Annotated in this window: 43 protein-coding genes and 1 pseudogene; 28 read left to right on the plus strand and 16 right to left on the minus strand. The window is 68.8% G+C overall.

Annotated features, from left to right (window positions below):
* The first annotated feature begins 180 nt into the window (after nucleotides 1–180).
* From L978_RS03895 to L978_RS03920, 6 genes are read left to right on the plus strand one after another with little or no spacing between them, the layout of a single operon-like run.
* The gene (locus tag L978_RS03895; protein WP_047520504.1) at nucleotides 181–1,518 is read left to right on the plus strand and encodes a purine-cytosine permease family protein; all 1,338 of its coding nucleotides are present in this window, start codon (nucleotides 181–183) and stop codon (nucleotides 1,516–1,518) included.
* A gap of 41 nt (nucleotides 1,519–1,559) precedes the next feature.
* A complete protein-coding gene (locus L978_RS03900; RefSeq protein WP_047520505.1) occupies nucleotides 1,560–3,107 on the plus strand; it encodes a hydantoinase/oxoprolinase N-terminal domain-containing protein in 1,548 nt (515 codons plus the stop codon).
* 1 nt (nucleotide 3,108) lies between these two features.
* The gene (locus L978_RS03905; protein ID WP_047520506.1) at nucleotides 3,109–4,209 is read left to right on the plus strand and encodes a DUF917 domain-containing protein; all 1,101 of its coding nucleotides are present in this window, start codon (nucleotides 3,109–3,111) and stop codon (nucleotides 4,207–4,209) included.
* Nucleotides 4,206–5,324: a DUF917 domain-containing protein gene (locus L978_RS03910; RefSeq protein ID WP_047520508.1), complete on the plus strand. Its 1,119-nt coding sequence runs from the start codon at nucleotides 4,206–4,208 to the stop codon at nucleotides 5,322–5,324. The genes L978_RS03905 and L978_RS03910 overlap by 4 nt, the downstream gene beginning before the upstream one ends.
* 10 nt (nucleotides 5,325–5,334) lie before the next feature.
* On the plus strand, nucleotides 5,335–6,363 hold the full coding sequence (locus L978_RS03915; RefSeq protein ID WP_047520510.1) for an S-methyl thiohydantoin desulfurase domain-containing protein: 1,029 nt from the start codon (nucleotides 5,335–5,337) through the stop codon (nucleotides 6,361–6,363).
* Nucleotides 6,360–7,874, plus strand: coding sequence for a PucR family transcriptional regulator (locus tag L978_RS03920; RefSeq protein ID WP_047520512.1), 1,515 nt, complete (start codon nucleotides 6,360–6,362; stop codon nucleotides 7,872–7,874). The genes L978_RS03915 and L978_RS03920 overlap by 4 nt, the downstream gene beginning before the upstream one ends.
* A 12-nt stretch (nucleotides 7,875–7,886) precedes the next feature.
* Here L978_RS03920 and L978_RS03925 read toward each other — a convergent pair whose 3' ends face one another.
* A complete protein-coding gene (locus tag L978_RS03925) occupies nucleotides 7,887–8,327 on the minus strand; it encodes a VOC family protein (protein WP_331437061.1) in 441 nt (146 codons plus the stop codon).
* Between the two features lie 92 nt (nucleotides 8,328–8,419).
* Nucleotides 8,420–9,160 (minus strand): SDR family oxidoreductase, encoded by a 741-nt coding sequence (locus L978_RS03930; protein ID WP_047520516.1) that lies wholly within the window; start codon nucleotides 9,158–9,160, stop codon nucleotides 8,420–8,422.
* Nucleotides 9,161–9,280: 120 nt separating this feature from the next.
* Between L978_RS03930 and sigJ the strand changes: the two genes are divergently transcribed.
* From sigJ to L978_RS03945, 3 genes are read left to right on the plus strand one after another with little or no spacing between them, the layout of a single operon-like run.
* Nucleotides 9,281–10,162 carry an RNA polymerase sigma factor SigJ gene (gene sigJ / locus L978_RS03935; RefSeq protein WP_047520518.1) on the plus strand — a complete coding sequence of 294 codons (882 nt, stop codon included), beginning with the start codon at nucleotides 9,281–9,283 and terminating at the stop codon, nucleotides 10,160–10,162.
* Between the two features lie 16 nt (nucleotides 10,163–10,178).
* On the plus strand, nucleotides 10,179–11,528 hold the full coding sequence (locus L978_RS03940; protein ID WP_052193309.1) for a M20/M25/M40 family metallo-hydrolase: 1,350 nt from the start codon (nucleotides 10,179–10,181) through the stop codon (nucleotides 11,526–11,528).
* A 55-nt stretch (nucleotides 11,529–11,583) separates the two neighbouring features.
* Complete coding sequence (locus L978_RS03945; RefSeq protein WP_047520520.1) at nucleotides 11,584–13,044, plus strand: MFS transporter; 1,461 nt, start codon at nucleotides 11,584–11,586, stop codon at nucleotides 13,042–13,044.
* 2 nt (nucleotides 13,045–13,046) lie between these two features.
* Here L978_RS03945 and L978_RS03950 read toward each other — a convergent pair whose 3' ends face one another.
* From L978_RS03950 to L978_RS03965, 4 genes are all read right to left on the minus strand, one after another.
* The gene (locus tag L978_RS03950) at nucleotides 13,047–13,871 is read right to left on the minus strand and encodes an acyl-CoA thioester hydrolase/BAAT C-terminal domain-containing protein (RefSeq protein ID WP_052193310.1); all 825 of its coding nucleotides are present in this window, start codon (nucleotides 13,869–13,871) and stop codon (nucleotides 13,047–13,049) included.
* Nucleotides 13,871–14,128, minus strand: coding sequence for a hypothetical protein (locus L978_RS03955; protein ID WP_231554967.1), 258 nt, complete (start codon nucleotides 14,126–14,128; stop codon nucleotides 13,871–13,873). Before L978_RS03955 ends, L978_RS03950 begins: the two co-directional genes overlap by 1 nt.
* 235 nt (nucleotides 14,129–14,363) lie before the next feature.
* Entirely contained in the window at nucleotides 14,364–15,533 is a 1,170-nt protein-coding gene (locus L978_RS03960) for an RtcB family protein (RefSeq protein WP_047520525.1), read from the minus strand.
* 308 nt (nucleotides 15,534–15,841) lie between these two features.
* Complete coding sequence (locus tag L978_RS03965; protein ID WP_047520527.1) at nucleotides 15,842–16,609, minus strand: siderophore-interacting protein; 768 nt, start codon at nucleotides 16,607–16,609, stop codon at nucleotides 15,842–15,844.
* A 100-nt stretch (nucleotides 16,610–16,709) separates the two neighbouring features.
* Between L978_RS03965 and L978_RS03970 the strand changes: the two genes are divergently transcribed.
* The 4 genes from L978_RS03970 to L978_RS03985 are packed head-to-tail and all read left to right on the plus strand — an operon-like array spanning nucleotide 16,710 to nucleotide 20,528.
* The gene (locus tag L978_RS03970; RefSeq protein ID WP_047520529.1) at nucleotides 16,710–17,705 is read left to right on the plus strand and encodes a siderophore ABC transporter substrate-binding protein; all 996 of its coding nucleotides are present in this window, start codon (nucleotides 16,710–16,712) and stop codon (nucleotides 17,703–17,705) included.
* Nucleotides 17,706–17,753: 48 nt separating this feature from the next.
* Complete coding sequence (locus L978_RS03975; protein WP_052193311.1) at nucleotides 17,754–18,740, plus strand: iron chelate uptake ABC transporter family permease subunit; 987 nt, start codon at nucleotides 17,754–17,756, stop codon at nucleotides 18,738–18,740.
* 7 nt (nucleotides 18,741–18,747) lie between these two features.
* Complete coding sequence (locus L978_RS03980; RefSeq protein ID WP_047520531.1) at nucleotides 18,748–19,776, plus strand: iron chelate uptake ABC transporter family permease subunit; 1,029 nt, start codon at nucleotides 18,748–18,750, stop codon at nucleotides 19,774–19,776.
* The gene (locus L978_RS03985; RefSeq protein WP_047520533.1) at nucleotides 19,773–20,528 is read left to right on the plus strand and encodes an iron ABC transporter ATP-binding protein; all 756 of its coding nucleotides are present in this window, start codon (nucleotides 19,773–19,775) and stop codon (nucleotides 20,526–20,528) included. The genes L978_RS03980 and L978_RS03985 overlap by 4 nt, the downstream gene beginning before the upstream one ends.
* Before the next feature lie 18 nt (nucleotides 20,529–20,546).
* Here L978_RS03985 and L978_RS03990 read toward each other — a convergent pair whose 3' ends face one another.
* The 3 genes from L978_RS03990 to L978_RS04000 are packed head-to-tail and all read right to left on the minus strand — an operon-like array spanning nucleotide 20,547 to nucleotide 22,477.
* Nucleotides 20,547–20,744: a hypothetical protein gene (locus L978_RS03990; RefSeq protein ID WP_047520535.1), complete on the minus strand. Its 198-nt coding sequence runs from the start codon at nucleotides 20,742–20,744 to the stop codon at nucleotides 20,547–20,549.
* A gap of 22 nt (nucleotides 20,745–20,766) precedes the next feature.
* Nucleotides 20,767–21,726 (minus strand): DNA-3-methyladenine glycosylase family protein, encoded by a 960-nt coding sequence (locus L978_RS03995; protein WP_047520537.1) that lies wholly within the window; start codon nucleotides 21,724–21,726, stop codon nucleotides 20,767–20,769.
* Nucleotides 21,727–21,769: 43 nt separating this feature from the next.
* Nucleotides 21,770–22,477: a winged helix-turn-helix domain-containing protein gene (locus tag L978_RS04000; RefSeq protein ID WP_047520539.1), complete on the minus strand. Its 708-nt coding sequence runs from the start codon at nucleotides 22,475–22,477 to the stop codon at nucleotides 21,770–21,772.
* Nucleotides 22,478–22,809: 332 nt separating this feature from the next.
* Here L978_RS04000 and L978_RS04005 point away from each other — a divergent pair, with 332 nt between their 5' ends.
* From L978_RS04005 to L978_RS04015, 3 genes are all read left to right on the plus strand, one after another.
* Entirely contained in the window at nucleotides 22,810–23,118 is a 309-nt protein-coding gene (locus L978_RS04005) for a GNAT family N-acetyltransferase (RefSeq protein ID WP_047520540.1), read from the plus strand.
* A gap of 112 nt (nucleotides 23,119–23,230) precedes the next feature.
* The gene (locus L978_RS04010; protein ID WP_047520542.1) at nucleotides 23,231–24,400 is read left to right on the plus strand and encodes an exonuclease SbcCD subunit D; all 1,170 of its coding nucleotides are present in this window, start codon (nucleotides 23,231–23,233) and stop codon (nucleotides 24,398–24,400) included.
* A complete protein-coding gene (locus L978_RS04015; RefSeq protein WP_047520543.1) occupies nucleotides 24,401–27,400 on the plus strand; it encodes an AAA family ATPase in 3,000 nt (999 codons plus the stop codon). It abuts the gene before it with no gap.
* Between the two features lie 26 nt (nucleotides 27,401–27,426).
* Here L978_RS04015 and L978_RS04020 read toward each other — a convergent pair whose 3' ends face one another.
* Nucleotides 27,427–27,984 (minus strand): phosphorylase family protein, encoded by a 558-nt coding sequence (locus tag L978_RS04020; RefSeq protein WP_047520545.1) that lies wholly within the window; start codon nucleotides 27,982–27,984, stop codon nucleotides 27,427–27,429.
* A 109-nt stretch (nucleotides 27,985–28,093) separates the two neighbouring features.
* Between L978_RS04020 and nadE the strand changes: the two genes are divergently transcribed.
* From nadE to L978_RS04035, 3 genes are all read left to right on the plus strand, one after another.
* Nucleotides 28,094–28,912 (plus strand): ammonia-dependent NAD(+) synthetase, encoded by an 819-nt coding sequence (nadE, locus tag L978_RS04025; RefSeq protein ID WP_047520547.1) that lies wholly within the window; start codon nucleotides 28,094–28,096, stop codon nucleotides 28,910–28,912.
* Between the two features lie 85 nt (nucleotides 28,913–28,997).
* Nucleotides 28,998–32,468 carry a TM0106 family RecB-like putative nuclease gene (locus tag L978_RS04030; RefSeq protein WP_052193312.1) on the plus strand — a complete coding sequence of 1,157 codons (3,471 nt, stop codon included), beginning with the start codon at nucleotides 28,998–29,000 and terminating at the stop codon, nucleotides 32,466–32,468.
* A complete protein-coding gene (locus L978_RS04035; protein ID WP_047520549.1) occupies nucleotides 32,465–33,244 on the plus strand; it encodes a hypothetical protein in 780 nt (259 codons plus the stop codon). The genes L978_RS04030 and L978_RS04035 overlap by 4 nt, the downstream gene beginning before the upstream one ends.
* A 6-nt stretch (nucleotides 33,245–33,250) precedes the next feature.
* Here L978_RS04035 and upp read toward each other — a convergent pair whose 3' ends face one another.
* A complete protein-coding gene (upp, locus tag L978_RS04040; protein WP_047520553.1) occupies nucleotides 33,251–33,883 on the minus strand; it encodes a uracil phosphoribosyltransferase in 633 nt (210 codons plus the stop codon).
* A gap of 81 nt (nucleotides 33,884–33,964) precedes the next feature.
* Here upp and tadA point away from each other — a divergent pair, with 81 nt between their 5' ends.
* The gene (tadA, locus tag L978_RS04045) at nucleotides 33,965–34,420 is read left to right on the plus strand and encodes a tRNA adenosine(34) deaminase TadA (protein ID WP_047520556.1); all 456 of its coding nucleotides are present in this window, start codon (nucleotides 33,965–33,967) and stop codon (nucleotides 34,418–34,420) included.
* 28 nt (nucleotides 34,421–34,448) lie between these two features.
* Here the strand turns inward: tadA and L978_RS04050 are convergent, their stop codons facing one another.
* Nucleotides 34,449–35,420, minus strand: a complete 972-nt coding sequence (locus L978_RS04050) for a cation diffusion facilitator family transporter (RefSeq protein WP_047520558.1) — start codon at nucleotides 35,418–35,420, stop codon at nucleotides 34,449–34,451.
* Between the two features lie 60 nt (nucleotides 35,421–35,480).
* On the opposite strand from L978_RS04050, the gene proC reads away from it, so the two are divergent.
* A complete protein-coding gene (gene proC / locus L978_RS04055; protein WP_047520560.1) occupies nucleotides 35,481–36,320 on the plus strand; it encodes a pyrroline-5-carboxylate reductase in 840 nt (279 codons plus the stop codon).
* Between the two features lie 45 nt (nucleotides 36,321–36,365).
* Here proC and L978_RS04060 read toward each other — a convergent pair whose 3' ends face one another.
* From L978_RS04060 to L978_RS04075, 4 genes are all read right to left on the minus strand, one after another.
* Nucleotides 36,366–37,958 (minus strand): hypothetical protein, encoded by a 1,593-nt coding sequence (locus L978_RS04060; protein ID WP_047520561.1) that lies wholly within the window; start codon nucleotides 37,956–37,958, stop codon nucleotides 36,366–36,368.
* The gene (locus L978_RS04065; protein WP_047520563.1) at nucleotides 37,940–38,716 is read right to left on the minus strand and encodes an ABC transporter ATP-binding protein; all 777 of its coding nucleotides are present in this window, start codon (nucleotides 38,714–38,716) and stop codon (nucleotides 37,940–37,942) included. Before L978_RS04065 ends, L978_RS04060 begins: the two co-directional genes overlap by 19 nt.
* A 78-nt stretch (nucleotides 38,717–38,794) precedes the next feature.
* A complete protein-coding gene (locus tag L978_RS04070) occupies nucleotides 38,795–39,466 on the minus strand; it encodes a potassium channel family protein (RefSeq protein WP_047520565.1) in 672 nt (223 codons plus the stop codon).
* The gene (locus L978_RS04075) at nucleotides 39,459–40,889 is read right to left on the minus strand and encodes a TrkH family potassium uptake protein (protein ID WP_047520583.1); all 1,431 of its coding nucleotides are present in this window, start codon (nucleotides 40,887–40,889) and stop codon (nucleotides 39,459–39,461) included. Before L978_RS04075 ends, L978_RS04070 begins: the two co-directional genes overlap by 8 nt.
* 106 nt (nucleotides 40,890–40,995) lie before the next feature.
* On the opposite strand from L978_RS04075, the gene L978_RS04080 reads away from it, so the two are divergent.
* The 7 genes and pseudogenes from L978_RS04080 to L978_RS04105 all read left to right on the plus strand — a co-directional run.
* Nucleotides 40,996–41,412 (plus strand): ArsR/SmtB family transcription factor, encoded by a 417-nt coding sequence (locus tag L978_RS04080; protein WP_047520585.1) that lies wholly within the window; start codon nucleotides 40,996–40,998, stop codon nucleotides 41,410–41,412.
* Between the two features lie 349 nt (nucleotides 41,413–41,761).
* Nucleotides 41,762–41,953 carry a helix-turn-helix domain-containing protein gene (locus L978_RS04085; protein WP_047520567.1) on the plus strand — a complete coding sequence of 64 codons (192 nt, stop codon included), beginning with the start codon at nucleotides 41,762–41,764 and terminating at the stop codon, nucleotides 41,951–41,953.
* A gap of 123 nt (nucleotides 41,954–42,076) precedes the next feature.
* Complete coding sequence (locus L978_RS18510) at nucleotides 42,077–42,175, plus strand: 30S ribosomal protein bS22 (RefSeq protein WP_003792170.1); 99 nt, start codon at nucleotides 42,077–42,079, stop codon at nucleotides 42,173–42,175.
* 78 nt (nucleotides 42,176–42,253) lie between these two features.
* The gene (locus tag L978_RS04090) at nucleotides 42,254–42,556 is read left to right on the plus strand and encodes a rhodanese-like domain-containing protein (protein WP_047520569.1); all 303 of its coding nucleotides are present in this window, start codon (nucleotides 42,254–42,256) and stop codon (nucleotides 42,554–42,556) included.
* A complete protein-coding gene (locus tag L978_RS04095) occupies nucleotides 42,553–42,849 on the plus strand; it encodes a glutaredoxin family protein (RefSeq protein ID WP_047520571.1) in 297 nt (98 codons plus the stop codon). The genes L978_RS04090 and L978_RS04095 overlap by 4 nt, the downstream gene beginning before the upstream one ends.
* Complete coding sequence (locus L978_RS04100; RefSeq protein ID WP_047520573.1) at nucleotides 42,846–43,148, plus strand: Dabb family protein; 303 nt, start codon at nucleotides 42,846–42,848, stop codon at nucleotides 43,146–43,148. Before L978_RS04095 ends, L978_RS04100 begins: the two co-directional genes overlap by 4 nt.
* Before the next feature lie 174 nt (nucleotides 43,149–43,322).
* A pseudogene (locus tag L978_RS04105) lies at nucleotides 43,323–43,515 on the plus strand (ABC transporter substrate-binding protein); the annotation flags it as partial.

Genomic DNA, 43,515 nt, shown 5'->3' on the forward strand with positions numbered 1-43,515 from the left:
TCGGCGGGCGGGGGCGTCCACGTGGGGAGGGGTGTGGACGAGACGGACGGGAGACGGAGGGCCACGACGATGTGCGATCTGCACATCGGCGCGTGATGTTCGTGCGATCTGCACATGTAAGCGGTGCGCAGGGCATCGCTACTGTGGCGCACAACCCGTTCCCTCTCCCGAAGGATCCTCATGGCACGCACGGCGCACCCAGACGACTTCGCGCTCTCCCGAGTGACTCCTGAGGCCCGCAAACCCTGGTTCGGAATCGCTGTGCAGCGATTCGGTCAGGTCTCGGCCCTCTCGCAGTTCCTCCTCGGCGCGACCCTCGGCTACAGCATGACTTTCGGCGAGGCCGTCCTCGCCTTCCTCTTCGGCTCGATCATCCTCGAGGTGATCATGTGCGTGGTCGGCTTCATCGGCCAGCGCGAGGGCCTCAACACCGCACTGCTCGCCCGGTGGACCGGCTTCGGGGAGATCGGTGCCTCGCTGGTCGGGCTCGCGATCGGGATCAGCCTCATCGGCTGGTTCGGCATCCAGTCGGCCATCTCGGCACAGTCCCTCGACGCCCTGATGCCCGGTGCGCTGCCGGTCTGGGCGTGGAGCCTCATCTTCGGTCTCGCCGTCACCGCGATCGTCGCCTTCGGCTTCGTCGGCATGCAGTGGCTCGCGAACATCACGGTGCCGCTCTTCCTCATCCTGGTTGGCTGGTCGGTCATCACCGAGCTGAGCCGTCACGACATCGGCGAGCTGCTCACGGGACCGGCACCCGGACCCACGATGAGCGTCTGGGCCGGTACGGGTATCGTCGCGGGTGGTCTCATCGTCGGCGCGATCATCACGGGTGACATGACCCGCTTCAACCGTTCTCGCGCCGACGTCGTCAAGCAGACCGTGCTCGGAGTCTCGCTCGGTGAGTTCGTGATCGGACTCGCCGGTGTCCTGCTGGCACACGCGGCCGCCACCGGTGACATCGTCGCGATCGTGACGTCGTCCGTCGGCTTCATCGGCCTCTTCATCGTGCTCACCGGCACCCTGAAGATCAACGACTGGAACCTGTACTCGTCGACCCTGGGCCTGGTGAACTTCATCTCGACGGCGTTCGGCAAGAACCTGCACCGCGTCACCACGACGATCGTGCTGGGCGTCGTCGGATCCATTCTGGCCGCGGTCGGCATCCTCGGACAGTTCACCGAGTTCCTGATCGTGCTCAGCGTCGCCTTCCCGCCGATCGCCGGCATCATGGTCGCCGAGTACTACGTGGTGCGCCGCTGGCGTCCTGAGCTCGACGCGACCCGTGAGGCGGGCACCCTTCCGGCCACCGCGCCACGCATCGTTCCCGCGACGATCGTCGTGTGGCTGGTGTCCGCGCTCGTCGGCTACTTCGTGACCTGGGGCATCCCGTCGTTGCTCAGTCTCTTCCTCTCGATGGCGCTCTACATCGTGGCGGGCAAGCTCGGCTGGGTCCGCGGTGTCGGAGTCGCGAACACGCGGCAGGCGAGCCCGGTCGAAGAGACAGCCGCGGCCTGAGCCGCCCCGAGTCAGAACCTCCTCACAGGAAAGCGAGAATCATGCACATCGGCATCGACGTCGGCGGCACCAACACCGACGCAGTCCTCATGGACGGCACCCGCACGCTCGCGGGCGTGAAGCACTCGACCACCCCCGATGTCACCCGTGGCATCATCCAGGCGATCGAGGATCTGCGGGCCGGACACGCGTTCGAGGGCGCCGACGTCGACGCCGTCATGATCGGCACGACGCACTTCATCAACGCACTCGTGCAGGCGAGCCGTCTGGCGCCGGTCGCGGCACTCCGCCTCGGACTCCCGGCGACGCGAGCTCTGCCGCCGCTGATCGACTGGCCCGACGTGCTGGTCGAGGCGACGCAGGCCCGCAGCTATCTCGCCCACGGGGGCTACGAGTTCGACGGCCGACCGATCTCACCCCTCGACCCGGACGAGATCCGGGCGCACGCCGAAGACATGAAGTCGCACGGTATCCGCTCGGTCGCGATCTCGTCGGTGTTCAGCCCGGTCAACCACGACCTCGAGGTGCGGGCGGCAGAGATCGTCGCAGAGGTGCTGGGGGCGGATGCCGCCATCTCGCTCTCCCACGAGATCGGACGCATCGGACTGCTGGAGCGCGAGAACGCGACGATCATCAATGCCGCGCTGCGCGAGCTCGCGTCCGAGATCGTCGATGGGCTCACGTCTGCTGTGCGCGCCCAGGGCATCGAGGCGCCGATCTTCCTCAGCCAGAACGACGGCACGCTCATGGACGAGGAGTACGTGCGTCGCTACCCGGTCGCGACGTTCGCCTCCGGTCCGACGAACTCGATGCGCGGAGCAGCCGCGACGAGCGGTCTGGACGACTGCGCCGTGATCGATGTGGGCGGCACCACGGCCGACATCGGGTTGCTGATCAACGGCTTCCCGCGGGAGACCGCGAACGAGGTCAAGGTCGCCGGCATCCGCACCAATTTCCGGATGCCGGACGTCCTCTCGCTCGGCATCGGTGGCGGCAGCATCGTCGATGAGGAGACCGCCGAGGTGGGACCGGCATCCGTCGGGTACAAGCTGACCACGGAAGCGCTGGTGTTCGGTGGATCGACCCTGACCGCCACGGACATCGCGGTCGCGGCCGGCCGCGCCCACGTGGGCGACGCGAGCAAGGTCGCGCACCTCGACCCCGTGTTCGTCGAGCGGGTGCTCGCCCGCATCGCCGAGCGTGTGTCGGAGGCGGTCGACCGCATGCGCACGTCACCCGAGCCCATCGCGGTGGTCGCCGTCGGCGGAGGCTCGATCCTGCTCCCCGACGAGCTGCCGCTGTTCGGCACCGTGCACCGACCTGAGAACTACGCGGTCGCGAACGCCATCGGCGCCTCCATCGCACAGGTCGGCGGTGAGATCGACAAGGTCTACGCGATCGAGCCCGGTCGTCGTGACGAGACACTCTCCGAGGTGCGCGCCGAGGCGGTCGACAAGGCGATCGCGGCGGGTGCCAAGCCCTCGACCGTGTCGATCATCGACTTCGACGAGGTGCCCATCCCGTATCTGCCCGGCAACGCCACGCGCATCCGCGTCAAGGCGGTCGGCGACCTCGACATGGGGGCGTGACATGAGCTGGACGATCACCCCCGCCCACATCGACGGGCTCGCTCGCGGTGCCGCGGTGCTCGGCACGGGAGGCGGAGGGGATCCGTACATCGGTGCCCTCCTCGCGCGTCAGGCCCTGACCTCCGGCGACGTCACGGTCGTCGGACTCGACGAGGTGCCCGACGATGCGCTCGTGCTGTTCGTCGCGATGATGGGCGCGCCGACCGTCATGGTCGAGAAGCTCCCCAGCCTCGCCGAGGTCATCGAACCGGTCAAAGCGCTCAGCGTCCACCTGGGCCGTCCGGTGACCCACATCGCGTGCGCGGAGGTGGGCGGAGTCAACTCCACCATCCCGATCGCCGCCGCGGCCGCACTCGGACTGCCGCTGGTCGATGCCGACGGCATGGGGCGCGCATTCCCGGAGCTGCAGATGGTGCTGCCGACGCTGTACGGCGTGACGGCATCGCCCCTCGCGTTCAGCGACGAGAAGGGCAACACGGGGGTGCTGCAGACGGCCGACAACTCGTGGACCGAACGCATCGCTCGCGTGGCCTGCGTCGAGATGGGCTGCTCGGTCATGATCTCCGGGTTCTCCATGTCCGGCTCGGCGGCGCGCGAGTCGCTCGTCGCGGGTTCGCTGTCCCGCTGCATCGAGATCGGGCAGCGCATCGCGACGGCACGCGAGGAGAAGTCCGATCCGGTCGACGCAGTCGTCCGGCTCCTCGGCGGACGCGAGCTGTTCGATGGGAAGGTCGTCGACGTGCACCGCGCCACCACCACGGGCTTCGCGCGTGGCCGTGCTCGCATCGACGGGGACGCCGACCGCTCGCTGACGCTGCAGTTCCAGAACGAGCACCTGGTCGCCGAAGCCGACGGCACGGTCCTGGCGACCACGCCCGATCTGATCATGGTGCTCGACGGCGAGTCCGGTGAGCCGATCACGACCGAGGGACTGCGTTACGGACAGCGGGTCCGTGTGATCGCGGCTCCGGCCGATGAGCGCTGGCATTCGGACGCCGCCCTCGCGATGGTCGGCCCGGGGTACTTCGGGTACGACATGGCGGCCCACCGCTTCGACGGCAGCATCTCCACCGGAACCGTGTCGGCGGGAGCGACGGCATGAGCTGGCAGCTCACCGCGGCCGACCTTCCCGATCTCGCTCGCGGCGCGACCTTGCTCGGGACCGGTGGGGGCGGCGACCCGTACATCGGCAAGATGCTCGTCGAGCGCGTGCTGGGCGAGGGGAGCATCACGATCCTGGATCCGGACGAACTCGCCGACGATCTGTTCGTGATCCCGACCGCCCAGATGGGTGCGCCCACCGTCATGGTCGAGAAGATCCCGGCCGGCACCGAGCCCACGCTCGCCCTGCGCACCCTCGAGGAGCACCTCGGACGCACGGCGGATGCCACGATGCCGATCGAGTGCGGCGGCATCAACTCGATGATCCCGCTCATCGTCGCGGCCGAGACGGGCTTGCCGGTGGTAGATGCCGACGGCATGGGCAGGGCATTCCCCGAGCTGTCGATGGAGACCTTCGCCGTGTACGGCGTGCACGGATCGCCCCTCGCGCTCGCGGGAGAGCGCGGCGAGAAGGTCGTGATCGACACGGGAGACGACGACCGGCAGATGGAGTGGCTCGCCCGCGGCATCACGATCCGTCTCGGCGGCGTCGGTCACATCGCCGAGTACGCGATGACCGGCGCAGACGTCCGGCGCACCGCCGTCCCGCGCACGATCTCGATGGCCCTCGCGCTGGGCCGCGCCATCCGTCTCGCCCGGGAGGAGCATCGTTCACCGTTCGAGGCGATCGCCTCGACCCTCGCGACGACGCTCTACCCGCACCTTCGGGAACTCTGCGTCGGCAAGGTCATCGACGTCGAGCGGCGCACGACCGAGGGGTTCGCCAAGGGGCGTGCGGTGATCGCACCGCTCGGCGCAGAGGAGGGCGCCACCTTCGAGATCTCGTTCCAGAACGAGAACCTCATCGCCCATCACGGGGAGACGCTCGTGGCCATCGTGCCCGACCTCATCTGCGTGGTCGATCACGAGACGGCCGAGCCCATCACCACCGAGGGACTCCGCTACGGGCAGCGCGTACGGGTGCTCGGCATCTCCACACCCGAGATGATGCGCACCCCCGAGGCGCTCGCCGCCTTCGGACCGTCCGCTTTCGGCCTCGCCGCGGACTTCGTCCCGGTCGAGACTCTGGCCGCGGGTGAGGACGTTTCTCCCTAGGCTGGAGCGCATGATGCTGCAGCGCGACGACCTCACGGCGCTCGCCCGCGGCTATTCGCTCCTCGGATCCGGCGGTGGCGGTTCGACGACCATGCTCGAGCTGATGCTCGCCGGGTCCGACCGGGAGCCGATCGAGATCTCCCCGATCTCCTCGCTGGACCCGCGCACACCCTGCCTGGGCGTCGCCTTCGTCGGCTCGACGATGCTGCTCGGCGAACGCCTTCCCGGCGCTGACCCCTTCGCTCGTCTGCTGGCCGCGGTCGAACGGTGGATCGGTCATCCCGTTCCCGCGGTCTGCTCCCTCGAAGGCGGCGGGATGAACGGGCTCGCTCCGTTGACTCTGGCCGGTTCCCACATCGTGGTGGACGCGGACTGCACCGGCCGTGCCGTTCCGGGGCTGGACCAGATGTCGCTGTTCGTCGACCGCGTTCCTGGACTCGTGTTCGCCTGCGACACCGGCGCCGGAGGGGTCGCCCTCGTCGAGGCGCACCGGGCGATCGACGCCGAGCGGGTCGTGCGCTCCGCGATCATCCAGGCGGGCGGCGTCGGCTGTGCGGTGCTCGGAGGCTTCACGGTCGGCGACCTCCACGAACACGCGATCGGGGGCCATCTGGCGCATGCGCTCGAACTCGGCAGGGCCTACCTCGCATCGGCGGGCGCGCCCCTCCCGCTCCTGGCGGATGCCCTCGGTGGCGAGCTGCTGGCTGAAGGGCGTATCGTCTCGGTCGCCCCGTCGCCGCAGGATCCGCACGTGAACGCCGTCGAGATCAGCGGACTCGGCGGTGCCGTCCACCGTGTGGTGAGCCGATCGGAGACCCTCGCGGTGCTGACCGATGGGCTGCTGGTCGCGTCCGCCCCCACGATCATCGTGGTCGTCGATGCGGTGTCACGCGAGATCCTCGAGGTCACGGAACTGCGTCTGGCGCGGAACGTCGCGGTCTTCTCCATCCCTGCGCCCGCCTGGTGGAATGCGCGGCCCGAGCGTCGCGCGAAAGTGCTGCCCTCCGCCTACGGCCTCGACGATCTGGATGCGGCGTGAGCGCGCGGCTGCCCGTGAGCGCGCTGCTCTCCCACACGGAGAACGGCGGCCTGCAGTGGGTCGCCGGACCGCGCGATGCGGCGTGGGAGGAGGTGGCCGTCGGCGCGAGCGAAGCCGAACTCACCGAGAGGGGCGCCGAGCGGCTCGCGATCATCACCGCATCGGCCCCGACATCGACCTGGCAGCAGGACGCTCTGCTGCGCCGGCTGCGGGACCGGGGGTTCACCGGGCTCGCCGTGTCCGGGGCGGCGGACTTCGATGCGGGCGCGGTCCGCCTCGCGGATCGGATCGGCCTGTGCCTGCTCGACGTCCAGCGCCCCATCCAGCTCGCGAAGGCCTGTTGGATGCTGATCGAGGCGCGCGATGCGCTGACGCTCAGCCAGGTGCGCAAGGTCGCGCAGTCGTTCGAGTACGCCGCCGATGATCTCACCGATCTGCTCGGACACATCGCGGCGAACCTCGGTGTCGGTGCCGCACTGATCGACTCGTCCGGTGTCCTGCAGGAGGCGGGCGCGCATCTCGACGAGCGACTGCATGCGGCCATCGGCTTCGACTCGTGGCTCGACCGGGTGAGCGTCGGCGAGACGGCTGCGGCGTCGGTGCGGGTCGACAGTCCCGGACGCAGCGGCCTGAGGCTCGTGCTCTTCGGACAGGGCCTCGGCGAGGCACAGGTGCAGTCGCTCTCGGTCGCGGCTGAGGTCGCGATGCCCGCCGTCGCGGCCCGCATCCTGATCGACGAGGTGGCCGCCGTGAACGACGTCGCGGTGTCGTCCGGGTTGCTGCGCGACTTCGTGGACCTGCACGGAGCGGCGGATGCCGATGTCCAGCGGCGGATGTACGAGCGGGGCTGGCGCACGAGCGGTCATCATCTCGGTTTCCGGGTGGTGGCGAGAGGGCGGCTCGACTCGTTCTCGCTGCTGCGCTCCGTCAGCGCCGGGCTCAGTGCGATCGACGCGGAGGCGCATGCCACGACAGCGGGTCGAGGACTGAGCGGGTGGCTGACGTTCCCGGACGCCCCCGATCCCGATCGCGTCGAGCGGGCCGTGGCCGCGCTGCGGGAGCTCCACCTGGGTGTCTTGCGAGATTTCACCGTCGCGACCGGCGTCGGATCCTTGCAGGCCGGATCCGAGGGACTCGCCACGACGCTGGACGAGGCGGGGGATGCGGCGCGGATCGCGGCGGCGCGGTCGGCGACCGGCTGGTTCGTACGGGTGGACAGTCTCGGCCTGGAGCAGCTGCTGCTGGCGTGGACGGGGAACGACACGTTCGTGCCCGCCGCGGAATCGCTCCTCGCCCCGCTGCGGGAAAGCGGAGGGGAACTGCTCACCACTCTTTCCGCGTATCTCGATCACGAGTCGGGCATAGCGGCGACGGCGACGGCCCTCGGTCTGCACCGCAACACCATCGCCATGCGGATCCGGCGCGTGCAGGAACTGCTCGGGATCGACATGAACGACCCCGAGGCACGATTGGCGCTGCACCTGGCCTGTCGGGCCGTGCAGCCGCGCTGAGGCCGGGCGGGTTCAGTCCTCCGGATCGCCGTGCAGCATCCAGGGGATGCCGAAGCGGTCGACGAGCATCCCGAAGAGGCCACCCCACGGCGGCGCATCGAGCGGCATCGTGATGGTCGCCCCTTCGGACAGCTTCTCCCAGACCTCGCGGGTGGTGTCCTGAGAGTTGCCGCTCAACGAGACCGAAAAGCCCTGCGGCTTCTCGTACGGCATGCCGTCCGGGGAGTCGGAGCCCATCAGCACGAGTCCGCCCGGTGCATCCAGCTGTGCGTGCATGACGAGGTCCTTCTGGCTCGGATCCTGCACCATGTCGGGGAACTCTCCGAAGGTGTTGATCACGAGCTCCCCGCCGAGCACGCTCCGGTAGAACTCCATCGCCTCGCGGGCTTCGGTGCGGAAGGACAGATACGGATTGAGGTTCGCCATGATCGCTCCGGGGTGAGGTGGATGCATCGACCGCACGCTCAGTCTGCGCCGCCTCCGACCGGATCCGCAAGAGGACTCCTGCGCGCTCCGAGAACCCCGTGCGTCGGTGGAGCAGGTGCTCACCGCGCGGCGAGCCAGTCCGTGAAGGTCTGGCGTCCGAGGTCGGCGTCGGGACCGGGAAGCGCATCGCCGGCACGCATCCCCGCCATCTGCGGCCCGGGGACGTTGAGCGCCGGGATCCACCCTCGATACCCCTCCCGGCGGGCGAACGCCCGGATCATGGTGGAGAGCTGTTCCTCGCGTGGGCCGGCGAGGTCACGCGCCCGGCCCTGCGGCTCCGACGTCGCGAGGGCTGCGAGCCGGGCGCCGACCTCGGAGGCGGCCACGGGTTGGGTGCGGGCGTTCGGGGCGAGGTGCAGCGGCCCCAGCTTCGCCCGCGCGAACATCTGCCCCGCGAACTCGTGGAACTGTGTCGCCCGCAGAATCGTCCAGGGCACCCGTGAGGACGCGATCACCTTCTCCTGCGCGATCTTGCCTGCGTAGTAGTCGTAGGGGATGCGGTCGATACCCACGATCGACAGGAGCACGACGTGTCGGACCCCCGCCTCCTCGGCCGCGGAGACGAGGGTCCCGGTCGCGGCGGTGAAGAACTCGATCGCCGCGGCGGCCTTGAGCGTCTCGATGCTCGTGACGTCGATCACGACGTCGGCACCGTCCAGCGCAGCATCGAGTCCCCGGCCGGTCACCAGGTCCACCCCGTGCGAACGGCTGAGCACCACCGCGTCATGTCCGTCGGCCTCGATCGCGGCCACGGTCGGCCGACCGACCGTCCCGGTTCCTCCTGCGACGGCGATTCTCATGGGTGCTCCTTCTCTCTCGATTTCATCCTTCTCCTCTTTCGACGACGCAGACCACGGGAATGTGAGGCGACAGCCGAAAGACGGCAGCGGCGGGCGCCGAGTCGGGCCAGGATGGAGGCGATGGATGATCTCGAGGTGATCGACGCCGAACGCCGCACCCTGCTCGCTCTCGCCTATCGTCTGCTCGGCACGGTCGCCGATGCGGAAGACGCGGTGCAGGAGACGTATGTGCGGTGGTACCGGATGAGCGTCGAGGAACGTGCACAGATCAGGAACCCCGCTGCGTGGCTGACCCGCGTCGCCGGACGCATCTGCCTGGACGCGCTGGGATCGGCGCGTGCTCGTCGGGAGAGGTACGTCGGCCCCTGGTTGCCGGAGCCCGTTCCGCACGACTCGCTGCTCGCCGCCCGTCCGCACCCGGATCCGTTGGAGCGGATGACGCTCGACGAGTCGGTGGGGATGGCCCTGCTCGTCGTGCTGGAGTCGCTCACTCCTGCCGAGCGGGTCGCGTTCGTGCTGCACGACGTGTTCGGTGTCCCCTTCGCCGAGATCGCGGAGACGGTCGGTCGGAGCCCGGATGCGGTGCGCCAGCTCGCCTCGCAGGGTCGCCGGCGCGTGCGCGAACGCCGGGCGGTCGTGGCGTCGCGGGAACAGCACGATGCCGTGGCGAGAGCCTTCCTCGCCGCTGCGTCGACCGGAGAGCTGGACGGTCTGATCGCACTGCTCGACCCCGACGTCGTGCTCGTCTCCGACGGAGGAGGGAAGAAGTCGGCTGCGCTGCGGCCGGTGGCGGGAGCGGACCGCGTGGCACGCTTCCTGCGGGGGATCGCGCAGCGCCATCCCGAGGCCGAGGTCTCGCTCGTCGCGGCTCCCGACGGGCTCGTGATGCTCGCGACGATCGACGGCCGCGCGGATGCGGTCTTCTCCTTCGTCGTCCGCGAAGACCGCATCACGGAAGTCTTCGCCGTGCGCAATCCCGACAAACTCAGCCAATGGCCGTGAGACCTCACTCGGTACGATGGCGAGCGTGACCACCCCGACCGTGCGCCCCGGCATCGCCGAGCGGCTTTCGCAGATGATCCGAATCCCGACGGTCTCGGCGGAGCTCGATGAGCGCGGACCTGCCCCCTTCGAAGAGTTCGTCGCGCTGATCGCCGAACTGTACCCCTTGACGCACCGGGACTTGCGGCTGGAACGGCACACCGACTTCGGTCTCCTGTTCCACTGGGCGGGCAACGGCGCGGCGGGCCGAGACCCTCTCGTGCTGATGGCGCACTACGACGTCGTCCCCGTCGACGAGAGCGACGCGTGGACGTATCCGCCGTTCGCGGGAACCATCGCCGACGGTTCGGTGTACGGCCGAGGCGCCCTGGACGACAAGGGCCCGCTGCTCGTCGTGCTCGAAGCCGTGGAGAATCTGCTCGCGGACGGCTTCGTCCCGTCCCGCGACGTGTACCTCTCGTTCGGCGGCAACGAGGAGACCTACGGGAAGGCGGCGGAGGAGATCGCACGCGTGCTGCGCGCACGCGGCGTGATGCCGTGGCTCGTCCTCGACGAAGGCGGCGCCGTCGTCGATGCGCCGCTGCCCTTCGTCCCCGGTCGAGCGGCGATGATCGGCGTGGGGGAGAAGGGCGTGATGACCCTCCGGTTGACGGCACGGGGCGAGGGTGGTCATGCGTCCGCACCGCCGTCGCTCACCGCGGTCCGACGCGTCGCGAGAGCCGTCGACCGGCTCGGACCCGCGACCTTCCGACCTCGTGCCTCGAAAGCGATCCTGCGGATGCTGTCGCAACTGGCGACACGCACCCCGGGGCCGGCCCGCCACCTGCTGAGCTTCTTGGGGTCGATGCCGCTGGTGACCGCGCAGGTCTTCGCCGCGCTCGGGGGTGAACCCGCCGCTCTCGTCCGCACGACCGTGGCTCCGACCATGCAGTCGGGCGGCACGGCGGCGAACGTGCTGCCCTCGCAGGCGTCCGCCACCCTCAACCTCCGCATCGCGCTGGGGGAGACCACCCAGCAGACGGTCTTCCGGGTACGGCGGCGCATCCGCGATCCGCTCGTCTCCGTCGAGGTCGTCGAAGCGGGGGAGCCCTCGCCGGAGTCGCCCACCGACAACGCGCAGTTCGCGCTGCTCGCAGCCGCGTTGGACGTCTCTCATCCCGGAGTCCCCGCCGTGCCCTATGTGATGATGGCCGCCACCGACTCCCGGCACTTCCATCGCTTCTCGCCCGCTGTCTACCGCTTCGCGCCCTTGGACATGTCGAATGCCCAGCGGGCGTCGATCCATGGCGTCGACGAGAGCGTCGAGATCGTGGCCCTGGAGCGCGGGGAGCGATTCCATCGGGCACTTCTCGAACGACTAGGGTGATCTCACCCCGCCTCCTGCCGACGCAGGAGCATCCGAACGAGAAGCAGGAGACGCGATGACGCGCACCCGCACACTGGGCACCCTCGCCGTCGTCGTCGGCTTCCTCGCCTTCGTCGAGTTCACGAGCGGTGTGCTGCAGGGGTACTACACGCCCATGCTGACGGACATCGCCCGTCATCTCGGGGTCCATGATGCCGACGTGAACTGGCTCGAGGGCACGCAGCTGATGCTCTCAGCCCTCGTCGTCCCGGCGTTCGCGAAGCTCGGCGACATGGTCGGCCACAAGCGGATGCTGCTGATCTCCACCGCGGTGACCGGCGCGGCCGCCCTGGTGCTGCCGTTCACGGACTCCTTCGGGGTGTTCCTCGCCGCCTGGGCGCTGATGGGGTTCTACGTCGTCTGGCTCCCGCTGGAGATCGCCCTCATCTGGTCACGGTCGCGGCGGATGGAGGGTCGCTCCTCGATCACCGCCAAGGCGGCGGGACTCCTGGTCGCGGCCCTCGAAGGCGGCGCGATCATCGGAGCCCTCGTCGGCGGTGCACTCATCGACGTCCTGCCGCTCACCGTGGTCCTGCTGGTGCCCGCCGTGCTGATCGTGGTGTGCTTCTTCGTGATCCTGCTGGGGGTCAAGGAATCTCCGGAGCCCGCGGGCGGCGTCTTCGACACGATCGGTCTCGTGCTGATCTCGCTCGCACTCGTCTGCTTCACCGGTGGTCTCAGTCTGCTTCGCCTCGAGGGCGGACTGGAGAACCCCTGGTCGTGGGGTGTGGTGGTCCTGGGCGTACTGCTGGTGTTTCCGTTCGTGTTGTGGGAGCTGCGGTGCGAAGACCCCCTCATCGATGTGCGCATGTTCCGCTCGCCCGCGCTCGGCCCGGTGTTCCTGACGGCAGGGCTCTTCGGGGTGAGCGTCCTCGGCGCGCAGGCACCGCTGTCGACGTTCGCGCGCACCGACCCCGCGGTCTACGGCTACGGTCTCGGGACCAGCGGATTCGCGACCTCGCTGATCATCGGCGTCTACCTCGTCGCCATGATCACGGGTGCCCTGCTGTTCCCGTCGTTCGCCCGCTGGATCACCCCACGCCTGACGCTGATGGGGGCATCGGTGCTCGTGGGACTCGGCTTCCTGCTCTTCCTGCCGTTCCACGACACCTACACGCAGGTCATCGCGAACATGGTCGTCGTCGGACTCGGCTCAGGCGCCCTGGTGGCCGCGCTTCCTGCCGCCGCGGCCTCGGCCGCACCGGCGTCGCAGACCGGCGTCGCGACGGGCCTCACGAACTCCGTCAAAACCGTCGGCGGGGCGATCGCCTCGTGTGTGTTCGGCATCGCGCTGCTGCACGGCGTCGCGACCACGGCGGGGGCGACCGAGGGGACCGCGGGTTCGCTCGCCGGCTACTTCACCGTGTGGATCGTGTGCGGCGCCACCGCTCTCGCCGCAGCCGTGATCCTCGTGTTCGTCCCGAAGACCGCGTTCACCGACCGGGCTGCCGATGCGGAGGTCGTCCCGGCACTCTGACGTCACTCGCGCAGATCGAGCGCCCGGGCGATCGCCGTCCACGCATCGGTGCCGAGGGCCGCATCGGCGGACGGCGTGCCGCCCCGACCCATGGTCACACCGCCGTGGACGGCCGTCTCGCCGGGAAGGGTGATGCGGTGTCCGGCCTCGGGGTGGGTGACGACGGTCGTCTCTCTGGCGTGCAACGAGCGGCGACGCTGGATCTCGGCCGCAAATCGGTCGCTCGGCCAGACGCGGTCGTCTCCGCCGGCGACGAGGATGACCGGACCGGTGATGTCCTCGACACGGATCACCGCGCGGCTGGGATCGGGATCGCGAGCGAGGCTGGATTCGTAGAGCGATCGATACTCCCGCGGTTCGGTCGTCGGGGACCACGACGGATCGAACCCCACGGAGGGAAGCGGAGTGCCACGAAGGCTCCAGTGCGACGACCAGTTGCCATCGACGACGCCCGACCAGACGACGGACGACGGCGCGACCGCGATGGTGGCGTCGACCGGGTGCAGCGACGCGGTGACGAGTGCCGCTTCTGCTCCGAACGACGTGCCGAAGATCGCGACGCGATCCGCATCACGGCGGAGCAGATCCAACTGGTCGATGAAGATCTCGATCGGTACCTCGTGCGGAGCGGGGCGCTGGCCCGTGCCGCCGAACCAGCGGATGGCGCGGACCCGGGCCCCGTGCCGCGCGAGCAGGTCGGCCCGCTGAGCCTCCACACGTCCGCTGGATCCGGCGAGGAGCAGGACCGCGGTGCCGCAGGGAGCCTCTGGAAAGGCATCGTGCCGGTCGGCGGGGTCGACCGAGGTGCGGGGAAGCTTCGTCGTCATCACTCGCGATCGAGCCCGAACGTGCGCTTCACGATGGCCTGGACGTCGCGGTCGAGGGCATCGATGCGGGTGTTCACGGTGTCGAATCGGGCATTCATCTCGGTGCGCAGACCGCCGATCTGTCCGTTCATCTCGGTGCGCAGGCCAGCGATCTCGCTGCGGACGATCCGGACGAACAGGGTCGAGACGACCGTGAGGGTGCTGAACATCAGCACGGTGAACGATCCGATCATGGTCCAGATCTGTGCGTCATTCATGAATCCCACTCCGTCATCGTCGCATCGATCCGGCAAGCCTGCCAGAGTGCGGGAGACGAAGATATCGGCTACTCACGAACGGCGAACAACTGGTTTGCATGCCGTTCGGTGGAGGAAAGGTCAGTCCCACCCTGGGGGGTGTGCAGGAACTCGATCCGGATGCCGTCGGCATCTTCGACGGAGGCGAGACGCTGCCACCCGACCGGGCGGTGGGGTTCCCACCGCCCGGTCCTGTTCAGTCGCCCTTCACGTTGACGATCTGCCGCAGCGTGTGCCGGATCGATACGAGGCTCGCGGCATCCGCCATCACCTGGTCGATCGGCTTGTACGCCTGCGGGATCTCATCGATGAAGGCATCCGTGTCGCGGAACTCGATTCCCGTCATCGCTGCCCGCAACTGCTCGTGGGTGAAGGTCCGCCGTGCTGCCGACCGGGAGTACTCCCGCCCGGCACCGTGCGGAGAGGAGTTCAGCGACTGCGGGTCGCCGAGCCCCTCGACCACGTACGAGGCGGTGCCCATCGACCCGGGGATCAGTCCTGGTCGGCCGGCGTCCGCCTGGATGGCACCCTTCCGCGACACCCACACCTGCGTGCCGTAGTGCTTCTCCGACTCCGTGAAGTTGTGGTGGCAGTTGATGCGCTCCTGCTCGTCGACCGCGGTGCCGAGGAATTCCGAGACCTGGCGCATGACGCGGTCCATCATCTCCTCCCGGTTCAGCAGGGCGAAGTGCTGGGCCCACCGCAGTTCCCGGATGTAGCGGGTGAACTCCGCGGTCCCCTCGACCAGGTAGGCCAGGTCGGGGTCGGGGAGGTCGATCCACCACTGCTTCGCCAGCCGCTGGGCGACGCCGATGTGGTGCCCGGCGATCTTGTTGCCGACGCCTCGCGATCCCGAGTGCAGGAACAGCCAGACCCGGTCGAGTTCGTCGACCGACACCTCGATGAAGTGGTTTCCCGAACCGAGCGTCCCCAGCTGCAGCCGCCAGTTCCCGGCGTACTGAGCGGGATCGAAGCCGCTCTTCTCGGCGAGCTGCTCGAGCTCGGCGATGCGCGGTTCGGCGGTGGCCACGACCTTGCGGTTGTAGCGTCCGGCCGACAGGGGGATGGCACGCTCGATCTGCTCCCGGAGTCCTGCGAGGTCATGACCTGCGAGGTCGTTCCCGGTGAACTGGGTGCGAACGGCGATCATGCCGCAGCCGATGTCGACGCCGACGGCCGCGGGGATGATCGCGCCGAGCGTCGGGATCACCGAGCCGACCGTCGCCCCCTTGCCGAGGTGGGCATCCGGCATCAGTGCCAGGTGCGGGTGGATGAACGGCATGCGGGCCGTGGTGTGCGCCTGAGCGAGTGTCTTCTCGTCGATCAGTGACGCCCACGACAGCAGCCGTGCGGAGAGCCTCTCCATGATTCCTTTCCTTGTGGTGGTTTCCGGCCACAGGTCAGGGGTCTTCCACGGAAAACGCCCCGGACCTGACGGTACGGGGCGTTGTGAGAGCGGGTGCTGTCACACGGCGCGTGCCGGAGGGTACGACTCGTAGCGGTCGTTGCGCTTCTGCTGAAGCTGCAACACCGCTGCGATGGGGAGGTTCCGCTGCGCGGTCATCCGTCGACTCCTCGGCTGGTGTGCTGCGCCGAATGGCACAGCCTTGCCACCCTAGGGTGCGACACGCCCGGGAGTCAAGCTGCTGGTCCGGGCTTTCGCCGGGGGAAGGGTCAGTGTGGCGCGTGGTACTCGGCCTCGCCGCGCTTCCAGTACCCCTTCACCACAGCCTTCGCCGTGTCGACGCCCCAGCGTTCGAGTAGCGCCCGGCCCGGCTTGACGATCGACTGCTCCGCGGCGATGAACACGAACGGGTCTTCTCCGACGGCGTCATCGGCGGTCAGAGTCTCGAGGAAGGCGATGAGTGCGGAACCGGAAGGGGCCTCGCCGCGATGCAGCCACTCGATGTCGACGGGTGCGTCGATCTCGAACTCGCGTCCCTGATTCACGGTCTCCACCACGATGCGTGCCGGGGTGCCCGCGGGGATGAGTGCGGCGAAGCGGCGGATGGCGGGGATCGCGGTCTCGTCACCGACCAGCAGCCACGAGCCGGGGTCGCCGGCCAGCACGGCTGATCCGCGCGGACCGCCGACACCGATCATGGATCCGAGTGGTGCCGTCGCCGCCCAGGGTGCCGCGACGCCCTGATCTCCGTGCACCGCGAACTCGACGTCCAGCCAGTCGTCGCCCCACGCGAGAGGGGTGTACTCGCGGCTCGGGGATGCGCGCAGCTCTTCGATGGACTCGGTCGCACCGGAGGGGAAGAAGAGCCTCATGTGGTCGTCGGCGCCCGGCGAATCGAAGCCGGCGAGATCCGAGCCGGTCAGCCGCACGCGGACGAAATCCGGCGCCAGCCATTCCCGCGCACTCAGTGCGACGTGGCGGAAGCGCAGCTCCAGGCCACGACGTTCGATCGAGAATCCGGATTTCGTGTTGCTCATAAAGTAAGGCTAACCTAAAACTATCGAGGGAAGGTTGCCCTAACCTCGCCACCCGGCGCCCGTCGTGTGCGCATCGATCCCGCAGAACAGGAGTCTCTCCATGTCCGTGCCCAGAACCCTCACCGCCACGAGCGTCGCGCTCGTCGGTCTTCTCGCCCTCGCCGGCTGCGCATCCGGCGGTTCGGCGGAAGCGGAGAACAACGAACCCGCAGCCGCGACCGTCACGGTCGAGGACAACACCGGCACGCACGAGATCGCGACACCTCCCACCTCCGTCGTGGCTCTCGACAACCGCACCTTCCAGACGCTGTCCGACTGGGGCGTCGAGCTCTCGGCCGGAGCCGTCGCGCTCATGCCCGAGACCGTGTCGTACGTGAAGGACGACGGCATCGTCGACATCGGACTGCACAGCGAGCCCGACCTCGAGGCCATCGTCGCCGTGGAGCCCGACCTGATCATCAGCGGCCAGCGGTTCACGCAGCACAACACCGCGATCGCCGACCTCGTGCCCGATGCGACGATCGTCGACCTCGAGCCGCGCGAGGGAGAGCCCTTCGACGAGGAGCTCAAGCGCCAGGTCACCGTGCTCGGAGAGATCTTCGGCAAGCAGGACGAGGCCGCGAAGCTCGTCGAGGACTTCGACGCCGCTGCCGAGCGCGCGAAGGCCGCGTACGACGACGCCGACACCGTCATGGCCGTCAACACGTCGGGCGGCGAGATCGGCTACCTCGCCCCGACCGTCGGCCGCTCGCTCGGCCCGATCTACGACCTTCTCGGGCTCACCCCGGCACTTCAGGTCGACGACGCGACCGATGACCACCAGGGCGATGAGATCTCCGTCGAGGCGATCGCCGCGTCGGACCCCGACTGGATCCTCGTGCTCGACCGCGACGCCGTGTTCGCTGCCGAAACCCCGGACTACGTGCAGGCTGCGGAGATCCTCGAGAGCTCCGAGGCCCTCGCCGGCGTCACGGCCGTGAAGGAGAAGCAGCTCGTCTACATGCCCACCGACACGTACCTGAACGAGGGCATCCAGACCTACACGTCGTTCCTCAACGACTTCGCAGACGCCCTCGAGAAGAGCGCGAAGAACTGAGGTACTGCGGCGGCATCCGGATGATCCGGGTGCCGCCGCACGGTCATCATGGTCTCCACCGACATCACCCAGCCGCCCCGCCACGCCGGGCGGCTCCTCGACGTGAAACTGCTCATCGGCGTGCTCGTCGTCGCGGTGCTCCTCGTGATCTCGCTCTTCACGGGCGTCTACGACATCGCCGGGGCGGACGACGGCGCGCAGATGTTCCAGATCACGCGCGTCCCCCGTACGATCGCCCTCGTCCTCGCCGGCGCCGCCATGGCCATGGCGGGCCTCGTGATGCAGCTTCTCACGCAGAACCGCTTCGTCGAGCCCACGACGACCGGGACCACCGAATGGGCGGGGCTCGGGCTGCTGATGGTCATGATCCTCGTGCCGCAGCCGTCGCTCCCGTTGCGGATGGCCGGTGCGATCCTCGCGGCCTTCGTCGGCACGATGGTGTTCTTCGCGTTCCTCCGTCGGGTCGCCCTCAAGTCCTCGCTCATCGTCCCGATCGTCGGCATCATGCTCGGTGCGGTCGTCGGTGCCCTGTCCACCTATCTCGCCCTGGTCACCAACTCGCTGCAGATCATCGGCGTCTGGTTCGCGGGGAGCTTCACCTCGGTGATGCGCGGTCAGTACGAGATGCTCTGGATCGTGGCGGTCATCGGGGTCATCGTCTTCATCGTCGCCGATCGACTGACCATCGCCGGGCTCGGGGAGGAGGTCGCCACGAACGTCGGTGTGAACTACAACCGGATCATCCTGCTCGGCACGGTGCTCATCGCGGTGACCACCGGTGTCGTGACGGTCGTCGTCGGCAATCTTCCTTTCCTGGGGCTCATCGTGCCGAACATCGTCTCGATGGTGCGTGGTGACGATCTGCGCAGCAATCTGCCGTGGGTGTGCCTGCTCGGCATCGCGATCGTCACGGTGTGCGACATCATCGGCCGCACCATCATCATGCCGTTCGAGGTCCCGGTGTCGTTGATCCTCGGGGTCGTCGGCGCGGTGGTGTTCGTGCTCCTCCTGCTGAGGCAGCGTCGACGTGGCTAGCGCGGTGATGGCACCGACGACGACGGGCGGTCCGGTGCGATCGGCCGGCTCGTTCACGACCCCGCGAACGCGCCGTCGCTACGTCCTCGTCCTCGGCGTGCTCGTCGTCCTCGCCGCCGTCTCCGGCTTCGGGCTGCTGGCATGGGCGAACCCGATGCCGGTCGGCTCCGCAGGATTCTGGCGCATCGCCCAGCACCGCGCGATCGATGTCACCGTGATGGCGCTCGTCGCCGTGTCCCAGGCGATCGCCACGGTGAGCTTCCAGACCGTCACCAACAACCGCATCATCACGCCGTCGATCATGGGCTTCGAGTCGCTGTACCGCGTCGTGCAGACCTCCACCGTCTACCTGTTCGGAGTCGCCGGACTCGTCGCGATCCAGGGCGTCGGCCAGTTCGCGATCCAGGTCGTCATCATGGTCGGACTCGCGGTCGCCCTGTACGGGTGGTTGCTCTCGGGGCGATACGGAAACCTGCAGATCATGCTTCTGGTCGGCATCGTGATCGGCGGCGGTCTCGGAGCGGTCGCCACGTTCATGCAGCGTCTGCTCACCCCCAGCGAGTTCGACGTGCTCGCCGCCCGTCTCTTCGGCAACGTCTCGAACGCGGACGCCTCCTACCTGCCGCTCGCGATCCCGCTCGTGATCGTGGCCTCCGCTCTGCTGTGGATCCGATCGCGTCGGCTCAACCTCATGGCCCTGGGTCCGGACGCCGCGCGCTCGCTCGGTGTCGATCATCGGCGCGAGCTGTTCGTCGTGCTGTTCCTCGTCGCCGTGCTGATGGCGACGTCGACCGCGCTGGTCGGGCCGATGACCTTCCTCGGCTTCCTGGTCGCCACGCTCGCCTACCAGTTCGCCGACACGCATGACCATCGGCTGATCTTCCCCGTCGCGGTCCTCACCGCCTTCACGATCCTCGCGGGGGCGTACTTCGTGATGAAGAACGTGTTCTACGCGCAGGGAATGGTCTCGATCCTGATCGAGCTCGTCGGCGGGACCGTGTTCCTCATCGTCATCCTCAGAAAGGGCAGACTGTGATCGCTCTCGACGGCGTCCGCCGGGACTACAGCAGCGAGGTCGCGATCGGTCCGGTCGACCTCGAGATCCCGACCGGCGGCATCACCGCGCTGATCGGACCCAACGGCGCAGGCAAGTCGACGCTGCTCACGATGATCGGCCGGCTGAACGGGATGGATGCGGGGGCCATCGAGATCGCGGGGCTCGATGTGGCCTCGACGAAGTCGAAGGACCTGGCGAAGGTCGTGTCGATCCTGCGCCAGGAGAACCACTTCGTCACGCGACTCACCGTGCGCCAGCTCGTGGGATTCGGCCGGTTCCCGCATTCGAAGGGACGGCTGACCCGGGCCGACGAGGAGATCATCAGCCAGGCCATCGACTTCCTCGACCTCGGTCCGCTGGAGGGGCGGTACCTCGACGAGCTCTCCGGAGGGCAGCGTCAGCGCGCCTACGTGGCGATGGTGCTGGCACAGGACACCGAGTTCGTGCTGCTGGACGAACCGCTGAACAACCTCGACATGCGCCACGCGGTGCAGATGATGAAGCACCTGCGACGGGCGGCGGAGGAACTCGGACGCACGATCGTGATCGTGCTGCACGACATCAACTTCGCGGGGCACTACGCCGACCACATCTGCGCGATGAAGGACGGCGCGGTCGTGGAGTTCGGATCCCCTGCCGCGATCATGACGGATGAGGTGCTGTCACGGGTCTTCGACACCCCCGTGAGTGTGATCGCCGGACCCTCCGGACCGCTCGCGGTGTACTACTGACCTCCGCGCACGAGCTCCTCAGAGCTCGATGCCGTGGTCTTCATCGTTGACGCCGGCGTTGTTCCCGCGCCGCGACTCGTACCCGAGGAACCAGCCCAGCCACACGATGGCGGCGAGAAGAACGCCCAGCCACACATTCTGGAAGATGAGCCCGACCACCACGCCGACGATCAACAGGCCGACGGTGATGGAGATGCGGATCGCTCTGCGGGACATGGCCCCAGCATAGGCGGCGGAGTCAGCGGTCGCGATGGTTCTCGGGTGCGAGGCGAGGCCCCCGGCGCGGCTCGTGCACCCCGCTGGCGACGATGAGACGGACCGCTCGCTGCCGTTGCCCCGCCCAGGGAGCGAGGAGTTCGAGCATCCCGGCATCATCGGTGCGCGTGCCGGTGAGGGCGTAGCCGATCTCGTGGGCGAGGTGGTAGTCGCCGACGCTGACGGCATCGGTGTCGCCGAGCGCGCGGGCCCGGGTCTCCGCCGAGGTCCACACCCCGACGCCGGGAAGGCTCGTGAGAACGCGGTCGCGCGCCGTGCCGTCCGGGGCGGTCCGCACGGCGTCGGCGATGCGGTCGCCTCGTTCCGCGGCGCGCACGAGGGTCCGGGACTGTGGGGGCTCGACCCCGGCGCGGTGCCAGGCCCAGGAGGGGATGCGGTGCCACTGTGCGGCGGTGGGCGCGGTGAACATCGGTCGGGGCGTCGGGCCGGGGGCGCGCTCGCCGAAGCGGGAGACGAGCCAACGCCACGCTCCGAACGCCTGCATACCGGTGACCTTCTGCTCGATGATCGCGCATGCCAGCGCGTCGAACACCTCGTCGGTGCGTGTCAGGCGCAGCCCGGGATGGCGATGCGCGGACTCGGCGACGAGAGGGTGATGCGATGCGTCGAACCCCTCGGCGTCGTCGCGGGCTCCACAGAGTGCGGGGACGGCGTCGAGCGCGAAGTCCGTTCCGGGGCCCCAGGCGGTCGCGCGCACCTCGTCGCCGATCGTGCGCACCGCCAGCGTCGTCGGACCGAGCGGTGTGCGCATCGCACGCCAGATGACCGGTCCGTCGACGACCATGGTCGGGTCGCCCTTGCCGCGGCGCAGGAATCCGAGTGTGCGGCCGAGATCGAGAGGGCGCGATGGGCGGTAGACGGTCTCCCGAGGGGGCTCCGATGGCGCGACCTCAGCCGCTGCGGAAGGAGCCGTCGATGTCATGCGCCCACCCTACGCGCCGGCGCTGACACCGACCCGCGGCCGGTCAGAAGCGGTCGGGCGAGGGGGTTCCGTGTCCGTAGCGGATGACGACGTCGGCGTGCCGGTCGAACCGGTAGCCGATGCCCCGCACCGTGCGGACGATGTCCTCGTAGCGTCCGAGCTTCGCGCGGAGACGACGCACGTGGACGTCGATCGTGCGCTCACCGGGGGTCTCGTCGTCCTGCGCCTGCCAGAGAGCAGATACCAGCTCGCTGCGTTCGATCGTGCGGCCCTCGCGCAGCACGAGGTACTGCAGCAGCTCGAACTCCTTGTAGGTGAAGGCCGCGGACTCCCCGTCGATCAGGACGCGCTTGCGGGAGATGTCGACGGTGACGCCGCTCTCCTCTTCCGCCGTGTCCTCTTCGGCAGCGGCCTTGGTGCGCGCGATGGCGCCCGGCTCCTGCAGGGCGAGGCGGACGACGTCGAGGTCGCGGCCGCCCGAGCCGTGCGGCGCGAGGGCGACCGTGGCGTGCGTCTCCGCACCCGGAGCGAGTTCGGCGAGGGTGCGTCGCAGGGCATCGACGAGCAGCGGCAGGCTCACACCGGCTTCGGCGGCCTTGATCTCGTCGAGCCCCACGTAGAGCGCGAAGCCTCGCGGGGAGCGGACGGCGGGAAGGTCTGCGGTGGCGGAGGGCACCGGTGCGGCGGCCTCGGTACGAGTGCGGATCGCGGCGGTGGTGGCGGGACGCTCGAGAAGTGCGGTGTTCGACATGATGATGAAGTCCTCAGGACGTGAGCCCGGATCGAGGGGGGCTCTGATGCGTTGCATGAATGACCGGCGGAGCCGGGAAGCGAGCAGAGGGTGGATGCTCGGAGACACTGGCCTCGCAGTTCGCGAGGAATCAGGTCAGGCGGGGTGGCTGTTCGTTCAGCGACACATTCGGCAACACATGCCAACGCGACCGGGCATCATCATCCCGGCAGTCCTGTTCGCCTCCTGGGCGGACAAAGGGCTTGCGTTGGTGGTCATGGGGGGATTATGTCCGATCATGACGCCCCATGTCAAAACGCCCGGGCGCTCCTGGCGGGCGTAACGTGGATCGAATGACGATCTCGCACACTGTCGGAGGCTTCATCCTGACCGACGAGAAGGACGCGTCCCGCTACACGCTCATGCGCGATGGAAAGCTCGTGAGCGTTCTCGACTACCGCGACGACGGTCACACGATCGCCCTCACCCGCGCGTTCACTATCCCGACTTTCCGCGGCAACGGCTACGCGGGCAAGGTCGTGGAGGGCGCGGTGGCCGACATCGAGGAGCGTGGCGACCGCACGGTGGACGCGGTGTGCTGGTACGTCGCCGATTGGTTCGCCGCGCACCCCGAGCACGCCCCCCTGCTGCGCTCGCGCTGACCGCCGTCGTTTCATGACGTCGTGTTACGGCGGGTTACCGACGGGGTGACGTCATGAACGGGTCGCGGCACGCCTCGGACGGAATGTCCGAGGGGGTTCGTACCGTGTGAGTATGCGAATCCTGCACACCTCCGACTGGCACATCGGCCGCACGTTCCATGGCAACTCGACCATGGACGCGCTGACCGAGGTGCTCGGGGCGCTGACCGAGCAGGTGCGCACGCACTCCGTCGACGTCGTGGTCGTCGCGGGAGACGTCTTCGACTCCGCGACGCCGTCCGGTCCCGCCTACTCGCTCCTCGGCGATGCGCTGGTGGCGCTGGAAGAGGCCGGGGCGCGAGTGATCGTCACGAGCGGAAACCATGACTCGGCCGCGCGGCTCGGTTTCCAGGCGCGGCTGCTCCGTGACGGCATCCACGTGCTGACCGATCCGCTCGCCGTCGGAGAGCCCATCACGATCGCGGATGCCGATGGACCGGTTCATTTCTTCGGCATCCCCTACCTCGAGCCGGCCATCGTGCGTCAGCACTGGCCCGAGGGCGACAGCGCGGGCCGCCCGTTGCGCACCCAGGCGCAGACCATGGGGCATGCGATGGACCTCGTCCGTGCGGGCATGGACACGCACGAGGGCCGTGCGGTCGCCATCGCGCACTGCTTCGCCGCAGGGGTCGATGCCACCGCAGGCCTCGAGCGCGAGGTGCGTCAGGGTGGGCTCGACGTCGTGCCTCTCAGCGTGTTCGACGGCCCCGACTACGTGGCGCTCGGGCACATCCATGGTCGCCAGACGCTCAGCGAGCGCGTCCGTTACGCCGGGGCTCCGCTGCACTACAGCTTCGGCGAGCAACACAAGGCGCGCGGTTCGTGGCTCGTCGACCTCGATGCCCACGGTCTCGCCACCGTCGAGTGGCTCGAACTGCCCGTGCCGCGTCGTCTGGTCACGCTCACGGGAACGCTCGACGAGATCCTGGCGCCGGAGATGGTCGCCGAGCATGCGAACGAGTGGGTCTGCGCGGTGTACACCGATGCTCTGCCCCAGGCCGAGCCGATGCGGCGTCTGCGCGAGAGCTACCCCTACTGCGCCATGGTGCAGCACCAGCCCGTGGCCGTCTCCGAGGCGGAGGAGAGGTCCTACTCGCAGCGACTCCGTACCGCGGTGACCGATGTCGACCGGATCGAGGCGTTCCTCGAGCACGTCCGGGCCGGGCACGGCGCCACGGATGCGGAGCGCGACCTGATCCGCGCGGTGCTCGACGAGCGCGTGCGCGCGGAAGCTCTCGTCTAGATGCGCCTCCATCGCCTGGAGATCGAGGGGTTCGGCCCTTTCCGGTCGCGGCAGATCGTGGATTTCGACGCTTTCGGCGACGATGGCATCTTCCTGATCGCCGGGCGGACCGGCGCCGGCAAGTCGAGCATCCTCGATGCCGTCTGCTTCGGTCTCTACGGTGGTGTGCCACGCTACGACGGGGGCGAGAAGCGGCTCCGCAGCGACCACTGCGAGCCCGATGATCCCTCCGAGGTCGTGGTCGAGTTCAGTACGCCGGCCGGCCGGTTCCGCGTGACGCGCTCGCCGGAGTACCTTCGTCCGGCCAAGCGCGGCGGGGGGCTGACGAAGCAGGCCGCAGCGGTGTCACTGGAGGAATGGACGGACGCGGGCTGGGTGGGGCGTGCCGCACGAGCCGTCGACGTCGCCGGCGACCTCGATGAGATCCTGCAGCTGAGCCGCGAGCAGTTCCTGCAGGTGATCCTCCTGGCGCAGAACCGCTTCTCCGAGTTCCTGCTGGCGGGGAGCAGGGATCGCCAGGCGCTGCTTCGCCGCCTCTTCGGCACTCAGCGATTCGAAGACGTGCAGGCCCGTTTCGACGAGCGGCGCCGCCAGGCGGAGCAGACGCTCGGTGCGCGGCTCGCCACCGTCGACGCTCGTGTCGGTGAGGCCGAGCGTCTGGTGGACACCACGGGCCTCTCGGGCGATGCCGACGACGGCACGGCCACCACGGCGGCGGGGGAGCAGCCGACGACATCACAGACGATCGATGAGCGTCTCGACGCCCTTCGCCGAGCCCAGGCGCGAGCGGACTACCGTGCCGAGCGGCGGGCCTCCGAACAGGCCGACGCCGAGAAGCGATCCGCCGAGGCCGATGCGGCGCTGGCGACGACGCGTGAGGAGCAGCGCGCACAGCAGGAACGCGACCGTGCACGTGCGGCACTCGCTCGTCTCGAAGCGGATGCGCCGCTGATCGACGAGGCGCGTGCCGAGCTCACGGCTGCGCGTGCTGCCGAGGCGCTGCGCTCGACGATCGCTGCGGCATCACGGGCTCACGAGCTGGTCGACGCTGCCGCGACGGCCGAGGAGCGCGCTCGCGCGGAATGGGACGCCCTCGAGTTCGACGTCGACGGAGATCTCGAGGCGTGGGTGACGGCGCGTACCAAGGAGACCGGGTCCTGGGAGCGGGCGCGTGAGCTCGAGGAACAGGCACCGGCCCTCGACGAAGAACTGCGGATCGCGGTCGCCGCCGTCGACGCAGCGACCGCACGCATCGAGGCCGGGGAAGCGGAGCGCGCCTCGTTGCCCGACGCGGTGGCCGCGCTGAAGGCGGAGCGAGACCAGACCCGGCGCATCGCCGATCGTGCGGACGACATGAGGATCGCGCGGGAGTCGGCGGACGTGCGTGTCGTGGCGGCGAGGGCCGCCCGACGACTCCAGGCCGACCGGGCGGCCACAGAGCGCGATCTCACCGCTGCCACCACCGAGCACGCCGCTGCGCAGACCGCGCTCGCGAAGCTACGTCAGCGTCGCACCGACGGGATGGCCGGCGAACTGGCGTCGAGTCTCCGCCCTGACGACCCCTGCCCGGTCTGCGGCTCTGTCGAGCACCCGAGCCTCGCCACGCACTCCGATCCGGTGTCGACCGACGACATCGCCGACGCCGAGCTCATTCGTGACGCTGCGGCACAGCGGGAGCGTGAACTCATGTCGGCCGCATCGACCGTGCAGGCCGAGTTGGCCGCGGTCCTGGCTCGCGCCGACGGAAGGAGCGTCGAGCAGGCCGAGAGGGAGCACGCCGAGGCGACGGCGGCGTACACACGCAGCCTGAGCGCCGTGGAGGAGTTGGCGGCGCTCGACGCGAGACTGGCGGCACTCACGGCGCGTGTCGAACGGCTCGAGGCCGAGAAGGCGGCAGACGCGGCGGCCCTCGCTCAGGCACGAGAAGACCACGCTCTGCTGCGGCAGCGGGAGGCGCAGGCGCGCGAGTCGATCGCCGAGGCTCGGGGCGACTTCGACACGGTCGCCGCCCGGCTCGCGGACACGGCGACCGCGATCGCCGCCGCCCGTGCTCTCGCTGCGGCGGTCGCGGAACACCGTCGCAGGTCCGAGGCGCTCGTCGCTGCGGAATCCGAGCGAGACACGGCCCTCGCCGACTCGCCTTTCAGCGACGCGGCGGCCGCGGAGGAGGCGCTTCGCTCGTCGACGGCGCAAGAGGCCCTCGACGCCCGGATCGCGCAGCATGCCGTCCAGCGCGAGAAAGAGCGCGGGATCCTGTTCGATCTGGAACTGCGCACGCTCCCCGAAGAGCCCATCGACCTGGAACCGGCCGAGCAGGCGGCGGAAGCCGCCCGGGCGCTCTGGAAGGGCGCGGTCGATGAGGCGGCCCGGGCTGCAGGTGTCGCCGAGCGACTCGAAGGGTTGATCGAGTCGGCTGCCGCGGAGCATGCGAGGACGACCGCGGAGGCGACCGAATTCGAGCTGCTGCAGAATCTCGCAGACACGATCGCCGGGCGCGGAGCGAACACGCACAAGATGACGCTCGAGACCTTCGTCCTCGCCGCCGAACTCGAAGAGATCGTCGAAGCGGCGAACCGGCGGTTGCACGACATGTCGACGGGGCGCTACCAGCTGCGGCATTCGGATGCGCTCGCCGCACGGGGCGCCGCTTCCGGTCTCGGCATCGTGGTCTTCGACGCGTTCACCGGACAGTCCAGGCCGCCGCAGTCCCTCTCGGGTGGGGAGACGTTCCTCACCTCGCTCGCGCTCGCGCTCGGCCTCGCCGAAGTCGTCACCGCGCGAGCCGGCGGCATCCGCTTGGACACGCTCTTCATCGACGAGGGATTCGGCTCGCTCGACGGCGACACTCTCGATGTCGCCATGCGCACCCTCGACGAACTACGACAGGGCGGCAGGACCGTCGGGGTGATCAGCCACGTCGAGGCCATGCAGGAGCAGATCCCGGCGCAACTCACGGTGCGGGCGTTGCCGAACGGTCCCAGCATGATCGAGCCTCGCTGAGGTGGTGCCCGAACGGCGCCGCGGTGTCACACGCCGTATTCGGTGAGGATGAACTCGCGCAGCTGCACGCTGCAGCGCGCGACGGCTTCGCGCCAGTCCGTGAGGGCGCCGTCTTCGGCCTGATCGGAGATAGCCCGGAACACGCGGATCGGGACCTCGAATTGCCCCGCCACCCAGATGTACGCATAGGTCTCCATGTCGACCAGAACCGCGCCGGACGGGCGGATCACGGCGGTGATCTCCGCGTCCTCGACGAAGTGGTCGCCGGTCGCGATCAGCACGCCCTCCTTCCCGGTCGACACCTTCGTGGGAAGGGAGACGTGCTGCCCGGAGATTCCGTCGAGATCGGTGACGTCGTGCTGGAATGCCGTGCCGACCTCGTGCACCCTCGACTCGAGGTCGGGGTCGATCGCCCCGGCGGTGCCCACCACGACGATCTCGTCGTAGTCGTTCGCATCGAGGGCACGGGTGAGTGCGTACGTCGCCTGCAACTTGCCGGGGCCCGTGATGAGCCGATCGAAGCCCTCGAGCTCCTCCGGGAAGGCGGACAGTTCGGAGGCGAGCGCGGCGACGAGGAGTTTCACTGCCCCATTCTCTCAGGTCACCACGGACAGAACCTGACGTGCGACGCGGCGTCACCCCGGTGTAACACGGAGGGGCGATACTGATTCGAGGAACAGAGCGGAGGATCACATGTCGTTGCAGCAGCAGATCTCGGAGGACCTCGGCGTCCGGCCCGAGATCGATCCCGAAGCCGAGGTCGAACGTCGAGTCGCGTTCCTCGTCGAGTACCTCCGCACGACGGGCGCGAAGGGTTACGTACTCGGGATCTCGGGCGGGCAGGACTCGACCCTCGCCGGGCGTCTGGCGCAGCTCGCGGTCGAGAGGGTGCGGTCCGAGGGTGGCGAGGCGAAGTTCCTGGCCGTGCGCCTGCCGTACCGCGTCCAGCACGATGCGGCGGACGCTGAGGCGGCACTCGACTTCATCGCTCCGGATTCCTCGGTCGAGGTCAACATCCAGAACGGCGTCGACGGTGTGGAGGAAGACATCGAGTTCGCGGTCACGAGTGACATCAGCGACTTCAACCGCGGCAACATCAAAGCACGCGTGCGCATGGTCACGCAGTACGCACTCGCCGGGCACGACGGCCTGCTCGTCATCGGCACGGATCACGCTGCCGAAGCGGTGACCGGTTTCTTCACGAAGTTCGGTGACGGCGCGGCCGACATCCTTCCGTTGTCCGGTCTCAGCAAGCGGCAGGGGCGCTCGCTGCTGCAGTTCCTCGATGCCCCGGATCGACTCGCGTTCAAGGTGCCCACCGCCGATCTTCTCGACGGGCAACCCGGCCGGGCCGATGAGGAAGAACTCGGGCTCACGTACGAGCAGATCGACGACTTCCTCGAAGGACGGTCGGTGGATCCCGACGTCGCCGGCCGCATCGAGGCGCGATACCTCGCGACGCAGCACAAGAGACACCTGCCGGTGACCCCGGACGACACCTGGTGGCGGTGATCGCAGTCCGCTTCTGAGGGCGTCCCGCTTCGCCCGTGTCGGATGCCGCGGATAGTGTCGAAGCATCCGACAGAACGGGAGCATCGTGCGGATCGACACTCAGGCGCAGCGCGTCATCTGGAGCGCGAGCGACCTCAAGGCGGCCGCGGAATGCGAGTTCGCGTGGTGTCGGGCGATCGACGCGAAGCTGGGCCGGGTGCCGGCTGTCGAAGAGCCGGAGGATGCGACGCTGAAGCGCGCCGCGGAGCTCGGTGACGTCCACGAGCAGAACGTGCTCGCCCGCTACATCGACGACCTCGGCGACGAGAACGTGCATCGCATCGAGAAGGTGTCCTCGGTCGATGCGGAGGCGTTGGCCGCGGCGATCGATGAGACCGTGCGGGCACTGCGGTCCGAGGCGCTGGTCGTCTTCCAGGCGGCGTTCGCGACCGAGGAGTTCGTCGGGTTCGCTGATTTCCTGCGCAAGGACGACGAGGGGCGGTGGCGTGTCCAGGACTCGAAGCTGGCGCGCAAGGCTCGCGTGACGGCGCTCATGCAGCTCGCTGCATATGCCGATCAGTTCGACCGGCTCGGCATCCCGCGCTCCGATGAGGTCGATCTCATCCTCGGCGACGGCACCCTCAGCACGCATGCCGTCGACGACCTCCTCCCGTTGTTCCAGGTGCGTCGCGCCCGGCTTCGTGCACTCATCGCCGATCGTCGTGTCGCCGACGGTGCCACGGGCGCTCCTCTCGCCTGGGGCGATGATCGCGGTGACCTCCAGATCGTGGCCTGCGGCCGGTGCGCGACCTGTGAGGAGCAGGTGCTCGCGCATCGAGACCTCCTGATGGTCGCGCGGATGCGACCGGTGCAGCGGGCGCGACTGCGGGCAGCCGGTGTCGAGACGATCGACGCCCTCGCCGCCGCGGTCCATGCTCCGGCGGGAATGAACACGGACACGTTCGAGAATCTTCGCGCTCAAGCCCGTCTGCAGCTGCGCGCGGATGCAGACGGCGAGCCGACGTACGACGTGCACTACGCGCAAGCGATCCATACGCTTCCCCTGCCGAGCCACGGCGACATCTTCTTCGACTTCGAGGGGGATCCTCTCTACACCGAGCCCGCAGCCGACGGTGAGGCGCAGTGGGGGATCGACTACCTCTTCGGCTGGGTAGACAACGCGGACCAGTACTCGGCACTGTGGGCGCACACCTTCGCCGACGAGAAGCGGGCGCTCGAGTCCTTCCTCGACTTCGTCACCCTGCGCCGGGCGGCGCATCCCGGTATGCACATCTATCACTACGCCCCGTACGAGACGTCGCATCTGGTGGCGATGGCCGCGCGACACGGCGTGCGCGAAGGAGAGGTCGACCGGCTGCTGCGAGAAGGGGTGTTCGTCGATCTGTACCCGCTGGTGCTGCGCACCGTGCGGGTGGGATCCCGCTCGTACTCGATCAAGAAGCTCGAACCGCTCTACATGGGTGAAGACGTGCGCACGAGCGACGTGCAGAAGGGCGACGACTCGATCGTTCAGTACGTCGCGGCGCGCGAGCTCGCGGCGGCCGGGAACCAGAGTGAGGCGGAGGTGGTCCTCGCCGACCTCGCCGACTACAACCGCTACGACTGCGTGTCCACGCGAAGGCTGCGCAACTGGCTCATTGACATCGCACGGCAGAAGGGCGTCACACCGGCGCCGCCGGACGCCGCCGACGAGGTCATCTACGAGCCGTCGCCCCGCTCCGTCGCGCTCCTCGCCGACGCGGAGCAGGCCGTGGAGGCCGGGGGCGACGGACTCGTCCATCGCATCGCGGCCGCGGCGATCGACTACTTCCCTCGCGAGGCGAAGAGCTTCTGGGTGGCGCATTTCCAGCGGCTGCGGGAGCCGGTGACGATGTGGGACGGCACGCGAGACGTGGTGCGGGTCGATCGTCCCTCGTCTTCCGTCCGACGGGACTGGAGTATCGGGGAAGGGCGCAGGGTGATGTCCCGCGACATCGAGATCCGGGGAGAGGTGTCACCGGGAACGACTCTCGGCGCGGGTTCGCAACCGTTCGCCCTGTACGAGGTGCCGGCGCCCTTCGATACCGAAGTGCCGTCCCGAGCAGTCCACGTGCCGCACACCGTCACGGTGGCCGAAGTGCTCGACGACGGTTACCTCGTCACCGAATCGGCGGTGCAGGGCCAGACCTGGGACGAGCTTCCCCTCGCACTCACCCCCGCCGCGCCGCCGCGGGTCGTCTCCCTGCAAGGGGCGATCGACGAGTGGGCCGATGCCGTGCACGTTGCGGCCCCGGGCTACCCGCATGATGCCGCGACCGACATCCTGCGTCGTATCCCTCCGCGCACGACGTCAGGGGATGCGCTCCCGCCCGCAGACGACGACGTCATCGACGCGATCGTGCGCGGCGTGCTCGACCTCGACCACAGCTATCTCGCCGTGCAGGGGCCTCCCGGAACGGGTAAGACGTACACCGGGTCTCGTGTGATCGCACGTCTCGTGAACGAGCACGGTTTCAAGGTCGGCGTGGTCGCGCAGTCGCACGCCATCATCGAGACGCTGCTGGCGCGGATCGTGTCCGACGGCGTCTCGCCCTCTCAGGTGGCGAAAGCGCCGAAGGATCCCGACGCCGAACCGCCGTACACCGCGATTCCGAAGAACGGCATGGCAGCCTTCCTCGCGGAGCACATCGGGGAGGGTGCGGTCGTCGGTGGCACGGCATGGGACTTCAGCAACACCCAGCGCGTCGACAGGGAGGGACTCGATCTGCTCGTGATCGACGAGGCCGGACAATTCTCGCTCGCCTCGACCATCGCCGTCGCCGCCGGTGCGAAACGGCTCCTGCTGCTCGGTGATCCGCAGCAGCTCCCGCAGGTGAGCCAGGGCGCTCATCCCGAGCCGGTGGACACGTCCGCTCTCGGGTGGGTGATGGACGGCGATCCGGTGGTCCGGCCGGAGTACGGCTACTTCCTCGCGCGATCGTGGCGCATGCACCCGGCGGTGGCGGCTCCGGTGTCGAAGCTCGCATACGCAGGACAGCTCGCCTCGGCGCCCGGCACGGAACTCCGCACTCTCGACGGTGTGGAGCCCGGACTGCACGTGGTTCCGCTCCGGCACCGGGGGAACGCCACCGCGTCAGCGGAGGAGGCCGCCGAAGTCGTGCGGCTCGTCGACGATCTGATCGGTCGGACTTTCACCGACAACGACCCGAATACCTCGGCGCGTCCGCTGACGCAGTCCGACATCATCGTCGTCACGCCCTACAACGCGCAGCGACAGCTGGTGCTCGATGCGCTGGCCGATGCGGGCTTCCCGGATGTTCCCGTGGGGACGGTCGACAACTTCCAGGGCAAGGAGGCGGTGGTGTCGATCACCTCGCTGGCTGCCTCGAGCGGTCGGGATGCGCCTCGGGGGCCGGAGTTCCTGCTGCTGCAGAATCGTCTCAACGTGGCGATCTCCCGCGCTCAGGTCGTCGCCTACCTCATCCACTCCCCGGCCCTCCTCGACGATCTGCCGTACACGCCCGAGGGAGTCGCTCGTCTCAGTGCCTTCGCGCGTCTCGTGGGTGCGGCGGAGTGAGCGTCCACACCACCGAGGACATCCTCCGGGCCTCCGCTGCGTGGGTGTGGTTCCCTCGCGACAGCGATCAGGTGCACGAGGAACTGCAACTCGTGCGGTACCCGGCGCGCTTCGGCGGCGGGGTTCGTGCATCGCAGGTCCGCTCGTCTGTCGATGCCTCTTCGGTGCTCGATCACGCGATCGCGCACACCCGCGGCTGGGGCGAGGCGCAGCTGACGTTCTGGACCAACCCCTCGGACTCTCCCGATCTCGAAGACGAGCTGCGTCGGCGCGGCGCTGAGCACATCGACACCGTCGCCGTCCTCGCCCGCGCCATCGATGAGCTCGTCGTCGACGTCCCCGGGGAGGCGTCGGCGGAGATCGTGCGCACACTCGAACAGGTGCGGGAGGTCGACGCGATCAACGTGCCGGCCTGGGCGCAGGAACCGCTCGACGAGGAGGGGATCCGCATCGAGAAGGATGAGGTCGTCGCAGGGCTGAAGACGGGGCGCGACGTGCGCGTCCTCGGTCGGCTGGAGGGACGGTCTGTGAGCACCGGCGGATGCACGATCGTCGACGGCTTCGCACGGTTGTGGGGAGCGGCGACCCTACCGGATGCGCGTGGTCATGGTGCCTATCGGGCTGTCCTCGCCGAGCGGTTGCGCGCTGCCGCCGAACGGGGCGCGGCGACCGCCCTCGTGAAGGGCCGCATCGCCACGTCCGCACCGATCCTCAGACGTGTGGGCTTCCGGCATTTCGGCGACGAGCGCGCCTATCGACTCACCCTCGCAGACTGATATCGGTCAGACCGTGCCGTAGAGGCGATCGCCGGCGTCGCCGAGTCCGGGGACGATGTAGCCCTTTTCGTCGAGACGCTCGTCGAGCGCGCCGAGCACGAGGGTCACGTCGCGGTCGCCCGCCATCGCCTCGATCGCGGCGACACCTTCGGGAGTGCCGAGCAGGCAGATCGCCGTGACGTCCTTCGCCCCGCGGTCGAACAGGAACTGGATCGCCGCCGCGAGCGATCCGCCGGTGGCGAGCATCGGGTCGATGGCGAAGCACTGGCGGTCGCTCAGGTCGTCGGGGAGACGCTCGGCGTACGTGGTCGGCTCGAAGGTGGTCTCGTCGCGCACCATTCCGAGGAACCCGACCTCGGCGGTCGGGAGCAGCTTGACCAGACCTTCGAGCATGCCGAGGCCGGCGCGGAGGATCGGCACCACGATGGGACGCGGCTCCGAGATCTTGACGCCCGTGGTCGTCGTCACAGGGGTGGTGATCTCGATCGGGCTGACCTTCACGTTGCGGGTCGCCTCGTACGCGAGCAGGGTCACGAGTTCTTCCGTGAGCTGACGGAACACCGGCGACGGGGTGCGCGCGTCGCGCAGCACCGAGAGCTTGTGAGTGACGAGAGGGTGGTCGGCGACGTGAACACGCATGGATACAGGGTAATGCGCCGGGGAGCCCGGCACGACATCCGGGCCCGGGTGACCTGGGTGCGGCTGTCGTAGGCTCGACGCATGACCGCCGCCGACGACCTCGCGATGCAGCGGGCGCTCGCGCTTGCGGACGAGGCGGCGGCAGCGGCGGAGATCCCGGTCGGAGCGGTGATCCTCGACCGTGACGGGAACATCCTCGCCGAGGGGCGAAACACCCGCGAGGCCACGAACGATCCGACCGGTCATGCCGAAGTGGAGGCCTTGCGTCGTGCGGCGGAATCCGTCGGCTCGTGGAACCTCGAGGGGCACACCCTCGTGGTCACCCTCGAGCCGTGCATCATGTGTGCGGGGGCGATTCTGCAGGCGCGCATCGGGCGCGTGGTCTTCGGCGCCTGGGACGAGAAGGCGGGCGCGGCCGGCTCCATGTACGACGTCCTGCGCGACCGGAGGCTCCCGTACCGCGCCGAGGTGATCGGCGGTGTGCAGGCGGACGCGGTGGCGTCGCAGCTGCGCACCTTCTTCGAGCAGCGGCGCTGAGCACTCGCTGCCCGTCGGGGCTCCGCGCTCAGTCGGAGGACTTCAGCACGAAGACGTCGGTCGACGGCTCGGGATCGATCGCGGGGCGATACACGTCCGGCTCGATGTAGACGATGCGAGCGACCGGAACGGCCTCGCGGATGCGCGCCTCGATCGCGTTGATGTCGTCGGCGGCTTCCCGCAACGGCTTGTCGGCGTTGAGGGCGATCTTCGCAGCGACCATCAGCTCGTCCGGTCCGAGGTAGAGAGTCTTCATGTGGATGATCTTCTCGATCTCGTCGCCCGCGTTGATGGCATCGACGATGCGGTCGTGATCGGCGGCCGTCGCCCCTTCGCCGACCAGCAGGCTCTTCGTCTCGACGCCCAGCACGATCGCGATCAGCACCAGCAGCACACCGATCATCACGGTCCCGAGGGCGTCGAACACCGGGTTTCCGGTGAGGAGCGTGAGCCCGACGCCGAGCAGCGCGAACGTGAGGCCGGTCAGCGCACCGACGTCTTCGAGCAGCACGACAGGGAGTTCGGGAGCCTTCGAACGACGCACGAAGGAGACCCACGACTGCCCCTTCTCCCGCACGATGTTGCTCTCACGCACCGCGGTGCGCAGCGAGAACGACTCGAGCCCGATCGCGATGAAGAGGACGACCAGCGGCAACCACCACCAGGTCCTGTCGAGCTCGTGGGGGTTGGTGAGCTTCTCGACGCCCTCGTAGATCGCGAAGAGTCCACCGACGGAGAAAAGGATGATCGACACGACGAAGGCGTACACATAGCGCTCCCGGCCATAGCCGAAGGGGTGTGCACGGTCCGCTTCGCGACGTGCCTTGCGTCCGCCGAGCATGAGTAGGAGCTGGTTGCCGGAATCGGCGACCGAGTGGATGGCCTCCGCGAGCATCGAGGCGGAACCGGACAGCGCCCAGGCGACGAACTTCGCGAGCGCGATGCCCAGGTTCGCCAGGAACGCCGCGACGATGGCCTTGTTGCCTCCGGATGCACTCATGGGACGAGTCTAGAACCGCCCACCGGAGGATGCGGGGAGTGCCCGCCGTAGGATGACGACATGGCTGACTCGCTTCCTTCCCTCGCTTTCCTCGGTGCCGGCTCGATGGGCGGTGCGATCCTGCGCGGAGTGGTCGCGTCGGGCATCCGGATCGACGGCGGGATCACCGCGACGAACCGCAGCGCGGAGAAGGCGGAGGCGTTCGAAGGGCTCGAAGGCGTCACCAGCATCGCACTCGCGGAGCGGCCGGACGGCAACGTCGAGGCCGCGGCGGGCGCGCGCATCGTCCTGGTCGGCGTCAAGCCGGCGATGGTGCCCGACCTGCTGCGCGAGATCGCCCCGCACCTCGCCGCCGACGCGATCGTGGTGAGTGTCGCCGCCGGTGTCACGCTGCAGACCTTCGCCGATGTGCTCGGCCCCGATGCCCGCGTGATCCGGTCGATGCCGAACACTCCGTCGACGGTGCGCAAGGGCGTCACCGGTCTCGCCGCAGGGGCCGCCGCGACCGCGGACGATCTGTCGCTCGTGCGTCGTCTGTTCGAGACCGTCGGCGCGGTCGTCGAGGTGCCGGAGTCTCAGATCGACGCGCTGTCGACGATCTCGGGATCGGGTCCGGCCTACGTGTATCTGCTGATCGAGGAGTTCACGAAGGCAGCCGTCGGCATGGGCTTCGAGGATGCCGACGCCAGGCTGATGGTGGAGCAGACGTTCATCGGCGCGACCGCACTGCTCGACGCCTCGGGAGAGGACCCTGCCGAGCTGCGTCGCCGCGTCACGAGTCCGAAGGGGACGACGGAGCGGGCTGTCTCGGTGCTGCAGGACGCGCACCTCGAACGCACTTTCTCCGATGCCGCTGCCGCCGCACTCGCGCGGGCGAAGGAACTCGCCGCCGGAGCCTGAACCGGGCCCCGGCGGATCGGCACCCCCTATCGGTGCACGAGGTCGCTAGCTCTCGCTGGCGACCTCGGCGAGCACTTCGGGCCAGCGTCGGTTGAGGATGCTGCCTCCGAGCACCGTCCCACCCCACAGGGCGAGCGCACCGAGCACGACACCGCACGCGAGGCTGACCCAGCCCAGCGCAGGATTCCAGATCCCCGCGATCGCGAACCCGAGGGCGGGTGCGCCGACGAGCAGCGTGATCGGTCCGATGATGATCATCGCGAGAAGCGACTGCACGCCACCGGAGGAGCCGCGACCGAGCGGGTTGGCCTCGGGTGCGGGAGCGCGACCCGGGAGGAAGCTGCCCACCCAGGCGCCTGCGCCGGCCGAGATCGCCGTCAGTCCGAGCGCCGACCCGAGGCTGCCGGGCAGCAGGTCCATCCGGCCGGCGAGCAGGCAGGTGGCGACGCACAGCACGAGGGTCAGGGGCACGGCGATCAGCCCGAATCCGAGCAGCCGTCCCGCCCGATCCGCGGCGCCGCGGACGCCGCCCAGGATGTGGGCCGCGATCGCGTCGTTGTCGTAGGCGATCGCCATCTGGATGATGGTGCCGGTGAGGAGCGCGTTGATCGTCGGGATCAGCGTGAGTGCGGGCCCGAATCCGACGGACTCGTCCTGCAGTCCGTTCATGAGCGCGAGCCCGATGAAGATCGCGGGCAGGAGCAGCATCATCACGACGTTCACGACCTGTCGAGGGTCGCGGCGGAAATATCGCAGTGTGCGTGCGGCGATGGCGCCGGTCGGAGTGGCCGGCAGGACCCGGTCCAGCAGACCACCGGAGCGCACACGTCCTCCGCCGCTGTTCTGGATCGGGGCGACGAGGCGTGCGGCGAGCAGCCCCCGTGCCGCGAACCACAGGGCGATGACCGTCGCCAGGGCGATGAGCAGGCGGAGTGCTGCGGAGAGGTATTCGCCCTGCGCGACCGACGCGGAGACGCCGAACACCGCGCCGAAGGGCGTCCAGCCGACGATGTCGGTGACGGCGGTGAACGCCCCGCCGATGTCGTTCACCCGGAACAGCGCACCCATGCCGAGGTTGAGCAGCAGGCCGGAGGAGGCGACGAGCAGCACCCCCAGGATCACGACGAGGTCGCGGGTGCCACGGCGGGCCAACCACCCGGCGAGGACCCCGCTCACCACACGGGCGCCCAGCACACACGTCACGACGGCGACGGGTGCGAGGATCAGAGCGCTGAGCAGTGCCGGAAGGCTGATCGACCAGCCGAGGAGCATGAGCAGCAGTGCCGTGATCGTGCCGAGGCCCCCGATGGTCGTCGCGCCGGCGACGACCAGTCCGGGCAGCAGGGCGCCGGCGGTGAGGGGAAGCAGAGCGAATCGCTCGGGGGCCAGCGAATCATCGCCGCTCACCAGGATCGACCCGACCCACCACCCGACGACCAGCACAGTGCCGGCGAGGACCATGACGGTGACCGCGGCCTCGGGGGCGGCGAAGCGCAGCGCCACGAGTCCCGCCGTCAGACCCGCGAGCATGCCCAGGGCGATCATCCCGGTGAGGACCAGGGTCACGATCATCCAGGGGTTGCGCGAGAGCTGGTGGCCCAGCTGCCGCCAGCGCAGGCTTACGAGGAGCGCAACCACGCGAGTGTCTCCGTCCCGAGATCGTGTGCGCCCACCAGGGCCAGGAACCGCTGCTGAAGCGTGAGACCGGCGCGCACCTCATCCAGCGTGCCGTGCGCGAGCAGACGACCCTCCGCGACGATGGCGACCCGGTCGCACATCGACTCGACGAGCTCCATCACGTGGCTGGAGAGCACCACCGTGCCGCCGCCGTCGACGAACGCGCGCAGGATCTGGCGGATCGTCTCGCCCGACACAGGATCGACCGCCTCGAGGGGCTCGTCCAGGATCAGGAGTCGCGGCGCATGGATCAGGGCGCACGCGAGGCCGATCTTCTTGCGCATGCCCGCCGAGTAGTCCACGACGAGGCGATCACGCGCATCGGTGAGGCCGAGGGCGGCGAGGAGCTCTTCGGTGCGCGATGCCACGTCAGCCTCGGGCATGCCCCGCAGCAGGCCCGTGTAGCGCAGCAGCTCTGCGCCGGAGAGCCGGTCGAGCATGCGGATGCCGTCGGGGAGCACGCCCATGCGCGCCTTGGCTTCGGCGGGGTTCTGCCACACATCCGCACTGAGCACCCACGCGTTTCCGGCGTCCGGACGCAGCAGTCCGGTCGCCATGGCGAGGGTCGTGGTCTTGCCCGCGCCGTTCGGTCCGAGGAGTCCGAGCATCGATCCGGCCGGCACGTCGAGGGAGAGGTTGTCGACGGCGACCTTCGGCCCGAACTGCTTGTGGAGCCCGCGGAGGGCGAGGACGGGTGGGGCCGTTGTGTGGTCGGTCATGCCCTCCATCCCACCACGGACGGGTCGTCTGCGCGTCCGCCCTGAGGGGGAGTCGTGGATCCGGGGTGGGTCCCGCCGTCAGCGGTCGAGTGCAGCGAAACGCTCGATGTCGCTGTTGGTGCCCGACACGATGATGAGGTCGTGGTTGGTGACGATCGTGTTCGCCTCGGCGTAGCGGAACGGCTTGCCGGGGCTCTTCACCCCGACGACGGTGACCTTGTACTTCGAGCGGACGCCCGACTCGTTCAGGCCGACGCCGCGGATGAACTTCGGCGGGTACATCTTGGCGAGCACGAAGTCGTCATCGAAGCGGATGAAGTCGAGCATCCGTCCGCTCACCAGGTGCGCCACGCGCTCGCCGGCCTCGCGCTCCGGGTAGATGACGTGGTTCGCGCCGACACGGGCCAGGATCTTGCCGTGGGACTGGGACACGGCCTTGGCCCAGATCTGCGGCACCTTGAGGTCGACGAGGTTGGCCGTGATCAGCACGGACGCCTCGATCGAGGAGCCGACGGCGACGACCGCGACCTGGAAGTCCTGCGCACCGATCTGGCGGAGCGCATCGATGTTCTTCGCGTCGGCCTGCACGGTGTGCGTGACGCGGTCGGACCACTTCTGCACGAGCTCGAGGTTGTCGTCGATCGCGAGCACCTCGCGGTCGAGACGGTCGAGCTCTCCGGCGCACGCGGCGCCGAAGCGGCCGAGACCGATGACGAGGACGGGAGCGTCGCCCCGGAGGACTTCAACCAACGATCGGCCTTTCCACGGGCAGTGAGTAGTACTGCGTTCGCGATGTCGCGGCGACCGCCGCGGCGAGAGTCACTGTACCAACGCGCCCCATGAAGATGGTCGCGGCCATGACGTAGGAGGCTGAATCGGGCAGATCCGCGGTGAGCCCCGTCGACAGCCCGACGGTGCCGAAGGCCGAGATCACATCGAACAGGACGTGGCTGATCTCCTCCTTGGTGAGCTGGGCGATCACGATGGTCGACAGCGCGACGATCGTCGCCCCCCACGCGACGACGCTGAGGGCCACGCGTTGCACGTCGCTCGGGATGCGCCGCCCGAAGGCCTCGACGGACTGACGGCCCTTCGCCTCCGACCACACGGCGATCGCGAGGACGGCCAGGGTGGTGACCTTGATGCCGCCCGCCGTCGACGCCGAGCCGCCGCCTACGAACATCAGCATGCTGGCCGCGAGGAGGGAGGAGCCGTTCAGATCGTCCATGTCGATCACGCTGAAGCCACCGGATCGGGTCATCGCCGAGAGGAAGAAGGCCTGGAACGTCGTGTCCGCGGCGTCCATCGACCCGAACGTCTTCGGGTTGTCGAACTCCAGGACGACGAAGACGGCCGCACCCAGGATGAACAGGAGCACCGTGGTGACGAGGGTGAGCTTCGTGTGCAGCGACCAGCGCTTGACGTGCCAGACGTGCTTGGCGAGCGAGTAGATGACGGGGAAGCCGATGCTGCCGAGGAACACGCCCACCATGAGGAGAGAGAGCACGAGGTAGTCGTCGCCGAACACGGCCACACCGCCGTCGTTCGGGGCGAAGCCGGTGTTGGTGAAGGCCATGGCCGCGAAGTACGGGGCCTCCCAGAGCGCCGCGATGGGGTTGACCTCCGCCATCACGAGGGCGGGGTAGAGCAGGACGGCGAGCGTGGCCTCGATGATGAGGGCCGATACCGCGACGGTCGTGAGCAGCTGACCGACCTCGCCCAGGCGCACCGTCTGGCTCTCGTTCACCACGCCCCCGTGCGCGCGCAGAGGGTTCGTGTCGCCGGCCGCCAGCAGTTTGGCCCGCAGCCCCAAGCGCTTCGAGATGAGCATCCCCATGAGGGACGCGAGGGTGAGGACGCCGATACCGCCGATGTTCACGCCGAGGAAGACGACGACGTGCCCGAACGGCGACCAGTGGTTCGCCATGTCCACGGTCGACAGGCCGGTGACGCAGATCGTCGACATGGCCGTGAAGAGGGCGTCGCTCAGCGGGGTGACGGTGCCGCTGGCGGACGCGATCGGTAGCGACAGGAGAACCGTGAACACGAGGATCAGGAGCGCGAAGACGACGATCGCGAAACGGGAGGGTGAGGAGGTGAGGATCTGCCTCGCACGGCCGGCGATTCCCGACAGACCCTGTCCTGGGGACGACGCCGAAACGATGCCCGACATCGCTGCCCCCTCATCTTCTCTCTCGGACGCGCCCCACGGTCGCACGGCGCCGGTCAGCCGAGCCTCCGTCATGGTACTCCGTGCCGGAGCCGACTACCCTGATCACATGACGGACATCTTCGACGTGATCGCAGACGGTACGAGGCGCGACATCCTCCAGCTCCTGCTGCGGCACATGTCCGAAGGGGAGACCGGCACGAGTGTCAGCCAAATCGTCGCCGAGCTGGGCATCAGCCAGCCCACCGTCTCGAAGCACCTCAAGGTTCTTCGCGATGCCGAGCTGGTGTCCGTGCGCGAAGACGGACAGCGCCGGTTCTACAGCCTCGCGGTCGAACCGCTCGAAGTCGTCGATGACTGGCTCGTCCCGTTCCTGGTCGACGCGTACGGCGACGCGGCCCCGGACATCGACTACCCCGGTGGCCCGCTTCCCGACAGTGCGGCACATGCCGCGGAGGTCGTCGGGCGCGCCGCGGCATCCGCCAAGCACGCCGTCACCTCGGCGCTCAAGCGGTTCGGCGGCTGAACCCCGTCGACGGTTCGCGTCCCGGTGTGGCCGCTCGTGGGGCGCGCCCGGAAACGCCTCGCCCCTGACGGCCGGGGGGCATGTCGTCAGGGGCGATCCGCGGATCCCCAGATCCGCGAGGACTCGGCGCGGTGCCGGCGCGAGTCCTGCACTGACAGTGGCAGTCGCGGCTGAGCGAAAGGCGAGCGACGCCTATGTCTCGGCTGGACGGCGGGAGCGGAGGTCGGGGGCCCGCGCGAGTTCCTGGCGGTGGATCCCGCCGATGCCCCACTGATCACATGAGTCACACGGGTTTACAGGTGTCCCAGCTACCCCATAGAGTGTGCACATCGAGAAAGGGGTACGTGGGATGCCCGAGGTTCCAGACGTCCGATTCCTCACGGTGGCCGAGGTCGCCGAAATCATGCGCGTGTCCAAGATGACCGTGTATCGGCTGGTGCACGCCGGGGAACTGCCAGCCGTCCGCTTCGGGCGGAGCTACCGCGTACCGGAGTCGGCCGTGGCCGACGCCCTGCAGCGCCCCATCGCCGACGTCGGGTGAGTCGACGCGAGGCCGCACGGCGCACGCCGTCGGGTTTGCTAGACTGATCCGAGGCATTTTTCCGTGCCCGTACCCGGGTGTCCGATTTCGGGGACACCCAGCCCCTGACTTAGTGAGGTTTCCGTGGGTTCTGTCATCAAGAAGCGCCGCAAGCGCATGGCGAAGAAGAAGCACCGCAAGCTGCTTCGTAAGACTCGCCACCAGCGTCGCAACAAGAAGTAAGCGACCAGACACGAGCGCCTGTCTTCGGACGGGCGCTTTGTGTCTCTGCCCACAGATCTCCACCGCCGAGAGGATGTCATGAAGTCGATCACCGTCACCGAACTCGCCGAGCGCTCCGGTGTCCCGCTCATCGATGTCCGGGAGGTGGACGAGTTCGCCGCAGGCCACGTGCCCGGTGCCGTCAACATCCCGATGTCCGAGATCGGCAACCGGCTCGAGGAGTTGCCGTCGGAGGCGTTCGACGTGATCTGCCAGGCCGGCGGCCGTTCGGCGCGGGTCGTCGAGGCGCTGGAGTCCCGCGGGTACGACGCGACGAACGTCGAGGGTGGCACCGGTGAATGGATCTCGCAGGGACGTGCCGTCGAGGTGCCGTCGGCGTGACCACGCTGACCCTGATCCGCAAGCCCGACTGCCATCTGTGCGAGGTGGCTTCTGAGGTGATCGACGCCGTCGTCGCCGAACTGCCGGACGCGGCGGCGGAGCAGATCGAGATCGTCGAGGCGTCGATCAACGACGACCCCGCCCTGTACGAGCTGTGGTGGGAGAAGATCCCGGTCCTGTTGATCGACGGCGAGTTGCATGCGCACTGGCGCGTGACGCCGGACCGTCTGCGGGAAGCGCTGGAGACAGCCGTCCGCAGCGATATGAAGTCCGAGTCGAAGGAAGCCCTGTGACCATCCGCCATGTCGTGACCTGGAAGCTCGCCGCCGAAGACGCCACCGTGCGTGCCGAGCAGGCGAAGGAAGCCGCGCGCCGCCTGAACGCCCTCGACGGTGTGGTGCCGCAGCTCCTCTCGATCTCCGCCGGAGCCAACATGGCGTACCCGGAGGCGAACTGGGACGTGACGCTGGTCGCGGACTTCGACTCGGTGGAGGCGATCGAGGAGTACCAGGTGCACCCCGCGCACGAAGAGGTCGTCACGTACATCCGCTCAGTCGTGGCATCGCGCGTCGCCGTCGACTTCGAGGTCTGACACTCCGTCGCGGGTCACGAGGAACTCGATTTCGTCCGTCTTCCCGGCGGTCTCGCAACACAAACGTGATATGCGGCGACGCCGATGCCATTGGTCACGCGACCGACCGCATGTTTAGATGTTCTCCTACCCGTCACCGGGCGTCACATTCGCCCTCGACTCACAGGAGCCGACATGCCTCGTCGTAACCTCATCGCCGGTCTCGCCCTCGCGGCGACCGCCACCCTCGCGCTCGCCGGCTGCGCGACGGGATCCTCCGACGCGGGCAGCGGTGGTGAGCCGGCTGCGGGCGACGACTACGGCTTGATCGAGGCGGGTACGCTCACCGTCTGCTCGGACATCCCCTACCCGCCGTTCGAGTTCGAGG

Source organism: Microbacterium sp. ZOR0019, from assembly GCF_000800925.1.
Lineage (GTDB): Bacteria > Actinomycetota > Actinomycetes > Actinomycetales > Microbacteriaceae > Microbacterium > Microbacterium aurugineum.

Coding starts and splice junctions, on each gene's coding strand:
- upp (WP_047520553.1), bottom strand. CDS start 33,883: ATGCGTGTTCACGTCGCCGACCACCCTCTCGTCACTCACAAGCTCTCG.
- L978_RS03980 (WP_047520531.1), top strand. CDS start 18,748: ATGGCACCGACGACGACGGGCGGTCCGGTGCGATCGGCCGGCTCGTTC.
- L978_RS04090 (WP_047520569.1), top strand. CDS start 42,254: ATGAAGTCGATCACCGTCACCGAACTCGCCGAGCGCTCCGGTGTCCCG.
- L978_RS04075 (WP_047520583.1), bottom strand. CDS start 40,889: ATGTCGGGCATCGTTTCGGCGTCGTCCCCAGGACAGGGTCTGTCGGGA.
- L978_RS03940 (WP_052193309.1), top strand. CDS start 10,179: ATGGCGAGCGTGACCACCCCGACCGTGCGCCCCGGCATCGCCGAGCGG.
- L978_RS03970 (WP_047520529.1), top strand. CDS start 16,710: ATGTCCGTGCCCAGAACCCTCACCGCCACGAGCGTCGCGCTCGTCGGT.
- nadE (WP_047520547.1), top strand. CDS start 28,094: ATGTCGTTGCAGCAGCAGATCTCGGAGGACCTCGGCGTCCGGCCCGAG.
- sigJ (WP_047520518.1), top strand. CDS start 9,281: ATGGATGATCTCGAGGTGATCGACGCCGAACGCCGCACCCTGCTCGCT.
- tadA (WP_047520556.1), top strand. CDS start 33,965: ATGACCGCCGCCGACGACCTCGCGATGCAGCGGGCGCTCGCGCTTGCG.
- L978_RS03995 (WP_047520537.1), bottom strand. CDS start 21,726: ATGACATCGACGGCTCCTTCCGCAGCGGCTGAGGTCGCGCCATCGGAG.
- L978_RS04010 (WP_047520542.1), top strand. CDS start 23,231: ATGCGAATCCTGCACACCTCCGACTGGCACATCGGCCGCACGTTCCAT.
- L978_RS03900 (WP_047520505.1), top strand. CDS start 1,560: ATGCACATCGGCATCGACGTCGGCGGCACCAACACCGACGCAGTCCTC.
- L978_RS04065 (WP_047520563.1), bottom strand. CDS start 38,716: ATGACCGACCACACAACGGCCCCACCCGTCCTCGCCCTCCGCGGGCTC.
- L978_RS04005 (WP_047520540.1), top strand. CDS start 22,810: ATGACGATCTCGCACACTGTCGGAGGCTTCATCCTGACCGACGAGAAG.
- L978_RS04050 (WP_047520558.1), bottom strand. CDS start 35,420: ATGAGTGCATCCGGAGGCAACAAGGCCATCGTCGCGGCGTTCCTGGCG.
- L978_RS04015 (WP_047520543.1), top strand. CDS start 24,401: ATGCGCCTCCATCGCCTGGAGATCGAGGGGTTCGGCCCTTTCCGGTCG.
- L978_RS03955 (WP_231554967.1), bottom strand. CDS start 14,128: ATGAATGACGCACAGATCTGGACCATGATCGGATCGTTCACCGTGCTG.
- L978_RS04000 (WP_047520539.1), bottom strand. CDS start 22,477: ATGTCGAACACCGCACTTCTCGAGCGTCCCGCCACCACCGCCGCGATC.
- L978_RS03905 (WP_047520506.1), top strand. CDS start 3,109: ATGAGCTGGACGATCACCCCCGCCCACATCGACGGGCTCGCTCGCGGT.
- L978_RS04085 (WP_047520567.1), top strand. CDS start 41,762: ATGCCCGAGGTTCCAGACGTCCGATTCCTCACGGTGGCCGAGGTCGCC.
- L978_RS03975 (WP_052193311.1), top strand. CDS start 17,754: ATGGTCTCCACCGACATCACCCAGCCGCCCCGCCACGCCGGGCGGCTC.
- L978_RS04080 (WP_047520585.1), top strand. CDS start 40,996: ATGACGGACATCTTCGACGTGATCGCAGACGGTACGAGGCGCGACATC.
- L978_RS03950 (WP_052193310.1), bottom strand. CDS start 13,871: ATGACGACGAAGCTTCCCCGCACCTCGGTCGACCCCGCCGACCGGCAC.
- proC (WP_047520560.1), top strand. CDS start 35,481: ATGGCTGACTCGCTTCCTTCCCTCGCTTTCCTCGGTGCCGGCTCGATG.
- L978_RS03990 (WP_047520535.1), bottom strand. CDS start 20,744: ATGTCCCGCAGAGCGATCCGCATCTCCATCACCGTCGGCCTGTTGATC.
- L978_RS03930 (WP_047520516.1), bottom strand. CDS start 9,160: ATGAGAATCGCCGTCGCAGGAGGAACCGGGACGGTCGGTCGGCCGACC.
- L978_RS03960 (WP_047520525.1), bottom strand. CDS start 15,533: ATGGAGAGGCTCTCCGCACGGCTGCTGTCGTGGGCGTCACTGATCGAC.
- L978_RS03965 (WP_047520527.1), bottom strand. CDS start 16,609: ATGAGCAACACGAAATCCGGATTCTCGATCGAACGTCGTGGCCTGGAG.
- L978_RS03945 (WP_047520520.1), top strand. CDS start 11,584: ATGACGCGCACCCGCACACTGGGCACCCTCGCCGTCGTCGTCGGCTTC.
- L978_RS03925 (WP_331437061.1), bottom strand. CDS start 8,327: ATGCATCCACCTCACCCCGGAGCGATCATGGCGAACCTCAATCCGTAT.
- L978_RS03895 (WP_047520504.1), top strand. CDS start 181: ATGGCACGCACGGCGCACCCAGACGACTTCGCGCTCTCCCGAGTGACT.
- L978_RS03915 (WP_047520510.1), top strand. CDS start 5,335: ATGATGCTGCAGCGCGACGACCTCACGGCGCTCGCCCGCGGCTATTCG.
- L978_RS03910 (WP_047520508.1), top strand. CDS start 4,206: ATGAGCTGGCAGCTCACCGCGGCCGACCTTCCCGATCTCGCTCGCGGC.